This is a genomic window from Rhodococcus sp. D-46 (assembly GCF_011290655.1).
In the GTDB taxonomy this organism is placed as follows: Bacteria; Actinomycetota; Actinomycetes; order Mycobacteriales; family Mycobacteriaceae; genus Rhodococcus_F; species Rhodococcus_F qingshengii.
The window spans coordinates 229705-287375 of the sequence record NZ_JAANTF010000010.1 but is presented as its reverse complement, the minus strand read 5'-3'; the positions used below and the strand labels follow the sequence as shown (position 1 = coordinate 287375).

General features: G+C 61.0%; 48 protein-coding genes and 4 pseudogenes (2 of these 52 only partly in view). 37 read left to right on the top strand and 15 right to left on the bottom strand.

Translation table 11 applies throughout. The features are described 5' to 3' along the window. Positions 1 to 206, bottom strand: the start of a protein-coding gene (locus G9U53_RS25975) for an FtsK/SpoIIIE domain-containing protein (protein ID WP_165639502.1). 1897 nt of this gene lie to the left of the window's left edge; the window shows 206 of its 2103 coding nt (coding positions 1-206); it begins with the start codon at positions 204 to 206; its stop codon lies beyond the left edge, outside the window. A 1269-nt stretch (positions 207 to 1475) separates the two neighbouring features. Here G9U53_RS25975 and G9U53_RS25970 point away from each other — a divergent pair. From G9U53_RS25970 to G9U53_RS25930, 9 genes are all read left to right on the top strand, one after another. Continuing rightward, positions 1476 to 1802: a hypothetical protein gene (locus G9U53_RS25970; protein ID WP_165639501.1), complete on the top strand. Its 327-nt coding sequence runs from the start codon at positions 1476 to 1478 to the stop codon at positions 1800 to 1802. Between the two features lie 41 nt (positions 1803 to 1843). Then, positions 1844 to 2242: a hypothetical protein gene (locus G9U53_RS25965; RefSeq protein ID WP_165639500.1), complete on the top strand. Its 399-nt coding sequence runs from the start codon at positions 1844 to 1846 to the stop codon at positions 2240 to 2242. Then, a complete protein-coding gene (locus tag G9U53_RS25960) occupies positions 2239 to 5298 on the top strand; it encodes an ATP-binding protein (protein ID WP_165639499.1) in 3060 nt (1019 codons plus the stop codon). Before G9U53_RS25965 ends, G9U53_RS25960 begins: the two co-directional genes overlap by 4 nt. After that, positions 5295 to 7400, top strand: a complete 2106-nt coding sequence (locus tag G9U53_RS25955; protein WP_165639498.1) for a hypothetical protein — start codon at positions 5295 to 5297, stop codon at positions 7398 to 7400. The genes G9U53_RS25960 and G9U53_RS25955 overlap by 4 nt, the downstream gene beginning before the upstream one ends. Beyond that, positions 7400 to 8233, top strand: a complete 834-nt coding sequence (locus G9U53_RS25950) for a hypothetical protein (RefSeq protein ID WP_165639497.1) — start codon at positions 7400 to 7402, stop codon at positions 8231 to 8233. The genes G9U53_RS25955 and G9U53_RS25950 overlap by 1 nt, the downstream gene beginning before the upstream one ends. Further along, positions 8230 to 9804 (top strand): peptidoglycan DD-metalloendopeptidase family protein, encoded by a 1575-nt coding sequence (locus G9U53_RS25945; protein WP_165639496.1) that lies wholly within the window; start codon positions 8230 to 8232, stop codon positions 9802 to 9804. The genes G9U53_RS25950 and G9U53_RS25945 overlap by 4 nt, the downstream gene beginning before the upstream one ends. Further along, positions 9801 to 10388, top strand: a complete 588-nt coding sequence (locus G9U53_RS25940) for a hypothetical protein (RefSeq protein ID WP_165639495.1) — start codon at positions 9801 to 9803, stop codon at positions 10386 to 10388. Before G9U53_RS25945 ends, G9U53_RS25940 begins: the two co-directional genes overlap by 4 nt. Before the next feature lie 152 nt (positions 10389 to 10540). Then, complete coding sequence (locus tag G9U53_RS25935; RefSeq protein ID WP_070386195.1) at positions 10541 to 11131, top strand: hypothetical protein; 591 nt, start codon at positions 10541 to 10543, stop codon at positions 11129 to 11131. A gap of 133 nt (positions 11132 to 11264) precedes the next feature. Continuing rightward, positions 11265 to 12086: an alpha/beta hydrolase gene (locus tag G9U53_RS25930; RefSeq protein WP_165639494.1), complete on the top strand. Its 822-nt coding sequence runs from the start codon at positions 11265 to 11267 to the stop codon at positions 12084 to 12086. On the opposite strand, the gene G9U53_RS25925 is transcribed toward G9U53_RS25930, so the two are convergent. After that, on the bottom strand, positions 12056 to 12829 hold the full coding sequence (locus tag G9U53_RS25925) for a helix-turn-helix transcriptional regulator (protein ID WP_064689689.1): 774 nt from the start codon (positions 12827 to 12829) through the stop codon (positions 12056 to 12058). The two genes, G9U53_RS25930 and G9U53_RS25925, sit on opposite strands and share 31 nt — an antisense overlap. Positions 12830 to 14108: 1279 nt before the next feature. Here G9U53_RS25925 and G9U53_RS25915 point away from each other — a divergent pair. The 5 genes from G9U53_RS25915 to G9U53_RS25895 all read left to right on the top strand — a co-directional run bounded on the left by G9U53_RS25915 (position 14109) and on the right by G9U53_RS25895 (position 17782). Beyond that, entirely contained in the window at positions 14109 to 14420 is a 312-nt protein-coding gene (locus G9U53_RS25915) for a hypothetical protein (protein WP_165639492.1), read from the top strand. A 301-nt stretch (positions 14421 to 14721) separates the two neighbouring features. Beyond that, on the top strand, positions 14722 to 15180 hold the full coding sequence (locus G9U53_RS25910) for a hypothetical protein (protein WP_165639491.1): 459 nt from the start codon (positions 14722 to 14724) through the stop codon (positions 15178 to 15180). Continuing rightward, positions 15177 to 15740: a hypothetical protein gene (locus tag G9U53_RS25905; RefSeq protein ID WP_165639490.1), complete on the top strand. Its 564-nt coding sequence runs from the start codon at positions 15177 to 15179 to the stop codon at positions 15738 to 15740. Before G9U53_RS25910 ends, G9U53_RS25905 begins: the two co-directional genes overlap by 4 nt. Further along, positions 15737 to 16066 (top strand): hypothetical protein, encoded by a 330-nt coding sequence (locus G9U53_RS25900; RefSeq protein ID WP_165639489.1) that lies wholly within the window; start codon positions 15737 to 15739, stop codon positions 16064 to 16066. The genes G9U53_RS25905 and G9U53_RS25900 overlap by 4 nt, the downstream gene beginning before the upstream one ends. Positions 16067 to 16471: 405 nt before the next feature. Next, positions 16472 to 17782 carry a hypothetical protein gene (locus G9U53_RS25895; RefSeq protein ID WP_165639488.1) on the top strand — a complete coding sequence of 437 codons (1311 nt, stop codon included), beginning with the start codon at positions 16472 to 16474 and terminating at the stop codon, positions 17780 to 17782. An 887-nt stretch (positions 17783 to 18669) separates the two neighbouring features. Here G9U53_RS25895 and G9U53_RS25890 read toward each other — a convergent pair. The 4 genes from G9U53_RS25890 to G9U53_RS25875 all read right to left on the bottom strand — a co-directional run bounded on the left by G9U53_RS25890 (position 18670) and on the right by G9U53_RS25875 (position 23162). Continuing rightward, entirely contained in the window at positions 18670 to 20109 is a 1440-nt protein-coding gene (locus G9U53_RS25890; RefSeq protein WP_165639487.1) for an amino acid permease, read from the bottom strand. Between the two features lie 395 nt (positions 20110 to 20504). Further along, positions 20505 to 21806, bottom strand: coding sequence for an ArgE/DapE family deacylase (locus G9U53_RS25885; RefSeq protein ID WP_165639486.1), 1302 nt, complete (start codon positions 21804 to 21806; stop codon positions 20505 to 20507). Between the two features lie 17 nt (positions 21807 to 21823). After that, the gene (locus G9U53_RS25880) at positions 21824 to 22483 is read right to left on the bottom strand and encodes a 3-oxoacid CoA-transferase subunit B (RefSeq protein ID WP_207624597.1); all 660 of its coding nucleotides are present in this window, start codon (positions 22481 to 22483) and stop codon (positions 21824 to 21826) included. Continuing rightward, entirely contained in the window at positions 22467 to 23162 is a 696-nt protein-coding gene (locus G9U53_RS25875; RefSeq protein ID WP_207624596.1) for a CoA transferase subunit A, read from the bottom strand. Before G9U53_RS25875 ends, G9U53_RS25880 begins: the two co-directional genes overlap by 17 nt. Before the next feature lie 551 nt (positions 23163 to 23713). On the opposite strand from G9U53_RS25875, the gene G9U53_RS25870 reads away from it, so the two are divergent. Beyond that, positions 23714 to 24667 carry a LysR family transcriptional regulator gene (locus tag G9U53_RS25870; RefSeq protein WP_165639485.1) on the top strand — a complete coding sequence of 318 codons (954 nt, stop codon included), beginning with the start codon at positions 23714 to 23716 and terminating at the stop codon, positions 24665 to 24667. A 6-nt stretch (positions 24668 to 24673) separates the two neighbouring features. Here the strand turns inward: G9U53_RS25870 and G9U53_RS25865 are convergent, their stop codons facing one another. Then, positions 24674 to 25345 (bottom strand): GntR family transcriptional regulator, encoded by a 672-nt coding sequence (locus G9U53_RS25865; RefSeq protein WP_165639484.1) that lies wholly within the window; start codon positions 25343 to 25345, stop codon positions 24674 to 24676. A 374-nt stretch (positions 25346 to 25719) separates the two neighbouring features. Here G9U53_RS25865 and G9U53_RS25860 point away from each other — a divergent pair, with 374 nt between their 5' ends. From G9U53_RS25860 to G9U53_RS25845, 4 genes and pseudogenes are all read left to right on the top strand, one after another. Next, on the top strand, positions 25720 to 27081 hold the full coding sequence (locus G9U53_RS25860; RefSeq protein WP_165639483.1) for an aspartate aminotransferase family protein: 1362 nt from the start codon (positions 25720 to 25722) through the stop codon (positions 27079 to 27081). A gap of 249 nt (positions 27082 to 27330) precedes the next feature. Next, entirely contained in the window at positions 27331 to 28548 is a 1218-nt protein-coding gene (locus G9U53_RS25855; RefSeq protein WP_165639482.1) for an acetyl-CoA C-acetyltransferase, read from the top strand. 852 nt (positions 28549 to 29400) lie between these two features. Then, a pseudogene (locus tag G9U53_RS25850) lies at positions 29401 to 30551 on the top strand (IS3 family transposase). Between the two features lie 114 nt (positions 30552 to 30665). Next, complete coding sequence (locus G9U53_RS25845) at positions 30666 to 31553, top strand: MFS transporter (protein WP_242692735.1); 888 nt, start codon at positions 30666 to 30668, stop codon at positions 31551 to 31553. A gap of 515 nt (positions 31554 to 32068) precedes the next feature. Here G9U53_RS25845 and G9U53_RS25840 read toward each other — a convergent pair. Then, positions 32069 to 33106: an iron-siderophore ABC transporter substrate-binding protein gene (locus G9U53_RS25840; protein ID WP_207624595.1), complete on the bottom strand. Its 1038-nt coding sequence runs from the start codon at positions 33104 to 33106 to the stop codon at positions 32069 to 32071. Between the two features lie 200 nt (positions 33107 to 33306). Here G9U53_RS25840 and G9U53_RS25835 point away from each other — a divergent pair, with 200 nt between their 5' ends. The 10 genes and pseudogenes from G9U53_RS25835 (at position 33307) to G9U53_RS34080 (ending at position 41924) form a co-directional block, all read left to right on the top strand. After that, complete coding sequence (locus G9U53_RS25835; protein ID WP_207624594.1) at positions 33307 to 34041, top strand: AraC family transcriptional regulator; 735 nt, start codon at positions 33307 to 33309, stop codon at positions 34039 to 34041. A gap of 329 nt (positions 34042 to 34370) precedes the next feature. Next, a complete protein-coding gene (locus G9U53_RS25830) occupies positions 34371 to 34748 on the top strand; it encodes a hypothetical protein (RefSeq protein WP_165639480.1) in 378 nt (125 codons plus the stop codon). 18 nt (positions 34749 to 34766) lie between these two features. Continuing rightward, positions 34767 to 35258 carry a hypothetical protein gene (locus G9U53_RS25825; RefSeq protein ID WP_165639479.1) on the top strand — a complete coding sequence of 164 codons (492 nt, stop codon included), beginning with the start codon at positions 34767 to 34769 and terminating at the stop codon, positions 35256 to 35258. A gap of 123 nt (positions 35259 to 35381) precedes the next feature. Further along, positions 35382 to 35888, top strand: a complete 507-nt coding sequence (locus tag G9U53_RS25820; protein ID WP_207624593.1) for a helix-turn-helix domain-containing protein — start codon at positions 35382 to 35384, stop codon at positions 35886 to 35888. Between the two features lie 383 nt (positions 35889 to 36271). Next, positions 36272 to 36889 (top strand): MspA family porin, encoded by a 618-nt coding sequence (locus G9U53_RS25815; RefSeq protein WP_242692765.1) that lies wholly within the window; start codon positions 36272 to 36274, stop codon positions 36887 to 36889. A 123-nt stretch (positions 36890 to 37012) separates the two neighbouring features. Further along, entirely contained in the window at positions 37013 to 37417 is a 405-nt protein-coding gene (locus G9U53_RS25810; RefSeq protein WP_165639477.1) for a hypothetical protein, read from the top strand. Between the two features lie 118 nt (positions 37418 to 37535). After that, positions 37536 to 37931, top strand: coding sequence for a hypothetical protein (locus G9U53_RS33665; RefSeq protein ID WP_242692733.1), 396 nt, complete (start codon positions 37536 to 37538; stop codon positions 37929 to 37931). After that, positions 37928 to 40177 carry a DUF4258 domain-containing protein gene (locus tag G9U53_RS33350; protein ID WP_207624592.1) on the top strand — a complete coding sequence of 750 codons (2250 nt, stop codon included), beginning with the start codon at positions 37928 to 37930 and terminating at the stop codon, positions 40175 to 40177. Before G9U53_RS33665 ends, G9U53_RS33350 begins: the two co-directional genes overlap by 4 nt. Before the next feature lie 412 nt (positions 40178 to 40589). Beyond that, positions 40590 to 41675, top strand: a pseudogene (locus G9U53_RS25795) (ADP-ribosylglycohydrolase family protein). 126 nt (positions 41676 to 41801) lie between these two features. After that, the gene (locus tag G9U53_RS34080; RefSeq protein ID WP_278251750.1) at positions 41802 to 41924 is read left to right on the top strand and encodes a hypothetical protein; all 123 of its coding nucleotides are present in this window, start codon (positions 41802 to 41804) and stop codon (positions 41922 to 41924) included. 385 nt (positions 41925 to 42309) lie between these two features. Here the strand turns inward: G9U53_RS34080 and G9U53_RS25790 are convergent, their stop codons facing one another. Continuing rightward, the gene (locus G9U53_RS25790; protein ID WP_165639476.1) at positions 42310 to 43317 is read right to left on the bottom strand and encodes a YafY family protein; all 1008 of its coding nucleotides are present in this window, start codon (positions 43315 to 43317) and stop codon (positions 42310 to 42312) included. Positions 43318 to 43398: 81 nt separating this feature from the next. Between G9U53_RS25790 and G9U53_RS25785 the strand changes: the two genes are divergently transcribed. Beyond that, positions 43399 to 43983 carry a VOC family protein gene (locus G9U53_RS25785; protein ID WP_165639475.1) on the top strand — a complete coding sequence of 195 codons (585 nt, stop codon included), beginning with the start codon at positions 43399 to 43401 and terminating at the stop codon, positions 43981 to 43983. A gap of 406 nt (positions 43984 to 44389) precedes the next feature. On the opposite strand, the gene G9U53_RS25780 is transcribed toward G9U53_RS25785, so the two are convergent. From G9U53_RS25780 to G9U53_RS25775, 3 genes are all read right to left on the bottom strand, one after another. Next, complete coding sequence (locus G9U53_RS25780) at positions 44390 to 44782, bottom strand: hypothetical protein (RefSeq protein ID WP_242692731.1); 393 nt, start codon at positions 44780 to 44782, stop codon at positions 44390 to 44392. Next, positions 44757 to 45044 carry a hypothetical protein gene (locus G9U53_RS33345; protein WP_207624591.1) on the bottom strand — a complete coding sequence of 96 codons (288 nt, stop codon included), beginning with the start codon at positions 45042 to 45044 and terminating at the stop codon, positions 44757 to 44759. The genes G9U53_RS25780 and G9U53_RS33345 overlap by 26 nt, the downstream gene beginning before the upstream one ends. Positions 45045 to 45223: 179 nt before the next feature. Next, a complete protein-coding gene (locus G9U53_RS25775) occupies positions 45224 to 46105 on the bottom strand; it encodes a LysR family transcriptional regulator (RefSeq protein ID WP_165639586.1) in 882 nt (293 codons plus the stop codon). Positions 46106 to 46261: 156 nt separating this feature from the next. Between G9U53_RS25775 and G9U53_RS25770 the strand changes: the two genes are divergently transcribed. Then, positions 46262 to 47014 carry an SDR family oxidoreductase gene (locus G9U53_RS25770; RefSeq protein ID WP_165639474.1) on the top strand — a complete coding sequence of 251 codons (753 nt, stop codon included), beginning with the start codon at positions 46262 to 46264 and terminating at the stop codon, positions 47012 to 47014. Positions 47015 to 47060: 46 nt separating this feature from the next. After that, complete coding sequence (locus G9U53_RS25765) at positions 47061 to 47384, top strand: nuclear transport factor 2 family protein (protein WP_165639473.1); 324 nt, start codon at positions 47061 to 47063, stop codon at positions 47382 to 47384. A gap of 97 nt (positions 47385 to 47481) precedes the next feature. On the opposite strand, the pseudogene G9U53_RS25760 reads toward G9U53_RS25765, so the two are convergent. Both G9U53_RS25760 and G9U53_RS25755 read right to left on the bottom strand, forming a co-directional pair. Next, positions 47482 to 47679, bottom strand: a pseudogene (locus G9U53_RS25760) (transposase); the annotation flags it as partial. A gap of 306 nt (positions 47680 to 47985) precedes the next feature. Further along, positions 47986 to 49130: pseudogene (locus tag G9U53_RS25755) on the bottom strand (IS3 family transposase). A gap of 149 nt (positions 49131 to 49279) precedes the next feature. Here G9U53_RS25755 and G9U53_RS25750 point away from each other — a divergent pair. The 3 genes from G9U53_RS25750 (at position 49280) to G9U53_RS25740 (ending at position 53197) form a co-directional block, all read left to right on the top strand. Next, complete coding sequence (locus G9U53_RS25750) at positions 49280 to 49648, top strand: site-specific integrase (protein ID WP_207624590.1); 369 nt, start codon at positions 49280 to 49282, stop codon at positions 49646 to 49648. A 524-nt stretch (positions 49649 to 50172) separates the two neighbouring features. Further along, a complete protein-coding gene (locus G9U53_RS25745) occupies positions 50173 to 51777 on the top strand; it encodes an ABC transporter substrate-binding protein (RefSeq protein ID WP_165639472.1) in 1605 nt (534 codons plus the stop codon). A gap of 67 nt (positions 51778 to 51844) precedes the next feature. Then, complete coding sequence (locus G9U53_RS25740; RefSeq protein WP_165639471.1) at positions 51845 to 53197, top strand: serine hydrolase domain-containing protein; 1353 nt, start codon at positions 51845 to 51847, stop codon at positions 53195 to 53197. 1095 nt (positions 53198 to 54292) lie between these two features. Here G9U53_RS25740 and G9U53_RS25735 read toward each other — a convergent pair. Beyond that, complete coding sequence (locus G9U53_RS25735; RefSeq protein ID WP_165639470.1) at positions 54293 to 55030, bottom strand: helix-turn-helix transcriptional regulator; 738 nt, start codon at positions 55028 to 55030, stop codon at positions 54293 to 54295. Positions 55031 to 55206: 176 nt separating this feature from the next. On the opposite strand from G9U53_RS25735, the gene G9U53_RS25730 reads away from it, so the two are divergent. Further along, the gene (locus G9U53_RS25730; protein WP_165639469.1) at positions 55207 to 56952 is read left to right on the top strand and encodes an amidohydrolase family protein; all 1746 of its coding nucleotides are present in this window, start codon (positions 55207 to 55209) and stop codon (positions 56950 to 56952) included. After that, a protein-coding gene (locus tag G9U53_RS25725) for an amidase family protein (protein WP_165639468.1) crosses the window boundary here: on the top strand, positions 56939 to 57671 show its 5' portion. Its footprint extends 704 nt past the window's final position; the window shows 733 of its 1437 coding nt (coding positions 1-733); the start codon lies at positions 56939 to 56941; its stop codon lies off the right edge, out of view. Before G9U53_RS25730 ends, G9U53_RS25725 begins: the two co-directional genes overlap by 14 nt.

Here is a 57671-nt window from a genome sequence, read left to right as displayed (position 1 = left end):
AGCTGAGGGGTCGAGAACTGTTCGGCGAGTTCGAGGAGCTGCGGCGCGAGAAACGCGAGTGTTGTTGTGAGGACGGTAAAAGGCGCCCACGCCCTGTACGGACGGATGGACGACTCCCCCGCACCGCTTGTTCGCGCGTGGGATTTGTCGGATCCGAAGAGGTCGACGAGAAAGTCTTTGAGGGGGTCCTGCTGGCTTCTGCTCACCGTCTACTCCTTTCGCTCGAATCCAGTCCTACGGCGGTCGTCGCCGGGGTGTGTGGGATGCACTGTCACAGAGCTCGGGAAGCAATCTCAACCCGCCTGTGGATAACTTGTTTCGCGGGTGCATGGCTGGAGCGCGCGTCACATGTCCCGAGAGGTGATCCCGGGACGCGATAGACACCCACCGCCTCTACCCGCGGCGGGTTCTGGTTGTGACGCTGCGCATTACCGATCGCAGGACCCGCGACGGCATCGCCGCTACACCGCGTGGGGACTTGTTCAACCACCTACGCCACGGGCCCGACGACGATGTACATCTCGGGCGGTTTGTGTCTACCTGCGCCACTGTTCGCGAACCCCTTTCAAGCCCTCGAACGACTCGCTTCGTGAGGTACAGAACCCAGTGCGCGAACACCTGAGAACGGTGTGGACCACACCGCGACAGGCGCCGCGCGAGAATGATCCGGCGATACTCCGCACAGAACCCTGACCAGCAGTTGATTGAAATATGTTGGCGCGAAGCAATTTTGACAAGTACACTCCCCCTAGGCCCGAAGGGCCGGGGGAGTGACCCCGGAGGGGAAGAGTGAATCGAGCTCCTGAATTCCACCTCTGTCCGCAACCTCTCCGCACTCTCGATGCAGGACTGTTCGAGCATGGGGTGCGCAGCCTGCCACGCGTGCGTACTGAACACGCTATGCATGCAGAGCATGCACACCACGCAGGCGGTGGAGACAAACTGTTCTTCGAACTTCAGATCATGGCCACGCCGCGGGTGCCTCGAGCAAGCTCCAGCAGGGGTCACCCGCACAGCTGGCGGACACGTTCCGAAAATGGTTCTGCGCCAGATTGTTCAGGCGAACGAAGCCCACGAAGCACAGCGAGGGAGACACGTGTCGATCTCCAGGGTCTGCGGCAGGACCGTCGACAATACCCGTTCGCATCTCTCTGCCACTCCGCTGAAGGAACCCTCCCGGCGGCGTGTGAGGAAGACTTCCGCGGACACCCGCAGCGAAGACCATGCCGTGGCCGCACTCCCCCTGCATTCGAGTTAGTTCCCGCGATCGCCGAGAGATCCCCGACGGATGAACCGCGACACCTGAACACACACCCCCACGCGACGACACGCGGCAGCGCTGATCGACAGACGCGCCAACCGCGGAGCCGAAAAGTTATGCACAGGTCGCATTGAAATTCCTGCCTCCACTCTTCTATGTTTCCGCGCAACCACATTCGTGGGGTCTGGTTACACCACTGTGTTGGAGAGTGCTCATGTTTTCTCTTGCTTCCACCGTGATCGACGTGTCGATCCCGCCGACGCATCCACCGCTCGCCGCAGACGCGGTGACCCTCGCGCAGTCGACGGACGTAAATACCGGTGGTCTGCGCGCGTGGATCAAGGACAACATCGTCTTCACCATCCTCATCGCCCTCGCGTGTGTGGTACTCGTCGGCGGGCTCAAGGGCAATTTGTCGCGGGTCTTCACCGTCGGCGGACTCGGGTTGTTCGGGCTTGCCTACCTCGGTATCGCGACATCGGAATCGGCGGCCACGGGGATCGGCAATTGGCTTCTCGGGCTCGTCGGTATCTCGACCTGACCGCTGATGCCTGCGCAGAGAACATTCGAAGGGGATGCTCGGTGATCGACAACGATGACCTGATGTACCGCGTGGACCGGCACTACCTCGGTCCCACGGGTTATCCACTGCCCGTGCGGATCCGCTACACGGCCGGCATCGTCGGCGTGGTTGCTTTCGTGGTGGTGTTCGTGATCGGTCGCGGAATTCTGCACGTCCCGCTCGGGTTCAAATCGCTGATGGTGATGGCCGTGGTCACGGTGTGGCTTACGACCCGGATCGCGAAGTTCGTCACCCCGGACCGCCCACTGCGGTCGGTTCTCAGGGCCGCCCTCAACGACCTCGTTGCGCCGCGCCCACCGAAGCGCGGTGCACCCGTGTTCATCTCGCTCCCTGAGCGGTTGACTACAGGAGAACGTGGCTTCGTACCTGTTCGCCTCGACGGTAAGGATCACCGATGACCTTTCCCGAGAACGACATTGCGGCTCTGTTCGATCCGAAGCTGGACGACCCGGTTCCGGTCATTCCTCCCGGTGCCCTCCCTCCGTCGTGGGCTGCAGTGCAGTCGCATGGTCCGCAACCTGCGCGTGCGTGGTCCGAAGCCGAACCCGCACACGCACACGCACACGCACCGGATGGTTCTGAATACGACAACGGCGAGGACGACACCGACGGCCACACTTCCCCTGCAACCGATCCGGACCACGTCGCAGACAAAGTGCTCGGCCGTCAGCGTCGCCGCACAGGCAAGAAACGGGCAAAGTCGGCAACAGATCGCGACAAGGCAGCAGCGAAGAAACGTGCAGACCGCGAACGGAAAGCGGTGCGCCTGAAACTGACCGGCACATCAGCGAACATCACCCGCACCGCGACCACCTCCACCGCATGGTTCGTCCAACGCCAGGGGCCGTGGAATTTCCGCACCACCGGAAAGCAGCGCCGCTTCATCCAGGACGAAGCGATCATCCTGACCAACCTGCAGAAGGCCGGCGTCAACAAGGTGCATCGCCGCCTCGTGCGCACCCCGTTCCCCGTCGCACAGTGGGCAGTCGATCACGACAAGTGGGCGACCCCGATTCCCGATGTTCCGGGCGCATTGTCATGGGCGGACTACCTGCGCGGGCAGCAGCATGCGATGTTGTGGTCCAACGCGACGATCAAAGGCCGCTACTGGGGTATCGAACTGCCGCAACGCTCCTCACTCGGCCAGGGGTTGGACTGGACCGCCCGGATGCTGCGGTATGTCGCTCACTGGCCGCTGCTGGGCAGAGTGTGCACCGGGGTGAACAGCTGGGCCGACGACGCCTTCGACCGGGAGCAGAAGGCCCTTGCCGATCACCTCGCCACACTCGAACGAATCATGTCCGGCCGCGGAGTGAAAGCAACACCGGCCACACCGGCGGCGATCGACTACTTGCTGCGCCGATCAGCGACCATCGGTCTACCGCTGGAAGCTGGCGGTGCGATCGCCGGCGCCGGAGATTGGGAAGAAACCGACGTCGCCGCCCTGGAAGATCTCACCGACCTCTCCCTCACCCCAGGCGACGGGTACACCACCGTCTCAGGGGTCGTCGACGGCCGCAAGTACACCGGTGTGGTGATCGTGCTGACGATCGGCCGCATGGCTCCCCTACCGATTCCGGAACGGATGTTGCCGTGGCAGATCATCGGGGACCCGTCCGGTGAACCTCTCGAATGGTCCGATCGCATCGAGCTGCACGACAAAGCGAAAACAATCCGCACCATGCGCTCCCTGACCGGCAAGATCGAATCGCAGTTCGACCACTACACCGTCGAACACGATCAGGTCCCGCCGAAAGAGTTGGCGGAGCAGCACGCCCGCGCGCAGGACGTGATCTCCGACGTCGAAGAAGACCATTCCGGACTCTCTACTCGAACCACCGGGTGGTACCGCCTCGCGGTGGTCGGCACCGACCCCGACGATGCGCGGCAGAAAGTCTCCGATCTGCAGGAGATGTACTCACCGCACATCTCGCTCGAACAAGAGCACGGCCAATACCAGTTGCTGCGCGAGTTCATACCCGGTGAGCCGCAAGCCAACATCGCCAACAAACGGCACATGGATGTCGAAGCAGTCGCCGCCGGGATGGCGACCGTCAGTGACCGGATCGGTGACCGCCGCGGTGTCGTCCTGGGCGAGACCGGATCCATCTCGCCGCGCCCGGTGATCTGGGACCTGTTCGCCGCGCACGAGATCAAGCACAAGTCCGGTCTGACACCGATCGTCGCCGTACCCGGTTCGGGTAAGACGTTCCTGGCCGGCATGATCGTCTACCAAGCCGTCAGAGCCGGCGCGTACGGCGTCGTCCTCGACCCCTCCGGCCCGCTGGCAGCGTTGGCCGGACTACCGGAGTTCCGTGACATCGCCCGCGTCTACGCCCTCACCGGTCGCGATTCACGCGCTGGCGCCTTGAACCCGTACCGCGTGATCACCGATCCACGTCGCGACGATCCCGAGTACGACGCCCGCAACGTCGAGTACGCCCGGGATGCAGATCCGTTCGCGGCGGCGCAGTCGAAGTTCGATGCGGATATGCGTGCAGCCGCCGCCGAGCGTGTCGAAGTCGCCGTCTCGGTGCTCAAGATGATGCTCACCGAACGGCATCTGCATCTCGAACACACCGAACCCGTGCTGCACATGGCCGCGAACATGGTCGGCGGCGACAGCAACCACAACCTCCGAGAAGTGTTGGCCGCGATCCAATCCATGGGAGTGAGCGATCCGGACCAAGCCGTCAAAACCTGCGCGAACGGGCTGTACCAGCAGCTCAGTTTGATGTCGGAGCTGACCGAAGCGCGTGTGCTATTCCCGGAAGCGGGCACGATCGGCAGTGGAGCGGATGCATTCGACGCCGACATCCGACTGACGATCCTGACAATGCCGGGCCTGCAGCTACCGCCCGAAGGCACGCCGTCCTCGCAGTGGACACCGCAGCAACGGATGACGGCGCCATTGATGCACATGGCCGCGTGGCTGGCGAACAGACTCGTCTACGAAAAGCCTCGCCACGTGCGCAAGGTGCTCTTCCTCGACGAGAACAAATATCTCGAATCCACCGGTGCCGGCCGCACCCTCAACCTTCGAATTGCGCGCGACTCACGAAAATTCAAGGTCCGCGCCCTGGTCTGCTCGCAGCTTCCGGATGATTTCCTCGGATTGGACGGCAGCGACGACAAGACCGCCCTGACCTACGAGGTGTTCGTCGGTGACGTCGGCGGTGATCCGCATGCAATCGAAGGTGCTCTGAAACTGCTCAAACTTCCCACTGGGCAAGGGTTCGAGCAGTCCCTCGCTGAACTGGGCAGCGGCGGCGAGGACACTCTCGACGAGGACACCGACACCTCCTATCAGGACGAAGCGCGGCGCTGGATGATCCGGATGGCCGACGACGTGGAGCTGGTGCGTTCGAGCTGGATTCACTACGTGCATCTCGCGCATGTGTTCGCGGCGCTGAATTCCTCGTCGGCGAAGAACGCGCTCGGCGGCGCCGCATGAATACCCGCAGAGGGCTCAGAGCGCCCTCGGCAGAGCTGGATGAGGCAATCCCTCACCGATCGCGCGTTCGGGTGCTGACCGCCAATCTGGCGCGGGTTCTCGCTGTTCTAGCGTTGGCGCTGGTGCCCCTGGTCGCCCCGGGTGGGCCGATCGCATCTGCCGGCGGATTCGACTGCAAAGACGTCCCCTCCCCCGAGTTCCCGAACTCGGTCATGGCTGCCGAGTTCGATTCCTCGAGCAAAGACCGCGAACCAAAACAGGGCGGCACCGGCTACGAAACCTACGGATGGGCCGGATTGCGCTGGTACACCTACGACCTCGGCTGCGGCAACGACCTGGTCCGCGCACCCGACGCAGTCGCGGACACCACCCTAGGCAACACATTCCTCGCAATCGGCAAGGGATTCGCAGCTGCCGCGTTCTGGCTCGACGACCAGACAAAGACCGGAGCAGCTGCAGAAGAGGCCGGGATCGCCCCGGCCATGGTGCAGTTCGATCAGATCGTCGCCTCGATCTCCAACGGAATGCTCGGCGTCTACGGAACGTGGCTGGGTGTGGCATTGATGGTGGTCGCCACGATCATCATCTGGAACGCCCTCAAATCAAACGCCGCGGCCGTGACCCGCACCGTCGCGATCGCCGGCGCTGCAATGGCCATCGGAGCACTGTTCGTCGGCGCACCGCAAAAAGCCATCCAGGCCGCCGACGACACCTTCGGCTCGATCATCACCGACACACAAGGTCAGATGTTGTCCGTGTCCGGAAACACCGGAGACCCCCGCAATGTGCTGATCGACAAGATCTTCCTCGACGACTGGCGCAAAGGATGGTTCGGCACGAACTTCAACGACCAGGAACTGCAACTCGGACCGAAGCTCCGCGATACCCTCGCGTTTTCGTACGCGGAGCAGCGAGAAGTGGCCGGCGACAACGAAGCCGCGAGCAAGCTTGCCGAAGAGAAAGCAGCCAAGTTCGACGACGAGATCATCGATAAACTCGACGGATTGAACCTCTCGTACGGCCAGTTCCAGGGCAAGGACTCCGGACGCACCGGCACAGGGTTCATGGCGATGATCAAACTCGCCATGCCTTCCATCCTTTGGATCGGCGCATCCATACTCAAACTCACTGCGCTACTGGCTATTCGACTCGCAATTCTCTTCGCACCGATCTGGGTTCCGATCGCCGCCGCACACGGCGGCACCCTCTCTCGCGTGTGCCGCATGATCGCCACCGCCTACATGTGGGGCGTGGCTGGCGCGGTCATCATCGCTCTGTATCTGATGGCGCTGGTCAAGCTGTACGACACCGACAACGGTCTCGTCGACGGTACGTGGCGGCTGTGGTTCATGGTCATCTTGACTGCGGTGTGCTGGTTCATCATGCGTCCGTTCAAGCGGATGACTCAGACCTTCACCCAGAACCAGGCGGGCGCACTCAATCGCAAGGCTCGTCACGCGCAGACGTCGATGAAGCAGAAGTTCTTCAAGGCCGGGAGCGCCGTTGTGGGCGGTCCCGCGGCGTCGATGGTCGAGGAAGGTGTCGGGGCGCTTCGGAAGGCGACCAAACGCGGTGGTGACCTCGACAAGGATTCGGTGACACCAGTGCGTCCAGAAGGACGTGAGTTGAATCAGCGACGTCGCCATGAGGTCGACAAGTCGCGCGTCGATGCGCGTAAGACGATGGATCGTCAACAGCGTCTGACGGATTCACGCAAAAACGATGTGCCCCGCCGAAGCCTCGCCGGTACCGCGAAGAGTTCTACGGGCCTCAAGCGGCCCGTCGCCGATCAGCCGCAAACCGCAGGTACCGCCGCCAATCGAGGCCAGGCACTCGCTCGCCAGTTGGTCGGAACCGAAGCCGGTTCGCCGCGCGGCTCTTCGTCGGTGAGTGAGACATGGGACGGAGGCCCGCGGCCGAGTATCGCGCCGATGAAGGTGTTCACACCGACCTCGCGGGATGTCTCCACCGGGTCGACGACACCCCGTTCGGGTGCGACGCGCTCGAACGCGTCGACGCCTCCGCGGTCCACCGCCCGACTGTGGACACCGTCGTTGACCTCCGCAGGTACTTCGCCCGATTCGGCCGACAGGTTCAGCTGATGCCCTCCAGCGCAGCCAATCCCGTACTCGCACCGATCCGACGGTGGGTGCTGTACTCGCGCACCAACCTGACAATCACGATCGTCTCTGCGTTCGGTGTGCTGTTCGTGGCGGGAGCAGTGTTCGGCCAATCCCCGACCCCGTCGAACACTGCCTCGAAGATCCCAGCCTCCACCGCATCAACGACAGGAGCAGCGTCCGCGACCCCGGGTGATCTGAGCTACGAGTTCATCGAAGTGACCGAATCCTCCATTGCCGGCAAGTCGATCGCTTCGGTAGCCGAGAGCGCACCGGCGACAGCGATGGCCTACGCGCACGTCTACATCGATCAGTCACTCTCGAACAGCGAATGGACGACCAAGCTGGGCGTGCACACCGCAGAAGCGCCCGGAGTGACGGTGGTCAATGCCCGCCCGCTCGTACCGGTCGCGATCACCGGCCCGACACGCAGTGAGATCGTGGCCGGCACCGGCGGTGAGAGCGCCGTGCAGGTCATCGTCCCGACGCAGGCGGGGAATCTGCGGATCACGCTCAAAGTGTCGGGCACCGACAAGGGTTCGACATGGCAGGTCCAGAATCCATTGCCCACCCTGGACCGCAGCGAGATCGACAAGCTAGGCGCACCTTCCCGCGCGAGCGCACCGACCTCGGAAGCTCCCACAACCACCACGGCTCCGAAGTCGACGACCTCGCCGAGCGCTACCTCGACCACGACGCCGACCGCGACCACCTCGGTCGCTGTTCCCTCGGCGGACCTCGAACCGGCACCTGTTCCTGTTCCCGGCCCCATCCCGATTCCCGACCTCGACACACCGCTCCCAGGAACGCTGTGAGTCGCCGCTGTGAGGCGGTGGCCCTGATCTTCACCGCTGCCACCGCTGCGATCCTGGGGCTGTCCGGATGCACCCAGCAGCCGGTTATCCCCCACAACCGTTGCGGCGGAAACTCGTCGAGCGAGGGGGACGACAAAGCCACCTCGGCGCCCGGCAACACCGAACTGAAAGCATCGGGGCCGATCACCCAGCCAACCAAGGACGGAACGACGACGTTCACGTCCCCGTTCGGGCCTCGCTGGGGAACCGAACACAAAGGCGTCGACTTCGCTGGCCCCGTCGGGACACCGATCTACGCGGCACTCGACGGCGTCGCGGTCAAGGCCGGGCCCGCATCCGGGTTCGGGAACTGGATCGTGCTCGACTCGCTCGTCAACGGCAAACCTGTGAGCACCGTCTACGGCCACATGTTCAACGACGGTGTCCTCGTCACGGAAGGCCAGCAGGTCAAGGCCGGCGACCACATCGCGAACATCGGAAACAACGGCCAATCCACCGGCGCACACTTGCATTTCGAATACTGGGACGGGGGACGACTGCAGGGCGGAACCGCCGTCGATCCGATGACCAAGCTCGGCGGAGTGCCCTCCCCCGCCGGCGAAGCGGGCAGTGATTCTCCTGCCATCGAGCTGGCCGCCTCGTCATCGTCGATCGACTGCGGCGGCTTCGGCGTGGCAGGTGGTGGCGATCTCAAAGCCGGTTCCGTTCCTCCGGAAATGGAGCCGTGGTTCCGCAAAGCCGGATCGATCTGCCCCCAGATCAAGCCCTCGCTGCTGGCGGCAGACGCGAAAGCCGAATCCGGCCTGGTCCGTGGACTGACCTCCGGCAGCGGAGCGCAAGGTATCACGCAGTTCATGCCGAGAACATTTGGTTCTTACGGCCAGGACGACGACGGCAACGGCAAGATCTCGATCTGGGACGACGGGGATGCGATCATGGCTCAAGGCCGATACTTCTGCGCCATCGCGGCCCAGGTCGACGGATGGATCGCCGATGGATCAGTCAAAGGGGATCCCAAATCGCTCTACATCGCTTCCTACAACGCGGGCGAAGGCGCGGTGAAGAATGCCGGCGGAATGCCCAGCGGCGGCGACTACACCACCCAGACACAGCCCTACGCCGCGAAAGTCCTTGCATACGAAGCAGAGTTCGCGTCCCCCGGCGGTAGCGGCGAACTCGTGGTCTCGCCCGGTTCGGCGTCCGGATCGCAGGTCGTCGAAGCTGCCCGCCAATTCCTCGGCACCCCGTACGTCTGGGGCGGCGGCAACATCAACGGCACGACCGGCGGTGGATTCGACTGCTCCGGACTGACCAGCTACGCCATCTACAAGGGCAGCGGAAACAAGATCACCCTGCCCCGGACGTCCGAACAGCAGTGGAACGTCGGAGTCGAGATCCCGATCGACCAAGCACAAGCCGGGGATCTGGTGTTCGGTTCGTGGGCCGGAACAGGTCCTGGCCACGTCGGCATCGCGATCGGCGGAGGCCAGATGATCCACGCCCCCACCACCGGGGACGTCGTCAAACAAGCTCCACTGCAGAGCGATATGAAAGCCAGGAGGGTTCTGTGAGCAACGCACGCAAGCTGGTTCTGCTCGCCGTCGCTGTCCTCCTCGTCGGCGGGCTGGTGTACTTCCTCTCCGGTCGGGGTAACGAGACGGAAACCGAGACAGCCGAACAGATCGCCCCAGCACCGGCGCCGCTGACCATTTCGACTTCGCCGGCTCCGACAACAATCGACGTCACCGCGGATCCGGATACGGAGGTGGCTGAAAATATCGCTCGCCAGGCACTTTCCGTCGCCTTTACCTGGTACCCGGCAACGGACCGTAGCCCCACCGACGGATACATGCGCGCCCAGGAATGGTTCACCGACCCCCTGGCACAGACCCTGCTCGTCGACACGCACACCGAACGAGGGCCAGGAGCGCAATGGAACCAATGGGCCTCCGACAACGCCAAAGTCGTCGCCGACGTGACCCTGGGATGCTCCGGCTGCCCACCCGACACCGACGCCCTCATCCAGCGAGTCGCCAGCATCCACCAAACCGCAATCACCGAAAACGAAACCAACACTGTCACACCCGATACCACGGTCTGGGTGACCCTCACCAAAGGTGGTGACCAATGGCGACTCGACACCATCCACTACTGACCACCAATCCCCACCGTGACTGCACGACAAAGGATTCGCACCGATCGACTAGGTTCGTAACCAACAGGGCGCCGAACGAGACACAGGCACAAACGGTTTCAGGGACAACAGACCCGAACAGACCCGCGAACCCACATTGGAGGGGAACACACATGAAGCGCACCACCACCACCGCCATCGCAGTCACCGGGATCCTTGCCGCACCACTGATCCTGACCGCGTGCTCGGACTCGACACCCACCAACGACAAGGGCGGCAGCTCCACCACCAGCGCAAGCAATGGTCGCACCGGCACCGTCACACCAGCTGAAACCTCCTCCTGGCGAGGAAACCTGGTAATCGGAGTCGGCGACCAACAAGCCAACGACAAGATCACCCTCCCCGCCGCCAACCAGGTCCAAGCACAGTGCACAGGCGAAGGCGACAACCTCACCGTCGACATCACCGCACCCAACGGCTGGCATGCAGTCCTCACCCACGGATCCCAAACCGTCACCATCGAAAACACTCAACTGAGCTACGCCGCGCAAGAATTCACCACCCCGCAAAGCTCACTCGACTACGACATCGAATGGAACAACAAGTTCGGCAGCGACAAACAGTATCTGTCGGGTGTGACCTGGGACGTCCCCCAAACAGGTGACGTAGAGGTTCAGTTAAATCAGAAGACGCCGCCACACTGGTTGGTGAAAGCACGAGAGAAAGTCACCATCGATCTGCACGTCAGCTGTGGTGGCGAGTAGCTCTCCGAACGATACAGCTGGTTACCCTAAACCGCCGTTCCAAACTAGCAATTCGTGTTGCTCCGAACTTCGCAAAGCACCCGGCGTCGTGTAGTGGTTGATGTACTCACTAACCCACGCATGGAAGGTGCATATGCCATACGCCAGCGCCAATGATGCCGAGATCTACTTTACGGATAGCGGCGGCCCAGGGCCCGCACTCATTCTCTCCCATGGCTTCCTGATGGATAGTTCGATGTTTGACAAGCAACGGGAGCATCTCGCCCAGGGCAACCGAATCCTCCAATATGACGCAAGGGGCCACGGCGCAACACGCGAGTACTCGACCCACACCGACTTTGACTACTGGGATCAGGCTGCGGACCTCTTGGCTGTTCTCGACGCCGCAGGCGTCGATCAAGCCTCGGTTGGCGGTATGTCGCAGGGTGGATTCATCGCCTTGCGAGCCGCTCTCCTCGCTCCTTCACGTGTCCAGTCGTTGATTTTGATAGCCACCACCGCATGCTCGAGCACCACCGAGGAAAACACAGGGTACAAGGCCCTTTTCGAATCGTGGATGAGCGACCTTCCACTCAGACCCATCGCGGAGTCTCTCGCACCTCAGTTGATCGGCGGCACATCCCACGACCAGGAACTTTGGATCGAACGATGGATGACGGGTGATCGAAATCGCATTCGGGCATCAGCCAAGTGTCTGATGGATCGCGACTCCGTCGTGCATCGCTTGGGCGAGATCAATTGCCCTGTAACTATCATTCGCGGCGAAGACGACCAGTCCTTCAGAAGGGCCCACGCAGAACTTCTCCATCGCGCCCTGGTGAACTCGACAGGCATTGAAGACATTCCGGGTGCTGGGCACGCAGTTAACTGGACTCACGCAGAGCCAGTGAATGTCGCCATCGAGAGTTTTCTGCGACGAACAAATCAACGGTTGGGCAACTTCACGCCCAGATAGAACTGGCCAGCACCGCCATACCCATCTATATGGGTATAGACACGAACGTGAAGTGTTGTCACTTCACGAGTTTCAGGGTGCCGCACTTTCATCAAAGGATTATCTCTCCCGAATGACACCTCCCCCAAGGACCAAAATTCCCTAAAAATCGGGACTTCATTCAGTTCCGAAAGGAGACTTTGGGCCCAATCTGCATAGTAGTACCGACCCATCAGCGCACGAAACCACGCAACTGTGAGCTTGGCTTCGTCGGTCCAATCCACCATGATTGACCTCGATTGATCACCGAAGAAGAACCAGCGCAACACATTTCCATTCTCAACCAAGCCAGGAAAGAGTTCATCGTAAGCGCTATTGCACGCGATTAGGTTCCACCGTTCGTCCAGATAGCTTGCAGGATGCGGGTTCAGCGCATCCAGCGCACGGCGCTCCCTGAGCTCGAATATCTGGGTGCCAACACCGTCGGTGACAGGCTCCGACTCTCGCTCAGTCGGGGTCTGCCGCGCTAGGTTGTAGAGATGACGCACTTCGTGCGGAGTCAGTTCAAATGTCTCTGAAATAGCTTGCAAAACACTAACGCTCGGAGATTTGGCGCGTCCTGCTTCCAACTTGGCCACGTACGCCACACTGGTATGCATTGCCGTCGCTAACATCTGCCGCGTCATACCTCCGCCGACTTCAGTGCCGCGTTCCCTCAGACCGCGAATGTAGTCACCGAGACTCGGTGGCCTCGCCCTTGACATTGGCGTTTCCCCCAATCTTGCTGCCGTACACCAATGCGATTCCGTTCGCAACGGTTTGGCGATACTACTATGGAGTAGCACCTCAATGGCTAGCGCAATATGAGCCTACGTGTGATTCTGAATTACGTTCAGTCGACATTAATCACTAGGGGGTCATATGAGGCGGCCGATCACGAGCTCGCTCGTACGCAGAAACAACTTCGTCCTGCGAATAGCCTAGGGCGACAGCGAATTTAGTTGCCATCTCCGGGGTCAATGGCCCCTGCCCACGCTCCAACAACCCGACCAATTGCGTTGACACACCCATCTTTTGGGCAAGCTCAGATTGGATCAGACCTCTCGATACGCGCAAATCCCCTAAAAAAGCCATGGCCATGTCAACCACGACGAGATCCGTTATTTCCAACCCGAGCCGATTGGCGCAACGGGCGAGCGCATCGACCCGAGGGCTGGACTTCCCAGACTCCCACTGGTTGTAAGTGCTCACGGCAACGCGCGATAACCTAGCGAGTTCGGACTTACTCAGCCGCGCTGATAAGCGGGCGATCCGAAGCCGCTCGGGGTCGAATCCCCGCAGCTCACGCCTCACTTTTCGACTCGGTCGATCGCCATGAATAGACACCGTGCCACCTCACCTTGCCTCAAAGCACATTACGACAGTTTGCATGCTATTTTTAGACTGCTAGTTTAGAATGAAGTCAATCACATCGCGACGTTCGAGCCGCAAACACTGCAGTTCAGGGAGGTGAAAGGCACGAAGGATACGCGCAGATTTATCTACACCGGACGATTTAGTACTTCAGAAGTCCCCTGACCGCTGCGAACGACCAGGGGACGGCACCGAACGGGTTGGCGCCCGTCCAGCATTTTCTTCAGATGCAGAAAGGATTCTGCGATGTCTATCTTAGTGGACCCATCAGGTCCGGATGACGTGTTCCGCAATCGGTATGCAGCTCTCTCCACACTTGCCCTTCGTCGGCTTGTTGCGCGGCATTCGTCGATCGGCGGGCGTTGCGATGGTTGCGGTTTCAGTGGTTCGGAGCTTGTTCCGTTGTGCCCGGAGGCTGCGGCCGCGTTGCGTGAGTTGACGCACCGTGAGGGCCGGGGAACATCTGCGGTCGTGTTGCCGCAGTTCAGTACTGACGATCTTCTTCGGGTTGCTGCTTCGCATCATCCTGATCGGGTTGGTCGGTGCGCGCGGTGCGGGTTCGTTTTCTCGTCGGAGTGCGATGTGTGCCCGACTGTGCGGGCTGTTCGTGTGGAGTTGGAGGTTCGGGGTGTGGTGCCGATTGTTGGTGCCGATCCGGGTAAGGGTTTGTGCGCGGGGAAGTCACGGTCGTGGGAGATGGATGGCCGCACGGTGGTGGAGTGGCGCCGCGCGATCTCCTGGTGTGAGGCGTGCCCGTTGTTGGCGCAGTGCCGCATTGATGCGGCGGCGTCGGCGGAGCGTGGGGATGGTCCGCAGCGAATGATCATGGCGGGCAATGCGTATGACAGTCACGGCAATATCGTCGACGGTGAACGCTTGGGCCTGTACGAGTCGTTGACGACAGCAACGCGCCGTCGCCGGGATTCGGAGGTGGCCGCGTGAGGGCCGCGGTGCCGCCGCCGACTGTGTTGGCGTGCGCGGTCGATCCTCAATCGTGGGATCTGGATGAGGGCTCGTATCGCGCGGGTGTGGATGCGCAGGCTGAGTGTTTCCGGTGCCCGCGTTTGGCGGATTGCCGGAAGGAGTTGTTGTCGATGGTGGCGGCGGATACTCCGCCTCGGTCGATGATTTGGGCGGGTGTGCCGTTCAGTCATCGTGGCCGGCCGATTACCTCGGATGCGGTGTTGCGTTCGTACTATCGGCGGGTCGACGGGCATCGCGGCTCTTCTCGTGGGAGCGCTGCGTGACCCCGATAGTGGGGGCGTTCGCTCCGGTCTTCACACGGCGCCTCGACACAGTGGCATCGGATGAATCTGCGGCGCTGATCTTGACGTCGTTCGAATCAGCGTGGTCTGTGTACGGAGTCCTCGCCGACACGCACGGCCATGTGCCGGTACGGGATCGCTACGACCGGTTGTGGATCCTCGTCGAAGTCGCCGGCCGCCTGCGTAGTCGCCGCACCTTCATTCACGATCATCCGCACATCGGTGACTCGCCTGATGTGTACGGGTTGATCGACGTGGACTCCCGCGCGGTTCTTCATGCCCGCGATCTGATCGACGCCCACGGCCCGTTGAAGGTCGACCCCTCCCACGCCGCGGTCCTCGCACCTCTCCGTACCGGTGCGACAGATGCCGCGAACCTTCCCACCTGCACGTCACCAGCCTCGTTCGATGTCACCCGATTGGACTGCCCCACATGACAACACACCGCTTGCTGGCCGAACTGAATAACCCCCGCCACTCCCTCCCGGATATCATCTACGGGATCAGTACCGGAGCCCTCCCCTCCCCTGCCTCGACCGGCCTTCCCGCCGAACGATGGCAATGGCTCGCGGACCTCCTCACCCACCCGCGCTGGGGAATGACCGCGATCGTCGACGGACTCGACCACGTCTGCGCCCCTGTCGCCCGACTGTGCCAACTCACCGCCCACCCCATCCACCCCCTCAACGTGCGAGAACTGTGGGCTGCAGAACAACTCCCCACCACCGAACTCATCGCAGCGCATTCCCCGCACGAGGACGGTCACTGGGAAGTCCTCAACACTGCACTGGAGCTGATCACCGACGGACTCGACCACTGCAACGGACTCGAGACCTCCGGGATCGAAGCAGTCACCTCAGCATTCACCACCGTCATCACCGCACAGGACGCTGCCACCGCCCGCACGACTATCACTGCTGCCGTCGAACACTGGATTCATCCCACACACACCACCGGCGCATCATCTGTTTCCACACAGTTGGGGGCAGCATCATGACAACCACACCGCATCGCTCGCCGCTGATCGAATCCATGATCAGCACTGCCTCCGCGGCGCTCTTGAAAGAAGTAGGCATCACCTTCCCCACCGACGCCGAGATGGCCGAGGTACGCCAACTCGCCGAAACGATCGTCCGGGACACCGTCGACGCACTCGCCCGACCTCGCGATTTGTCGGTCGGGTTGCGCGACAACCTCATCGACGTCGCTGACCTCGTTGCCTCCGATCCGGAAACGGCGTCGGTCGATCAGATTCACGAAGTCGCGGTTGCGCTGCGCGGGCTTCTGGATCTGCACATCCCCGTTCGAGCGAATCATTCGTGATTGCGCTCGTTCTCGCTGTCGCGTTGGGGTGTGCAGGTGTTATGGGAGCAGTGTTTTCGCTTCGAACCACACGTTCCTGACATTCGACACGCGACAGATCCGCACATCGCGGGCCGGCGTCCGTCACAGACCGCCAGCGGCAACTGACCTCAATAAACACCCGGCCTGACCCGAACACCGCCGAAAAGGGAGACCGCCACCACTCCAGCATGACCTCCGAAAAACGTTGACACACAACTCCATAGACGCAGTCCAGAAACGACGAAACCCCCTTACGGGGGTTCGCCACACACTGAGCCAAATCAACAGCAAGCCAGGCCCGGCTCGCTGTCACTGATGAAGCCGAAGTAACCGCTCCGCCTTCTGTACTGCACTACTTCTTCACTCACATGAAGGGATTTACCTGTGCCAGGTACATCTCAGGGTAACCCACACCCTGAACCAGCTTCAACACTTCCACACAACACGATCCTCAACGGCACACCATCAACGCGCCACGCCCCAGTCTCCGACGACGAATGGGCACAAGCCGTACAACAAGCCACCGAAAACGTCACCCGCATCGAAACACTCAACCGAACCAGCAACCAACGCGGAAACTCGTGGTCCCTCCCCATCCCCGACGGAACCTACGCCCACACCCCCACCTGGACCAGCCGCACGCACTGGCAACACCAAGTCCGCACACTCCTCAACTCCCCCACCGGCACGAAACTCTGCACAACCCACACCATCAGCACCGAAGCCGTCTTCGCCGTCGCCGTCATCCACGCATCCCTCGCCGAAAGCGTAACCGGACGCTCAGTGACCGCCTCACGCAACACCATCGCCCGCCGTGCAGGAGTGAGCCCCTCCACCGTCAAACGCGCCCGACGAGTCCTCACAGCCCTCGGAGTCGCGGTAGAACTCGTCCGCGGCCGCTACCTCAGCCGCCTGGAAGCTATGGCTGCAGAATCCCACCACGGGCACCGCCAATTCCGTGCAGCCTCCACCTGGGCACTCACCACACCCCGCCCGGTTGCCACGACCGTCACCCATCCATCCAAGAAACCCAGGAAACCCTCCCGAGCCACACTGCGCACCACCGCATACCGATCCAGAACCACCGCACGGAACCATCCACAATCCGGCACCCGTGACCCCCTATCCCCCTCCGGGGGATGTGCACTTAAAGCTCTTGCTTTCAAGATCTCACCAACGCGCGCACAAACACGCGCGGCCAAGACAACACACAAGCCAACAACCACACCCCGACCCCTCCACCTCCAACGCGCAGCAGCCGAACTCATCACCCATGCACCAGCACTCACACCAGCCGGCCACATCGGAACAATCTGCGACACCCTCCAACAAACCGGAATCGACACCACCCGATGGACCGGCCGCGACATCGCACGCCACCTCACCACAGACACCCAACAACGAGGCTGGACCTGGCCCAACCACATCCCACGACCGAACGAATTCCTGCGTTGGCGAACGACCCAACTAGATTGGACCATCATCTCGCCGACGGAACGAACACTCGAACACGATCGCCTTCGGCGCACCGAACAAGCCGAACGACGCGCAGAATTCCGCAAGCGCGATGAGAACACAGCGACGGCAGCAACCCGGACCGAAATCGTTCGAAGACTCCGAGCAACTCACACCGCGTCCCGTCGAGTACCCACAACGACCAAGCGCTCGATCTCCCCTGACCGGCAAACGAACTGAGCGGCGATGTTCGCGATTCGTCTCCGACCTCACGCTCGGTTTGACTACTGCACCTCGATGGCGAACTCGCCGGAGGCCTCTAACAGGCATCTACCTAAGGTCGAATTCACCGGGAAAGTAGGCGGGGGTTGGAAAACTTGGTGCAGTGGGCCGAAAAGCGCGGGCCCTTGATTGCCATCACAGAGGCGGGTGAACTCGTACGCTCGCCTCTCGCCTCGAGCTCAAGAATGAGGGTAGTCATCACCGGAGAGCCGCGAACTGAAGCCACAACGTCCAGATGGACCGTGGAACTTGCTGTCCCCGTTGACAGAGCCGTAGTTGGCATCCTCGTTCAGTGCGACCGCCCGACGACAGACGCAGTACGCAAGTACGCAAGTACGCAAGTACGCAAGTACGCAAGTACCCATACAGTGGACGGAGCTTCGAGGTTCCGGGTACCACCAGTTCTGGGACCTTGCAGCGCAGCCACTGGCGACATCAGTAGCAGGCGCGCCCATCGCTGCCGGTCTCTTGGTTGCACAACGGCGTCAAGACGTCGCATCCAACCAGCTGAACAACCTCGATGTGTGTCCGACGGAGCGAGAGTTATTGACCGTTCAGGCTGAGTTGTACATAGTCGTTTCCGGGTGTGGTGCGGAGGATCCTGGCCAGGATCGGTGAGGTTCCCGAAAAGTTTCGAACTCTCGGAAGTGGGTGTGAGATTGCACGATGCCCTTCACTCGTCCATCTGACGTGTCCGTATAACTTCTCGCCCGAACGAAGTGGCGTCCGCTAGGTTTTGCGCGTATGGAAGTTGCTGACGCGGGGTTGAGGTAGACGGGCTGGTCATCGGCGTAAGAATGGAGTTGCGACACAACCGTTCTCGACTCCAGCAGCGTGTGGAATCGTCAGTTCCGTCCCTCGCGGACCGCGTCGTTCTGTGCCAGTTTCGGCCGTGCAGTAATTGTGTGGGCAGTGTCTGTTCGGGATGGAGTTCGTCGTTGGCGTACGACTGCGCAGGCCATAGCCACCGATGTTGCGATGAGGGTCAGGACTAGAGGTGGTCGCGTCTCCGTGTTGATCGCAAGCATTGCGGTGAATGCGAGAAGCAGAACGATCACCGCCCAAGAGATGTACGGAAACCCCCACATCCGGACCTGGAGTTCGACGCCCTCGCGACGTGCCCGCGAGCGGCTTCGGATCTGGGTGGCGGCAATGCACAGGTAGACAAGAACCACGATGGAGCCAGTGGTGCCGGTCAGGAGCACGAAAAGGGACGAAGTCGATAAGAAATAGTTCGCAACCCCGGTGACGAATCCCACCATCGACACAGCGAGAATTGCTCTCACCGGTACCCCGCGACGTGAGGTGCGGGTGAGCGCTGCGGGGGCCTCACCGTTGCTACTCAACGCGAACAGCATTCTTGACGAGGTGTAGATGCCCGAGTTCAGGCAGGACAGCACAGCAACGAGGACCAGGAACTGCATGATCAGTGCGCCGCCGGGGATGCCGAGTTTTTCGAGCACCGCGGCATATGGGCTGCGGGTGATCGAGGCATCATCGCTGGGCATGAGTGTGACGAACACGGCAACCGAGCCGATGTAGAAGGTCAGGATACGTAGGACGGTCGACCGCATGGCCTTGCGCACCGCCTCAGCGGGTCGGACGGCTTCTCCGGCGGCAATTGTCACTACTTCGGTTCCGTTGTACGAGAACATCACGACCAGCAGTGCGGGCAACAACGCTGCCCATCCGTGTGGCGCAAAACCGCCGTCTCCGAGCAAGTTCGAGGTACCCGGCGCGGGGACACCCGGGAACCAGCCAGCGATGGCAACGACTCCGAGGATCAGGAAGAGGCAGATGGCGCCTACCTTGATGGTGGAGAACCAGAATTCGACCTCGCCGTAAGCGCGTACCGTGAGCAGATTGCATCCCGTCAGGAGCGCCATGCACACGAGGGCCGCCAACCAGGCGGGGGTCTGCGGCCAAAGTTCATGCACCAAACCGCCGCCGATAACGGCCTCGATACCTACCGTGATTGACCATGAGTAGGCGTACAGCCACCCGATCGTCTGGCCGGCCCAACTACCGAATTCTCGGCTGGCGTAGGCGGCGAACGATCCGGTGGTCGGTGAGGCCACCGACAACTCGGCCAGCATTCTCATGATGAGAACCACCAACAAACCGCACCCTGTGTACGCGACCAGCGCGGCCGGTCCGGCGGTATTGACGACACTTCCGCTGCCGACGAAGAGGCCGGCACCGATGACGCCGCCGATCGCGATCATGCTCATTTGGCGGCTATTGATTGATGCGCGCAGGAGGGGCGCGCCGGGAACTTGGGTCATCGTTGACTCCGGTGTCGGTTCGGTGAGTGTTTTGTTGATCGGGGGGATGTCCATATCGATCCTCGGATTTGTGCCTTACAGGGCGGGTGTTTGGGGAGGTGGCCCTGATCTTTCCTAGGTGATGCCGCCGATCGACTCGGTGAGGGCCGTGAGCGCGTGGCGTCTCCCCACAGTCTTCGAGCGCGACGAAAAGTGCCCTCAACGAGTGGCGGTGTTCATGGGTATTCCTCATTTCTTCAAGGCCTGACCATGAGCGCCTTCCCATCTCGATGCCTGTTCGCTCCGGTAGGCGCGGACAGTGCGAGCGGCGAGTGCCCGATTTGGCACTTCGTGAGAGAACTTAGGTGTGCAATTTTTTGCGGCTTGCGCAGTAAGGCCCAGGGCAGCAGTAGTATTCACGATCTGTTTTTGTCGTCCTCAAGTCCACACCAGGACGCGATGAACAACGCGGTCGCATGAGTGACGCGGCGGACCGACTCGAGATCAACCCGTTCATCGAAGCCGTGAATTTCCTCGGCGTGGGGTCCGTACACGAGCGCGGGAGTGCCTGCATATAGTCCGAAGAAACGCGCATCGGTTGTTGCGGTAATCGCCTTGTGCTGCAACGATTTACCCGTGGCGTCTCGGTGAGCTGATTCGAGCAAGTTCTGGGCGTTTGCCGCGTTCGGAGTCGTGTCGTCGATCAGGGCGTACCCCTCGGCGGCGAAGCCGTCGTACACGATCTCGGGAGCGTTGTCGGCCAGGAAGGGGTGCTTCCGGGCCGCATCGTGGATGACGGATTCGATATGGGCCCGCAATGCTTCGATGCTTTGGCCGGGGAACAGGCCCATCCGAACGTCGAAAGTGCACCATGCAGGCACCGAACTGGCCCAGTCGCCTCCGTGGATCTTGCCGATGTTGAGGGCCAGGGCGCGCTCCTGGTCAGCGAACGCGTGGTGGCGCCGAGCTTCGGTGTTCAGCTCGTGTTCCATCTCGTGCAGCGCGGCAATGAGTGGGATTGCCGCTTCGATGGCGTTGGCCCCAGATCCTGCGTAGGCGACATGAGTCGGGCGGCCTCTGAGACGCACTTGAAACCAGAGCACGCCGACTTGTGCAGCGACGAGGGATTCGGAGAATGGCTCGGAGATCAATGCCGCGTCAGCGTGATATCCGCGGTGCAAACAAGCGAGGGCACCATTGCCGGTGCATTCTTCCTCGACTACCGATTGATAGAAGACGTCGGCGGCGGGCCGTTTCCCGAGATTTCGGAGGGCCTCGAGGGCATATAGGTTGGTGGTCAGTCCAGCCTTCATGTCGCCGACGCCGCGACCGTACATCCACCCGCCGTCGATGGTGGGAGTGAAGGGATCGTGGGTCCACATTTCGAGAGGTCCTGGGGGGACAACGTCGATGTGTCCGTTGAGAATTAGGGATCTTCCACGTCGAGTGTTGCTGCGGAGGGTTCCGACGACGTTGACGGCGTTGTCGTAGGCTGCGGGTACGGGTGAGAAGCCGGGCATTGCCGATATTTCGTCGACGTCAAGATTCCAGCTGTCGACTTCGAATCCGCGCTCGGCCAAGACATCGGCGACGAATACTTGCGCGGGTGCCTCTTTGCCGCGCAGTGAGGGGTATCGCACGAGTTCTGCAAGGAACTCTGTCTCTTGGTCGAATAGTTCGTCGACGGCGTGCAGAATGTCCAATTTGGTTGTTTGCATAGCTGTTTGGGCTCTCTTTAGACGGAGGTAGTCGGGTTTAGAGCAGAGATGACGAATTCGGCTCCGGTGACCGAGCGCAGTTCCCGCACACTGATACCATCTGCGATGTCGATCAGGCTCAACCCTGTTGGAGTGACGTCGAAGACCGCCATATCGGTGTAGATCCGGCTCACGCGTCCTCGTGCCGTGAGTGGAAGCGTGCATTCGGAAACGATTTTGGGGTTACCTTTACGATCGACATGGGACGTAACCACGCCGACCCGACGACTCTTTTGCGCGAGTTCTATGGCCCCGCCCATACCGGGGGTGAATTTGACCGGGATCTTCCAGTTGGCCAGGTCCCCGTGGCAGGAGACCTCAAAGGCGCCGAGCAGTGTGAGATCGATTCGACCGGAACGGACGATCGCGAAACTGACTGCGCTATCGAAGAAGGCAGCACCTGGCAGGTGCGTCACATAGGCACCGCCGGCGTCGACGAGATTGCGATCCGGGGTCTCACCGGGCGCTGTCGGTGCGACTCCGACGATACCGTTCTCGGAGTGGAGGCAGACGGAGGTTCCAGGGGTGATGTACTGGATCACCCCGGTAGGCAGCCCGATGCCGAGGTTTACGGTCATTCCGGGGACAATGTCCGCTGCCACACGGCGCAGCATCGATTCCTTAGCGTCCAACAACATTGGGGACCTCCAGTAGTTCGAACATGTCGATGACGTGGTCGACGAAGTTGCCCGGAAGGTGAACATGGTCGGGCGCGATGTCGCCTAGACCGACGCATTCCTCCGCTTCGACAATTGTTTGACCGGCTGCCATCGCCATGATCGGGTTGAAATTTCTCGCCGTCGCCGAAAACGTCAGATTCCCGAACGGGTCGGACTTCGCGGCGTGCACGAGCGCGAAGTCGGCAGCGAGCGCAGTCTCGAGAATTCCGACTTTCTCGCCGATTTCGACGCACTGTTTGCCCGTCGCGATCTCGGTGTCGATTCCCACGTCAGTGACGAAGCCGATCAGTCCTGCGCCCGCGGTTCGGATACGTTCAGCGAGAATGCCTTGCGGTACGAACTCGACGTCGATCCGCTCCTCGTTCATCATGTGGACAGCGTTCGAATTGAGTCCGATGTGGCTGGTAATAATGTGGTCGACCTGACCGTTCTCCAAGAGCCGATCAACTCCCGAGCCGGTCTCGTTCGCGTCGTTCTTGATGATGGTCAGGTGACGTGGCCCTTGCCGGACCAGTTCCTCGATGAGGAGAAACGGAGTGCCTGGCGCTCCGAATCCGCCAATCATCACTACCGCACCGTCCCGGATCTGGGAGACAGCTTCTTCGATGCGGACAAATTTACTCGGGAGTGTGAACACGAACCATCCATGTGCATTCGGAGGGCCGACGTAGCGCGGTCGTATTCTCGATGTGTCGAGTGCTCACTCATGCAGAGTGCTCACATACGCAGAAAATGTGAGAAGACGTGGCCATTGTCCGCCGAAATGTGTGCGGGTCGTGATGAAGATTACAACCTCGTAAATTAGAGGACAACGAAATGTTCGACTATTCAGAGAATTGATCTTGTCTATTTGAATGGGGAATCTGCTACGTTTCGCGATCGTTCTCGTACGGCGCGCTGGTCGCGATGAGACGTGGGGCTGAGAATCGCGCGAACTGCGATGAAGTGGCGTCCACGCCAGCTGATGAACGCGCACCCAATAGTTGGATTGGGTCTGCCGCGCCGAAACATTGGCGTTCAGGGCGGCGCTCCGGGAAGGGTTGTGTGCTCACGGACAGCGCGATGACAGACAAGGTGTGCCGACATGCCGGAGACCCGCGGTCGCCCCGCACCGCTATCGGGCGCCATACATACCGATCTATAATTTTGACCTATATCAGGATGCGACGACCATTTTCGGAGCCTATTATGCGACCGTACGAGCAACCGTTCCTCTGGTCTCTCGACTGGAACCTACTGCGGACTTTCACTGTTGTCGTCGAGCAGGGAGGGATCACGCGCGCGGCGGATTTTCTCGACCTGAGCCAACCCACAGTCAGTAGTGCGTTGAAGCGTTTGGAGCAGGCAGTAGGTCACCAGTTGCTCGACCGACGCCCGGGTCATTTTTCGCTGAGTACGGCGGGGGCGGCACTCTACCGGGAAAGTAGTGCGATGCTCGATTCAGTCTCGCGAATACCCAGCCTTATGGTGGCCTCCGAGCAATCCGTATCGGGCCACGTGTCCCTTGCTGCAGCGAGTCACGTAGTGAGCCCGCACTTCGACGAAGTGCTGCGACAGTTCAATGCGGCCCACCCGGACGTGACATATTCAACCGTGGTGACTGACAGTGCTGACGTACTCAGTCGGGTACGGCAGAACCGAGCCACTTTCGGTATCTGCTTGATGCGTGACGAGGACGTTGCTGTCGAAAGTCATGTGCTCTACTGCGAATACTTCGGACTCTACTGCGGCCCGGGGCACGAATTGTTCGGGCGAACACGCATTGCGCTACCCGAACTGGCAGGGAGAACGGCCGTGTCTTTTCAGACCGAGTTGGAAAACGGCCCACTCTTTCGGGTACGGCAACTCCGGGAGCGGTTCAAACTGGATCCCAAGCCGCGAGGGGTGTCGGCGAACCTGCTCGAGGTCCGCCGCATGATCACCGCGGGCCTGGGCATCGGGGCATTGCCAGTGCATACCGCACGTGCCGACGTCGAGTCGGGGCTGTTGTGGCCGCTACTTCCTACATCCGAGCTTTTGTCGACCGAGGTCCATCTGGTGATCAATCCGCGCCGCAGTTTCGACGCCGCCGAGGCAGCGTTCCTCGGGCGCGTCCGCTCGATGCTGGACGCAGTCCCAATCGCTCAACGTACCTACCGATGATTCGCTTCAAGTACGAAAGTCGAACTCCGCCAACAGTAAATCCGCCGTCGCCCGGATCTCTTCGGCCAGGAGCTCAGCCGCGAGATCCACGTCGACTGTTCGCAGGGCATCGATGATTTCTCGATGGCGAAGAACGCGGCCGACGCTGCTTCCCATCACAATCCACCTCGCTTCCCAGAAGAGTGGGCTTCGTCGTAGCCAGAGACCCTCGATATATCGCAGAAGGAGAGGGGAGTTGGCAGCGCGATAAATCTCGAAGAGGAACGCAGTGTCCGCTTGCTGCGCAGCGAGGGTGTCGCCGGCGAGGCGGGCGACGTCGTGGTGGTGAACGAACGTGCCGAGACGCTCGAAACTCTCGGAGGTCAATTTCGGTGCACCTAGCTGCAAGGCCAGGGGCTCAAGCCGAATACGCATGAGAGTGAGGTCCTCGAATTCCCGCCGGGTCAGATGCGGCACGATTGCGGTGCCCGCCCGGGTTGTGTCGAGTGCATTCTCGTGTACGAGCCGTCGGATCGCTGCTCGGCACGGCATGGGGCTCAGGTCGAGAGAGTCACTGACACCACGAATCGACAGGCGGTCCCCCTGCCCGTATGTGCCTAGCACCAGCGCCTGTTTGAGGCGCTGATAGGCCAGCTCTTCCAGGCCGCCTGATGTGGATTCTGCGGAGACGTCGTGCATGTATGACTTTCAGGTCGAGGTCAAGATTTCTAGACGTCGTTATTGAAGCATTGCCTGCCGTTACAGCAACCTTCAAGGCATGAATCGTTGAACCGTAGGTGTTCCGCGACTGTCCTGCCGTAGTCGTTCCCGTGGCTCGAGAGCCCAAGCGCGTGCCCAGGTCGAGTTGGCGGAACCGAACATTAGGTGAAGCCGAACGAAGATCCACGCTTTTGTGATCACAAAAAGTATGCCATCATGATCACAAATCTTCCGTCAGGGTGCCAAGTTACATCCGATCGCAGTGCTCGTCCCTGCGTGTCCAATCCGGCCAGCTTCGCCTCACCACCCGATCGACGAACCAGCGACAAGCCAGAAAGAGGAGAACGAAAACAATGCAGGTAGCGTCACAAGCCAAATCCCACTTGTTCTACCAATCCCATGGGCGACGTCCATGCGGGTCGCACGCAGCTGGGATATACATCTGGGACGGGGACGGAAACAGATACATCGACGGGTCCAGCGGAGCGATGGTCGTCAACATCGGACATTCGAACTCCAATGTGATCACTGCAATGAAGAACCAACTCGATCGCGCAACATTCCTCTACCGCACGCATTTCGAGAACGAACCGGCCGAGCAACTGGCCGCCGACTTGGTCCAACGTATGCCCAACGACCTAGACAAGGTCTTCTTCGTCTCCGGCGGTTCCGAGGCCACCGAATCAGCGCTCAAACTGGCCAGACAGTGGGCCGTAGCGACAGGCCAAAACAACCGGTGGAAGGTGATCTCACGCTTCCCCTCGTATCACGGATCCACGCTCGGAGCGCTCGCGGTAACCGGCTACGACGCCCTGACAACACCATTCGCGCCAATGCTCCAAACCATGCCGAAAATTTCGGCCCCAACCGCCTACTTGGACCGCGACGAACTCAGCTTCGAAGAGCGAGGCATCCGATACGCCAACCAGCTCGAGTCGACGATCCTCGACGAAGGCCCTGAGTCTGTGCTCAGCTTCATCATGGAACCTGTCGGCGGCGCCTCGACCGGAGCCTTGGTCGCGCCGGACACCTACTACGGCCGCGTGCGGGAAATATGCGACCGTTACGGCATTCTCCTCATTCACGACGAGGTCATGAGCGGTGCCGGCCGCACCGGAGAATACCTCGCCGGCGATCATTGGGCGTGTCGTCCCGACATCGTCGCGATGGCGAAAGGGCTCGGCGCCGGTTATGCACCGCTCGGTGCGATGATCGCATCGGACCGTTTGGTGGCGCCCATCATGGAAGCGGGGGGCTTCGCCCACGGGTACACCTACGCAGGCAACCCTCTCGCCTGCGCAGCAGGAGTGGCAGTCCTATCCGAGATCGACAGATTGAACCTAGTCGCGAATGCAGCAAGCATGGGAACCCGACTCAAAGACGGACTCCGGATGTTGGCGAAGCGCTACCCCTTCATTGGAGATGTGCGCGGCAAAGGGCTGCTGTTGGCGGCGGAGTTCGTCAGCGACAGGGAAACCATGGAGCCACTTCCGACGCATTTGAACGCGTACAGTCGCGTCGTCGAGCTCGCCTACGAACGAGGGCTCATCATCTATTCGCGGCGCACACGCGGCGGCGCCGCAGGAGACCACTTCCTGGTCTGCCCGCCGATGATCGTTACTTCCGACGAAGTCGACACGATTTTGAACGTCATCGACGACACCCTCTCGGCGCTAGCGAACGAGCTCCACCTTCCAGTGGAGACCGCAAGATAGTCCGCACCCACCAGCTCAGCGAACCGGGTGGACCTGACGGTGCCGTGCACAGTCACGGGACCGAGGCGCTGGCCAATGATGCTGGGCTGCAACACGATAAGGGATGGCGGTACGTTCGAAGTCTGAGCTTTCTCAGTCAATGAACTCGCCGATAGCTTTCGCTTCGGCGTGCCATCCCGAGCGCTCGATTTAGATGGACAAGAAGTAGGTGTCGTCCACAAATCCGTCGACAATTAGAGAGGAATTTTCATGCCCGAAGCCGTTATCGTCTCGATCGCCCGTTCGCCGATCGGTCGTGCCATGAAGGGTTCACTGGTAGGAATGCGCCCGGACGACCTCGCCGCACAGATGGTCCAGGCGGCCCTTGACAACGTGCCTGCGCTGGACCCGACCGATATAGATGACCTGATTCTGGGCTGTGGTCTGCCAGGCGGCGAACAGGGATTCAACATGGGCCGCAACGTCGCGGTCCAACTGGGCTACGACTTCATTCCCGGCGCCACCGTCACCCGGTACTGTGCGTCTTCGCTGCAGAGCACCCGGATGGCGCTGCACGCGATCAAGGCAGGTGAGGGCGAGGTGTTCATCTCCGCTGGCGTCGAAACGGTCTCTCGGTTCGTCAAGGGCAACTCCGATTCACTGACCGAGACCCAGAATCCGCTGTACGCAGACGCGCAGATCCGAACCCAGAAGCTTGCCCAGGGCAACCAGCGGTGGGTAGATCCACGACAGGAGGGCTTGATCCCTGACACGTACATCGCGATGGGTCAGACTGCGGAGAACGTCGCCCAGGTCACGGGAATCACTCGTGAGGAGCAGGATTCGTGGGCGGTGCGCTCGCAGAATCGCGCAGAGGAAGCGATCAGAAGTGGCTTCTTTGCCCGTGAGATCACCCCGATAGTGTTGCCAGACGGAACCGTGGTCTCGAAAGACGACAGCCCTCGCATCAGCACCACCTACGAGGCGGTCGCCCACCTCAAGCCGGTTTTTCGCCCGGAAGGGACCGTCACCGCGGGCAATGCGTGCCCTCTCAACGATGGTGCCGCGGCGCTGGTAATCATGTCCGATACCAAAGCGAAGGAATTGGAATTGAACCCGTTAGCTCGGGTCGTATCGACCGGGGTTTCCGGGTTATCGCCGGAGCTCATGGGGCTGGGCCCGGTCGAGGCATCCAAGCGTGCTCTCGCCCTAGCCGGGATGAATATCTCCGATATCGACCTCGTCGAAATCAACGAGGCGTTTGCGGTCCAGGTGATCGGTTCGGCGCGGGAATTGGACATCGACGAGGACACACTGAATATTTCCGGCGGCGCCATCGCGTTGGGTCACCCGTTCGGCATGACCGGTGCGCGCATCACCGCAACGCTGCTGAACAACTTGACCACACACGACAAGCAGTTTGGCCTCGAAACGATGTGTGTCGGAGGAGGGCAGGGTATGGCTATGGTCCTCGAACGATTGAGCTAGCTTTGTTCCTTTTGCCGCGTTGCCTCGATGCCGCTCCCGGGTATTCGCAGGTCCATCGCGGTCGGGCCGTAGCAGTGCGCCCGTTCAGGATGCTGCTGAAGGCGGCGTATAGGGACCGTCCCCCTGACGAAGGTCGGGGGGTGCGCACGGTACGACGAGCCGGGGCGTGGGCTGCTAGGGCCACCCACCGCCGGTGGTGGTCGATCTGATGCTCGGGCTATTGGGCGGTTGACCGGTGGGGCTGCTCGCAGCGATCGGCCTTATCCTGTTCTTCCTCGGAGGAGGTAGTCCGCCACATCCAGACTCGCGTGTACTACAACATCGCATTCCCAGGGACGTTCCTTCTGCTCTCGATTGTCTGCGTCCCGGCACTGCTGTCGATCTAGCGGAAACGGTAGACACTTCGATAAACACTCGGTCGCGAGTACGACGCTGCGTGGGTGCGACGCACACGCAGTCCGCTTGACCTGCCAAACAGTTTCGGGCTCCGTTGCGCTGTTCATGTTGTTCGCGAGCCATTCCACGTCCGACTGGACCATCGGTCCTCGCAGGCAGCAGCGGCCGCCGTTGCCTTGGACGTAATGGGTGAAGCACTCGTTCTCGTACCCGCCGCGTTCTCCGGTGCGGGGCATCGCGACAAAGCTTGTGGGAAAGGCTGTTTCGGTCACGGTGATACCTTCCCTCGAGTCGGTGGAGTCGCTCCCCTGTCACCATGTCGAGTACTTCTGTCAGCTTCGCAATGCCAAACAACCGTCCCGGGCTCAGCACTATATCGGGAGTGTGATGTACCCCGAGTTTTCCGGAGTTCGTTTGTTTTACTTCAGGCATTGATGCACCCGAGCGAGGTCCACGATGCCCCGACGTTACCCACCCGAGTTCCGCCGAAAAGTCCTCGATCTGTTGAAGTCAGGCCGCACGGTCGCCGAGGTCGCCGCAGGTCTCGATGTCACCGAACAAACCATCTACAACTGGCGTAACCAGGAGCTCATCGATACCGGACAGAAGCCGGGGCTGAGCTCGATCGAGAGCGCCGAACTCGCCGCCGCCCGTCGTCGTATCGCCGAGTTGGAGACCAAGCTTGCCATCGCCAAACGCTCCACGGAACTGCTGAAGTCGGTGGTGCTCCCAAAAGGCGGTTCGAAGCGATCGAAGTGATGGCCAAAGAAGGACTACCCGTGCAGACGGCATGCCGGGTTCTGGAGGTGTCCGAGTCCGGTTTCTACGAGTGGCGCAATCGCCCACCCTCGGAACGCTCACTGCGACATGCCTGGTTGACGCAGCTGATCACCGAGGTTCACACCGCCTCGCACGGCACCTACGGCGCCCGGCGCATCCACGCTGAACTCACCCTTGGTCACGACATTGCCGTGGGACACGGCTGCATCGAAATGTTGATGAGAACTGCTGGTGTGAAAGGACTTCCGGGAAACAAACGTGCGCGCTCCAAGCATCAGACCCCGACCGCGAGCGATCTCGTGGACCGTAAGTTCACCCGCGACGAGCCGAATAAGTTGTGGGTCACGGATATCACGGAACATCCCACCCGTGAAGGTAAAATTTACTGCGCTGTTGTCCTGGATACGTTTTCGAGGCGAGTCGTCGGGTGGTCGATCGACAGCTCGCAGACAGCGACATTGGTGACAAACGCTCTAGGAATGGCCATTTCCAATCGAGGCCCAACACCCGGCACACTCATTCACTCGGACCACGGAGTGCAGTTCACGTCCTGGGCATTCACCCGCCGGGCGCACGACTCAGGGCTGGTCCCGTCGATGGGATCGATCGGCGATTGCTACGACAACGCAGTGATCGAATCTTTCTGGGGCCGAATACAAACCGAACTCTTGAACAGGAAACGATGGAAAACGAGGATCGAACTGGCCAACGCCATGTTCGAATACCTCGAGATCTTCCACAACCGCCAACGCCGGCACAGTGCCCTCGGGATGCTGACCCCGATCGAGTTCGAGAACGTACACTTCACACGCCAACCCGTAGCCTGAAGTCAAATATGACGACTACACGAAACTCGGGGTACATCAGTGCTCGACTACAGTCCCCTTCATGGGACGGGACGGACCTGTGGCGTCCGCTACGTGGAGCGTCGTGAGTAGCGGATGAGTAATGTGACGCCGCCACAACGTAGTTCATCGTTTCGCCGCTTTCTCACGGCCGCGGTGATCAGTTCGGCCGGCTCGTCGGTGACAGCGGTGGCGATGCCCATTTTGGTAGTGCAGCTTCTAGACGCGACGCCCTTCGAAGTCGGTATGGTGAACGCGGCTCAGTTCATCCCTTATGCGGTGCTCGGGTTGTTCGCGGGGGTCTACGTCGATCGGTGGCGGCGCAAGCCAATCCTAGTGTGGGCCAGCATCGGTCGAGCGGTAGCACTCGGCACTGTTCCGCTTCTGTGGCTCGCCGGCCTTCTGCACATCTGGGTCCTGGTCATCGTGTTGCTGTTGTTCGGCTCCTTCTCGGTGTTCGGCTTCGCTGCGATGCAGTCCTTGTTACCCCGGCTGGTTCCACGCAGCCAACTGGTGAAAGCAAACGCTCGACTCGACCAAGCCGACGCAGCAGCAACGACATTGGGGCCAACGGTCGGAGGCGCACTCGTAGGCCTGCTCGGCGCTCCAGTGGTGATTGCCGTCGACGCAATCAGCTATCTCGCTGATGCCGCACTCAATTACGGTCTCGACGTAGACGAGCCTCGACCCGCTTCTCGCTCCCGAAACCTGATGAACGAAGTGCGTGAGGGTCTGAGATTCACCTACCGCCACCGCACTCTCAACCCACTCGCAATATCGACACACGTGTGGTTCCTCGCCAACGGAGCCGCGTTGACTGTGCTGTCTCTCTTCGCCCTCCGCTCACTCGGGTTCAGCGCCTACACATACGGCCTGCTTCTGACGACGTTCGGTGTCGCAAGCCTGCTCGGAGCATCGAGTGCACATGCGATCGGCACGCGAATCGGATCCGGGCGAGCGGTTATCCTCGCCCGCACGTTGTAAATCCAGCAACTCAGCCTCGAAGCGCACCACCTTCGCGCAGAACTCCACCACCGCAACTCCACCACCGCAACTCCGTCACCACCATCTCCACGCCACGTAAATGACTTCCGGACGAAAGTGGCTATAAATCAACCAATTACCCGATCCTCGGCACAGCCCCCATGGATCGCAATTTAGTCGAGGGTACGAAGCCATCCTTCGACTGCTATGGTGCGCCAGAGCGCAATGGGGAGTACTGGCGGGGGTCGCACTCGGGCAATCGCCGTCGCGATCCGTATCGGGAGGCTGCAGGACGTCCGCTCTCACTCTGGTAGCGACACTCACGATGCACGTTCGATGTGAATGTATTTCGTTGCTGTACGGCAGATTTCGCCCTTAGAACGACATAATCAGCGTTTTATCGGCAATGGCATTCAATATGAATGTTGTTTCTGTCCGACACATGCGATAGTTCGAACTCGACTACGGTTCCAACGCGATAGCGACAACGTAAGCGGTCGTCACAGATGCGCTGTTCATCGGATATGGGTAGCGGCCTCAGATGCGTCCGTCACGAATCGTTGTGTAAACGCGGGAATCGTCAAGGGCGACGGAACCATCGATCCGAGGAAGGCGAGATCGTCCTTGCCGTAAAGGATTGCGGCGCCGGACTTGACAGTGTTCAGTTCCCCGAAAATAGGTGCGTCGCGGATGGATTGGGCGCTCTGCGACGGTGCCTGTACGACAATGATGTCCGCGTCGATCTCCCCGGCCAGTTCGTAAGACACATCGCCGACAAATTTGCCGCCGGTGCTCTCGTCCAAAGCTCGGATACCCGGAGACGGAAGGAGTCCCAGTTCCTGTATGAGCCCATTGCGGGGGTCGCCGGAGAGGTATGCCCAAATGCCTTCGGGGTGAACTTCGACAAAACTGAACGTTTTCCCGTCGAGTTCAGGGTGTGCCGTTCGAAGTTCTCCGATGCCGGTGGAGAGCTGTGCCTCGAGGTTTTCTGCTTTGTCGGTCATGCCTACTGCTCGGGCGACTGTGCGAAGTTGTAGGCGCCAGTCCAGTGTCCAGTCTCCACCGGGTGACCCGACAGTCGGCGCAATCCGACTCAGTTGTCGGTAGCTGTTTTCGCCGAGTGTTCCGTAGGTCATCAGAATCAAATCGGGGTCAAGGGCCGCGATCTGCTCGACGCTTTGGTCTCCGTCTGGAAGAAAAGTCGTGACCGTCGCATCGACGTATGGTTCCACCCACGGTTGAATACCGTCGTCGTTGGTTGCACCGAATCCGGGGTAGGTGGCAATTCCGACCGGGACGACCCCAAGGGCGTAGAGGATTTCGAAGTCGGTACTGCCCAATGCCACAATTCGCTTGGGGCGCGCGCTTATCGTCGTTTCACCGTAGAAATGCTCGATCGAGACAGGAAATGCCGTGTCGTCTCCTGCGCTGGAAGTCGCCGGAAGCGAATCCGGGGAGTTGTCGGAGTTTCCGCAACCTGCCAGTGACCAGAATGCTGCGATCAAAATGGCTACCACCACTGTCGCTCGTGAGCGCGGCCTGATCCGTGACACCTGACTTCCTCTCGCACGGTGCGGGAAATCGCCCACACTCTCCGAAGAAGTTAGCCTTGCTTTACCTTGGTTACAATGCGTGAATTACGCCTTCGGTATCGGAGAAAGGTCACTTCAGTGGCAGAAATTCCGCATCATCTAGCCGGGGACACACAGGAATGACGCAAAGTATCGAAATTGCGTCAGATCGCGCTTTTTATGTGACGCGCGACATAGCGGCCGGAGTTTTGCACTTTCCGGCCCACCGCCACGACACCGACGAACTGATGTGGGCGCGTCGCGGTCGCCTCGAGCTCGTCGTTTCGGGCAATCGACTCAGCTTGCACCGGGGGCACCTCGCGTGGATACCGTCGAGGGAAGTACACGAGGCCACGTTGCTCGGCGACGGCGAGCTGCTTTGTTTGTTCGGGTCGACGGCGCTTCGACCACGTGGTGAACGGTGGGGTCACGAACGCGTCGTCGCTGTCAGCGAATTGACCGCTGCGCTGTTGACACATCTGGAAGATTCCGATCGCCCTGCCACGGAGCGGGGGCGAAGCGTGGATCTTCTCTACGAACTGATCGACAACTCCGAGGAGCGAAAAGACACTCTCGCGATCCCCTCCGACGCTCGGGCATCAACCGTTGCGAACGCGCTCATCGCCGACCCTTCCGATTCGCGGACGCTCGAGGACTGGGCGCGCAGTGTGGGCGCGAGCCCGAGAACGGTGGCAAGAACCTTCCAAACCGAGACCGGGATGTCCTTCGGTCGCTGGCGAACGACGGTTCGCGTACATGCCGCCATGGACCTGTTAGGGCGGGGCACGCCGGTACATGAGGTAGCGGCAGCCGTCGGATATTCGTCGACAAGTGCTTTCATCGAAATGTTTCGCACAACGGTTGGATCGACCCCGGCGGTATACACGCGAAGCATCTTTGGAGATTCTCACACCTGATGCCAATGCGTGGGAGGACTGAAAGCATTGGGTTCGCGATATCGAGGGCGGATTCCCTCGGTCGCGCACCTGTTCAGTGCCAAAACCGAAGACTTGCCGCCGCGCGAGAATGACGACGCCTGGGACGACCCGTTCGGGACCATGGACACCTGCCATCGATACGGCAACGAATAGAGATTACCCATGTGATCTGACTCCCAAGTAAGCCCATAGGGTTGCCGATTATTTGCCGAATGGCGTTCACTGGAGGCACGGGCCCTCCACCTATTTTGGTTTCGAGGCCCCGGATTCGACCCCTGACTAGATCCGAACGAAGAAAGGCCCTTTCGATGACAGGTGCACTCAAGATCGTTGCCGCTCTGGCCATCCCGGCGGCTGCTGGAGCTGTGGCGGTTGCCGGCGCAGGCTCTGCCTCGGCGGCGACTCCGGTATCGGGAAACGGTTACGTCGGAGTCATTCTCGATCACCACGAGACGGTCGTCGCGAGCCAGATCAACGCGGGCAATCTGATCAACGCCGCATTCGGCGACGCCTGGACTGTCGGGTTGCCGCACGATTCCATCTGGTACACCGGAGCATGGACCCCGGTCACCGGCGATCAGTTCGTCGACGAGGCAGCCTCGCACCCCGGCGGTCGTGTCGGGCTGTATCTCGTCGACCCCGCAATCAATCAGGGGAACATCTTCAACGCCGAAAGCGCCTGGTAGAGAACAGCTGAACCCGGCATGCAGGAAACCGTGCATCACCGTGTCGGTATCACCGTTGTTCGCCGATGTGCGATCGGTGTTCTCGCTGTCGCGGCGATCATGTCAGCGGGTTGCTCGCCAGGAGGCGACTCCGTCGACAGCCTGAGTGCCGGCGCGGGTGAGCGGTGTGCATCCGGATGCGCCGAATTCGGTACCGAGGTCGAATTCTCGTGCCGTTTCCAGGCATCGTTGTGCTCGGACTCCCTGAGTCGCAAGTCCGCGTTGGTGCGAAGTATCGACGAATCGACTGCAGCTAACCTGGCGCGGGCGTGGACAGGTCAGAGTTCCTCACCGATCGAGATATTCAACCGCAGCGTCGACCGGTTCACCTCCCTCGACTGCGCCGCCCCAGCCGAGAATGCTACGGCCACTGCGGATTCGGGTATGAGCGCGGATCGGTGTGCATTTCTCGCAGCCAGCGCCGAACAACAATTCCGCACCATGACACTGCTACTCACCCCGGCTCGTTGACTACCACGGACATCCCGTGTGGGAGCGCCACTCCCCCCTCATACGTCGCCTACCCCGGAGCTGCCTGCCTCGCCGGTACTCTCACCTCGGGCATGGGAGCAGACAGAAGAAAGCGAGTCAGTGATGGTCGGGCGAGTGGCCGGCGAGGACGTGTTCCAGGTCAGGTTGAACGAACTTTTCGCCACCGTCGACGCAGCCCGAGGCGGTCGGCGTTTGACGAACACTGCGGTAGCGAGAGGCCTTCTCGAGCGAGGCTGTCGGATCTCGACACCATATCTCTCCCAACTGCGGTGCGGTGTTCGCACGAGCCCATCCGATGAGGTCGTAGGTGCGCTCGCCGACTACTTCGGAGTCTCCCCCGGCCACTTCTTCACCGTCCCCTGGACCGGCGACCGTACCCTCGTCGAGGCCCAGGACGCCGATATCGTCGACCGTCTCGACAATCAAGAACTGAAGCAGCTGCTGCAGGCCGCGAACGGGCTCTCGGCGACCTCGCTGGAACTGTTGCTGAAACTGGCCGGCAAACTGCGCATCTCCGATCAACGTCGGAAGGTTCCCGCCGACTCACCGGGCTACAGCCGACTTGCCGAAGCAGCGGTCGGACCTCGCCGCACCACCCCGACGAGATAACCCTCGCCCCAGTTGTCAACACGTTTCGGTGCTGGGTTGCCAAAAAATCACTGATCCGCAATAAACAGTCACCATTTCGTGATCATGAGGCTCGTCACACACCCCACGCGAACAAACCGCCTGGTCCGAGTGTTCCGGAAATGTTGCTGTAACGCCGGGTACGACTTTTGGTGGGCTGAGTCGGATATCGGGGGCTGGTCGGGCATCCGTGTCGTGTTGTAGCGTCCCGGTCAGACGTTCAGCTAAGTTTCGGCAATCGATCGGGTTGCTGGACTTTTTACTCACCTACAGGGAGACCGACCATGGCCACCACGACCGTCGAGACCGCTCAGGCCCGAGTAGGAAAGCACCGTATCGGTAAGGCTGTGGGTTCCTGTGCTGCGATGTCGGCCGTGCTGATGGCGGGTTCTCTCGCGTTCACCGGCAGCGCATCGGCGACCCCGACGGCGCTGCCGGACAAGTTTGCGAGCACGGTCACCGACGACGGATGGACCCTCGACCTGGCAGCTACCAAACTTTCGGCGAACCCGGTCCCGAACCTGGCGACAACCGCATTCACCCGCGAGGGGTTCGTGTCGGCGAAGGTCACCGGCACCATCTCCGGAGCCGGCAATTCTGCGGTGAAGACGGGCTACGTCGAGCAGGGGTTGCAGATCGGTTGCCAAATCGATGTGTCCTCCGGCCTCGGCCTGGGACTTGGTTTTTCCCTCGGCCCGTCCGTCGGGGTCAGCATTTCGGGGGTTCCGTCGGCGAACGTCGGCGTGAATGCCTCGGTGAACCCGAGCATCCAGACCACCATCGCACCGGGCACGATCACCACGATCCCGCTCGGGAAGAAGGACGTCGAGGCTGCGAAGGCGTCGATCACGGCGGAGAACGTGCACGTCAAGGTCGATGCGTGCATGGGCCCGGTCACGATCCGTTCGTACGCGCAGTTCGCGGTGTCGACAGCCGTCTCGGACAACAGTGTGTTCGTGTACTCCGATCCCACCTGGCTCTGATCCAGGACTGTCGTCAACGGTAGTCCGCGCCCGCAATCGCACGTCTCGGTTGCCGTGCTGGGCCGCCGTTGGCGCTGTTACCCAACACTTTCCACTTTTCCATCCATCCATCAGAGGATCATCATGTCTTTGACTCGTACGAAGAAAATCGCGGCCACGACCGCGGCTGCATCACTCGCTGCCGGCGGGATTCTGCTCGCTACCGCACCGGCTGCAACCGCGGCGCCTGCACCGCGGCCGGGAAATGTTCCCGCCAGCTACGGAGCGCCAGTGGTGAACATCCCGATCAACCACGCCCTGACCGTCGCCGCCCACCAGAGCGGGATCGTGGCCGCACTGTCGAATGCGAATGTGACGATCCCGGTACCGGGGTGGACTGGGGTGATCGACGCTACCGCGGAGGTCCTGAAGAACCAGACTGCCCGAGCTGCCCAGTACCCGAACGGGTGCACCTCGTACCAGTTCTATCTTCCTCCGGGTGGAACGTGGGCCGTCAACGCTGCCTCGTACGCCAACTGCCCCTGGTAACAGCCGCAACTTCCGTCCACCACCGAATCCTGCACCCGGTGACCGCCCGTCCTTGTGGCCGGTGACGGGTATCTCGAGTCCCGCGTCTCTGGTTGGCGGGGAAAGGAATTCATCTCCGATGACCACCTCACCGAACGCCCCGATGACCTCGCCCACCCGCCGCGACAACACAGCCGAGCACACATTGCCCCATGTGCCGCCGGGAACGGTTCTGATTACTCCATCGGCATGCGAGGATTTGGCCGCTGACACAGGGAAACGGGAGTGGGACCCGGACAGTGAACTGAGTCAGACCTCGAAAGCTGTGATCGCGACCGTATTCGGGCTCGCGTTGTTGATCGCGGCGTTCGTGGTGATCGGACGCCTCGGAGGGTGGGCCGCCGATTACGGGACGATTCTGGTGTATCTGGCATTCTTTCTGTGGATGTCGATCGCAGGACGGGTGTTCTGGTGGGGCGCAGACACACTCATCGCCGAATTTCGGAAGAAGTCGAACACGGGTGATCGCCGGTGAAGCCTGCGCGCCGGTTCGACCGCACCTCACCGGCCACGGTGATCTCCACCGTGGTGGTGCTCGCGGCGATGGTGATCGCATTGCTCGCGCTGCTGATCTTCGCCCCGACCTCCTCCGCAGGGCCGGCAGAGGACTGCGCAGCGGTACGGGCACGTGATCATCAGATCTACCTGAACCTGATCGCCTCACTGCCACCCGGTGCCCCCGTCCCGCCGGAGTACATCAACCCGTGCCTGAGTGCGCCGTCCACGACGGCGACAGCTGCGCCGACGACCACTGTCGGGCTCCCCGGCGCGCAGGCTCCAGGCGGTGGCCCGAACGTCGGGGCGAATGCGCCGACGAACTTTCCCACCTACAACGGCACCCCCATCGTTCCCGTGCCAGGTGCGGCGCAACCGGGGCAGCCGAATTCGCCGACACCTCCAGGCATCGAGAACCCTGCGGGAGTTCCGGTTCCGACGACCACCAGCGAACCTGCACCGACCACCCCGCAACCTGCAGGATCGACCGCACCCGCATCGACCACTGATCGTGGTCCCGGACCAGTACCCGCGTCGACGCCGAGTAATGCTCCGACTCAGTCGGAATCAGCCCCCGCTGTCGCGACTTCCGGGCTCCACGAAGACGACGGACGTGACCGCTACCTCGAACTCGTGTTGGTCGGCGCCGCCGCGTTCACAGCCGGCGGGATCGGAGTCCGTGGGCGCCGCTCACCCTTCGGCCCACGCATACCGCTGAATGGCCGGACACCGGAATCGATCCTCTCCCAGACCGTCGGAACTCTCGCCTCACCGCTCATGGCGTATACGAAGGGTGGCCAGTCGAAGATCACGGTCACCGAACCCGATGGCGGACGTCGTACATTCTTCCTCATCCACGACGCGACGTCCTCACATGAAGCGGAAATCCCTGTCGACGTTCCGCCCGGAGGACACATGCATGTCAATCCGGACGGCTCCGTCACCGTCTTCGACGCGGACGGAAACCCCGTCTCGGTCGTCGCAGCTCCGTGGGCGTACGACGCCAACGGCAACCCGGTCCCGACCGACTACGAAGTCCGCGACGGCCACCTGATTCAAAAGGTGTACGCCGACGAAGCGACCGCATATCCGATTTTGGCTGATCCGCCGGCGAAGAAGGTGAAGGCGCCAGCTTCGGTGGTTTCGAAACAGGTGACGAAGAGCTCGAACACCACGTCGAAGCCGAATTCGATGACCGGCCGGACCACGGCGCAGAAGCCGCAGAACAGCGGGAACACGAATTCGGGCAACACTTCCGGTGGGAACAAGCCGGCGCCGAATTCGATGACACCACGAACGACTCCACAGAAACCGCAGAACAGCGGGAACACTTCTGGTGGGAATACGTCCGGCGGTAATACGTCGGCACCGAATTCGATGACACCACGAACGAGCCCGCAGAAACCGCAGAACAGCGGGAACACTTCTGGTGGGAATACGTCCGGCGGTAATACGTCGGCACCGAATTCGATGACACCACGAACGAGCCCGCAGAAACCGCAGAACAGCGGGAACACGAATACGGGCAACACATCCGGCGGCACCACGTCGAAGCCGAACTCGATGACACCACGCACGACACCGCAGAAACCGCCGACCACCGGCCTCTGGGACAGTGCGTGGGGATTCGGGGAAAGCGTCGTCGATACAGCAGTCGAGAGCGTGGAAACCCTCGGAGATGCCTGGCGCAATTTCCTCGTCGTGCCCGTCAACGATGCCGCCGTCGATCCGTTCGGCCTCCATCCTGGCCTACGAGCCGAGCCCTCACCCGAGCATTCCCCAGCCGAGATCACACTCGCGGCCACAAACATCCTCGCGCTGATTCCCGGAGTGGGTGCAGGGGGCAGAGCCGGTGTCACAGCCGTACGAGAAGCGGTAGAGGCAGTCCTGCGACGCGGCGGCACCCCCGCAGAAGCCGAAGCAGCAGGCCGCCGGGTAGTCGCCTCGATGCCCGTGGGTCGTCGAGGCCGTGAATTGGGCGTCAAGCCTGGAACCAATCCTCCGGGAGTAGTCAACGGTCGCGAATACACGGGGCATGCGTTCGACCGGATGCAGGAGCGCGGCATCCTCCCCTCTCTTGTGGAACAAGCAATTCGAAACGGGGTGGCAACCCCCAGCGACGACGCAACGATCGTGTTCTACGATGCGGCAAATAACCTATCAGTCATCGTTAACGAGTTCGGTAGAGTTGTGACGACCTCATTTGGACGGCTAAGAGGAAGGTGAAATTAACATGACTGATAATGGAAGATATCGCACTGAAGGCGAGCAGGTTAGTCGCGATTACAGGGAAGGTAGAATATCTTTACAAACGCTCGTCGACATATTCGAGAGTTATGTGGACGCCCGCGAATCCGAAAATGCGCCCGATTTCGAGGAATTGAGGGGCGCGTGGTTGCAAATTGAGATAATAAATGCGGTGCGGTGGGACGATCCCACGAAGGCATCCAAAAATGAGACGGTAGTCCGGGGATATATCCAAGAATTCTTGGACTTGCTTCCGTAGTTCCTGTCGGGCACACCACCTGGGCCTCGAACGGAGTAACGGCCTGGACTTACCGTCCAGCCCTGGACGATGAGCCCTCGCACAAGTGCACCGGTTGCGACCCCAGACTGAGTCCGGGATAGAGGAGTTTCCATGGCATTACCTTCTGCTGACGATCCCGCCGCCGAGCATGCCCGTTACGGGAATGCTTTTGTCGGGCTCGCGGCCGGTGACGCGTGGGGTTTCCAGGTCGAGTTCCGCAGGTACGCGGACATGCCGGCCTACCCGGTGCCTGCGCCAGCAGGTGAGTGGATGATCAGCGACGACACCCAGATGACTCTCGCGCTGCACGACGCACTCGTAGAGGTCTCGGACTTCGCCGACATCCCCTCAGTCACCGACTCGATCGTCCGACACTTCATCGCATGGGAACTCGATCCCGAAAACTTCCGCGCCCCGGGCATGACCTGCATGGGTTCCTTGGCGAATCTGCGCGGCGGCGCCCAGTGGTACGACCCGGACGGGGCCTTCAAGTCCGCCGGTTGCGGTGCGGTCATGCGATTGGTGCCCGCCGCGTTCGCACCGGAACCGTATTGGCGGGGCGTGAGCGCCCTTCAAGCTGTGATCACCCACAAACACCCCCGCGCAATAGTTCCCGCGCTGCTTCTGGCCGACGCGGTCCGTCACGCGCCGCAGCGCCGCGGCAGATTCCTCGAATTCGCTCGGGCCTAGGCAGCGCGAATCTACGAAGGTGTCAGCGAGTGGTTGAGCGATACGTACTTGGCGGAGGTCCTCGCCCCGTATCGAAGGGACATGCCATCGGTACTGGTGGATGGGCTCAACGATGATGTAGTGGATATCCTCGGTGCCGCAACTCGGGCACGGGATCGACTCGCCGGGATCGATGTGGCCGCGTTCGGTGATCCGTGCGCCGATGTCGGTGAAGGGTGGGAATCCGCCAGCGCGGTTGCCCTCGGGCTGCTCGTTGCGGATCTGGCGACTTCCGCCGACGGTGATGATGGTGCGCCGCTGACCGGGCCCGCTGCACTGGGGTGGGCGGCAACCAGTAACGGTGACTCGGACTCCATTGCCTGTATTGCCGGCGCGGTTATCGGGTCGGCCCACGTCGTGCCGGACTACTGGAAGCGTGCCGGTTTGGTGCCCAAATTCGAGCCGAGGTACACCGCTGAGTTGGAGGCCGCCGCACTGCGACTGCCCGGAGAGAACACGAAAAACTGACCGCTGTCGCAGAAGAGTTCTTCGGGCACCTGACGGAATGAACTCTCTCCAGTTGGGTTGAGCTAAGCGAGTACCCGCGGGACTGAGCGATACCTTTGTCGCGTTCAGTCCTGACGGACTTCCGATGTGAGTGCGCGACTGCAGCTGTTCGCCGACGAGATCGCCGCAAGCAGGCCAGCGGGATCGCTCTCCCGCGCGACCGTGGTCAATCTGAACAAAGCACTCGCGATCGCACTCGGACTGCCCTGAGCGGCAACTATCGGGTCCGTGAATTCGAGCGATCAAAGGGTCGGGGGCAGCGATGCGGAATAAGTTCGCGCATCGTCTCGTTAGAGAGGCTGTCGGTGTTCGGCTCTTTGCCCCGGGTACCACCCCAGAAATGCCGCTTCGAGCGGCCACTTGCCGAGAGGCGCAAGACGGGCACTGACCCTGTGAAGCCGCTGGACCCCGTTTTTCGGGGCTGGCGGCTTCGTCATATCCGGTGGCGATCAATGGCGGCCGGGTAGGTCGACCTCATCGGAGATCTTGTCGTTTCGCAGCCCTCGAAAGCGGGGTTGTGCACGGCGGTCACTGACCACACCCGGTCCGCCAAGGGGACTTCGCCAACGAACGCCGCGCACTGCCGGGCGCCTGTCTACGACCCAGGGAGCATTGCGTTTGCTCGGCGACTGGGCGTGGGTGCGGGTGCGGGTGTGGCGAGGAGGAGCCTGGATCCCCAGTCCTTCACGAGATCGATGGCTTCGGGTGGTCCGTGCACGATGAACGGCGCGCCTATCGAGACAAGGCAGAAGGTCGCCCAGTCCAGGGATTCGGCAGCGATATGGACCTCGCACGATCCGCGGTCGACGGCGGCGACGGTGCCATAGTGGACGATCTCGGCCCTGACCCGTTCCGCGGAAGCCTGGATGGTGGCGTGAACCCGGTACCTCGACGGCATCGACCCGATCCGGTCGCGGACATATTCCACTGGATCGCCACCGGGCAGGTCACGCGGTGCGAATCGTGCGCCGGTGCGGCGTGGTTGGGTGATCCGGTCGATTCGGAAGGTGCGCCAGTCGGTGCGATCGAGATCCCAGGCCACCAGGTAGAGGCGGCTTTCGACATTGACAATCTGATGGGGTTGGACGGTGCGATGCGACGTGGCCGCGTCGCTGCCGCGGTAGGAGAACGAGACAGTATCGGCGTCCCGACAGGCCAGCGCGAGTGTGGTCAACGCGGTGACATCGTCGATCCCGGCTCCGTGACATCCATCACCGGTCGGGGTCGCGACGGTCCGCAGACTGTCGATCCGACGACGGATACGAGTGGGAAGGACCTGGACGATCTTGGCCATAGCACTCATCGCGGCTTCTGCGGAGGCAGGGTGGACGCCGGTGGCGATCTCCTTCAGCCCCAGCACCGTCGCGGCAGCCTCCTCCTCACCCAGGACCAGTGGCGGCAGGCAGGCACCCGCACTGAGCTGGTAGCCGCCGCCGGTCCCGCGCGTCGTGACGATCGGATAGCCCAGCTCCTGGAGACCGAGCACATCACGCCGGACAGTTCGCTCACTAACATCGAGCCGACGCGCGAGGTCGGCGCCGGACCAGTGGCGACGGCTCTGCAGCAGACCGAGAAGCGCAAGGGTGCGAGTACTGGTGGACACACCCCGATACTAGGTGCACTTGTGGCCACAGACTGTCCGCAACTGCGACGAATCTTAGGGCACCAACCGAAAGGAGAAAGCATGTTTACCATTCCCGCCGCTCCCCCGGCGCCCGCCGGATCCGCAACGGTCGATCCCTTCATCTGGACCGACGACGCTGCAGGCCTGCTCGACTTCCTGGTCGATGTGTTCGGGGCGATCGAGGTCGCTGAGGTGCGGACCGCCGACACCGACGGCCTGATTCTGCATTCCGAACTGCGGATAGGCGATTCGACGGTGACGATCGCCGATCGCAAACCGGGCTGGCCGTATACGCCGTCCTTCGTCCGCGTCTACGTCGACGATCCAGACGCCACGCTGAAACGAGCCGCCGCGCGTGGTGCGCGGATCGTCACCGAGCCGACGGATTTCTGGGGCGACGTACTGTCCCGGTTCGCCGACCCGTTCGGCCACCTGTGGTGGGTGTATAAGCACAATCCGGGTAACGCGTTCGGGGATGAAGGATCGGCGGACGAAACCGGCGGCGGCGACTGGCGCCAGGCCGATTCCGCCGAGGCCGGTACCGGCGAGCAGTCCTGGGAATCGTTCGCGACCCCGGAGTTGACCGCCGTTCATTCCTCGCTCATGGAAGCGATGGCGTCGCTGAAGGATCCCCGCACCCGCTGACCCCGTAGACAATGCCCTGCGGCGCATGCGCCGCAGGGCATCCGTCATTTCCGGGGCAAGGACTTCCGGGCCCTCCACTTGTGGCCGCATATCGTCCGCAACGGAGGTTTCGATCGTCCGGGACCCCATCGAGAGGCAGGACGTGATCAACACCCGGAAATTGACCAAGACCTTCCACGGTCCCGGCGAATCAGAAGGCCGCGCGGTCGACGGCATCGATCTGACCGTCGCACGGGAAGAAGTCTTGGCGATCCTCGCCCCCTACGGGGCCGGTAAGACGACCTTGATGCCTCCCACTCCTTGCGCAGCCAGCGCTGATTCTCCACTACGTGGTGGAAGTCGTAAGACCTGGTGGCCGAGAGCTTTTCGACGGCGTCGGTATCTCCGGCTGCCTCGAACTCGGCCACTACTGCGGCTTGCTCGAGGTCGAGCTGTCCGGCGTCGAGGGCGGCGCGGGCTGCCTCGGCCTTTCCAACGCCTCGGCTGTCACGTCCTTTTTGTTCATCGCGAGGGTCTTGGACACCCTCGTGATGGATGCTCCGAATTCGAGCATCTGCGCAACCCCTCGGGTGTGCTGAGCTGCGGTCAACCCTTTGCGGTGCCGGTTGGCGGTGATCTGCTTGCCGATTCGGTCGAAGGCGCGCGCCTTGCCGCTTCCTTCGGTGTCGGGGTCGATCACGATGGAGATGGTGGTCAGTCCGGTTTCGCGGACGGCGAAGGTGCGGCGCTGACCCCGCGGATCGTTCTCCGGTTGTAAGGGTGTGTCCAGGACGTCACATTTCTGCGTGCTCGAATCCAACGTCAGTCATAACTATTACAACGAAGGTGACTGGCTCAACATCAAATTCGAATCGTACGACGCCAATATCGAACCCTCGATGGGTACCGTGGAATACAAGAGCCCGAACTGGAGGAAGACGGGTACGGGTGATCAACACTTGCAGCCTGTAGCGGCCGCCGTTGTCTTGGACGTAGTGGGTGAAGCACTCGTTCTCGTATCCGCCGCGTTCTTCGGTGCGGGGTATCACGACAAAGCTTGCGGGAGCGGCTGTTTCGGTCATGTGGCTGCCTTCCCGGGAGCCCGTGAACTCGCTTCCCTGTCACCATGTCGAGTGCACCACGTCGACTGCTTCCATCAACTACACAGGTCTGGGAGAATGGCAGGAACGTCGATCCCTAAGGCGCGTCCCCTGTGACTGTCGCGGGAAAGACAAAAGGCCAACGCGCAGACCACGACCGGTCATCCGTTCAGCAACGCACTACGCGCGGCGGAACTGGTGTGCGGCAACCACAGAGCTTGAATGGGCACCATCGGTGCGTCGCCCAAGTCCAGTACGGTCACCCGCCCACCCAACGCTGGACCCGTAGGGGCGGTGACCAGCGCGACGTAGTCGTTGCCCACAACTGCTGTCACCGGCGGCGTCCCTTGAATGGGATTGATGACGAGCGACGGCTCGAATCCCGCTCTCCGGCAGGCTGAGACGAGGAAGTCGGTATAGAAGGAATGCAGAGGAGGACCCCAAACGATCAGAGTCGATTCCGCGATATCGGCGAGTGTCAGGTCCTTTCGTCCTGCGAGAGGATGGGCGGAATCGACAGCGAGCCGGAGTCTGTCGTAGCCAAGAGCGGCCGCAGCGAGATCCGTCGGGGTACTGACCCCGCGGCGCACCCCGACGTCGATCGTCCGCTCGATCAATCCTCGTTCGATCTCATCGGGAAACATCTGCCGAACCGTGATCGAAACCTCTGGCATCGACCGGCGCACGGGCGTGACCAGTTCGAATGCTTCCTCGGAGGTGATCGCCGGGGTATGCCCGACCATGAACGCCGATACGTGTTCGTGCGCCGCACGGCGGGTGGCAGCTGAGAGCGATTGCGTCGCTGCCAGCAAAGCGGGTGCGCCTTCTCGGAGTTTGCGACCGGCCGCAGTGAGAACCACATTTCTCCCCTGCCGGGTGAAGAGTTCGGTTCCGACCTCCTTCTCCAGCAAGCGCATCGCAGCGCTCATCGCTTGCTGAGACATGAACAGCGAACGAGCCGCCTTGGTGAGGCTTCCATGGTCCGCTGCAGCTACGAACTGCGCTAGTCGACGCAGATCGAGCGGCGAAGTCGGCCGCCCCATATCGGCGCCCTGGCCTTCCACCGAATTCTCCCTTCCTGACAATGCACACCCCTAATAGACAATCATCCATTGTCGATAGACACATATTATCTGCTTATCAATTGTGGATCGAATCCGTAGCGTGATGTTGTCACACTGTCGATACTAGGAGCGAACATGTCGAATTCACTGCACGGAAAGTCAGCGATCGTCGCGGGCGGCGCCAAGAACCTCGGAGGCCTCATCAGCACCACTCTCGCAGCCCAGGGCGTGAACGTCGCCGTCCACTACAACAGTGACAGCAGTGAAGCGGATGCGAACAAGACAGTGGCCGCGGTCGAAGCTGCGGGAGCCAATGCCGCGAAGTTCCAAGCCGATCTGACCATCCCCTCACATGTCGAACGACTCTTCGACACCGCGGTCGACGCTTTCGGAAGCGTCGACATCGCCGTCAACACCGCCGGCAAGGTCCTACGGAAACCGATCGTCGACACTTCCGAAGACGACTACGATTCGATGCTCGACATCAACGCCAAAGCCGCATACTTCTTCATCAAAGAAGCCGGCAAACGCCTCAACGACGACGGCAAGGTCATCACCATCGTCACAGCACTACTTGCTGCGTTCACCGACGGATACTCCACCTACGCAGGAGGAAAAAGCCCGGTCGAGCACTTCACCCGAGCTGCAGCCAAAGAATTCGGTGCACGCGGAATCTCCGTCAACAGCATCGCCCCCGGCCCCATGGATACACCGTTCTTCTACGGGCAGGAAACACCCGAACGCGTCGAATTCCACAAATCGCAGGCAATGAAGAACCAGCTGACCCAGATCGAAGACATCGCCCCGATCGTCCGCTTCCTCGCAGACGAAGGATGGTGGATCACCGGACAAACGATTTTCGCCAACGGCGGCTACACGACCCGCTGACCCGCACCTAATCCGCCCTGCGCTACTCCCCACAGTGAGGACTCAGATGTCAGCCGAATTGCCTGTGCCCGTTACCCGTCTGATCGACGCCACCAACATCGGAGACACCGATTTGTTCCTCGACACCTTCGCGCCGGGCGGTGTCGTCGACGACTGGGGCCACGAATTCACCGGCCGCGACGAAATCGGTACATGGAGCGAAGCGGAATTCATCGGTAAGCAGGTGACGTTGTCCGTCCTCGGCTTTACCAACGCAGCCTCCGAGACCACTCTCACCGCGCAAGTCGGCGGAAACGGGTTCAACGGTCCCAGTACGCTCACTTTCATCATCGAAGGAGATGCGTTGTCCAGGATGAATATTCGTGCCTAACTCCTGAGTGTCTGAAACCTGGACATCACCCTGCACTGAGTGCACGGATCGATGCACGGATCGAGTACAGAACATTACTTCAGCGGCGGGCGAAGCAGATCAAAGCGGATCGGTGGTTCTTGCCTTCAGTGCGCTTGCGGTCGTGGTACATACGGGACTGTGGATCGCGCAGCGATGCGAACGCCGAAAGATACATGGCACGTTTGAGTCTGGAGTTTCCGCCATGCCGGTGGTATTCACCTTTGATCGAAGTCCACGATCGATGCGGTCGTGGTGCTACGCCAGCGTAGACGGCGCCCGGCCGGCATTGGCGAACCGGTCGATGCCGGAGACTTCCACGAGCATCGCCGCTAGGTAAAGAAATCGCATGACTGGAATGAAGAAGCTCGTCTATCCCTTGGGAGCAGCACTAATATTGCTGGTCCTGGCTGTTGCAGGTGTCATCTCGTGGGGCACTTTCGTTTGGCCTGCTGCGATCCTGGTGGTCATGGCAGTTGTGTTGGGTGAGGCCGAAGCGTCGAAGAGTCGACAGCCTCACACCTGATTCGACCGGGATGGATGGGATTGCATCCACTTCAGTTGACACGTGGGGTTGATAGTTTCAAGCCGCGTGAGCGGCCTCGTTGATTGTCTCAAACTCAATCGGGGTGAGCTTCCCGAGGCGCCGTTGCCGGTGTTTGCGGTGGTAGGTCTTCTCGATCCAGATCACGATCGCGAGCCGCAGTTGTTCCTGAGTAGACCACCGTTGTCGGTCGGGGACGTTCTTCTGCAACAGTGAGAAGAAAGATTCCATCGCGGCATTGTCACCGCATGCCCCGACCCGGCCCATGGAACCTTGTAAGCTGTTGTCGGACAATGTATGAATGAACTTTCTCGACCGAAGTTGGCTACCTCTGTCGGAATGTACGATCGTTCCGGCCGCACCGCGTATAGCGAGGGCATTGGTCAGGGCGTTCACAGCCAGCGACGCTTTCATTCGGGAGTCGATCGAATAGCCGACGATCCTGTTCGAGTACACGTCCTTGATCGCGCACAGGTACAGCTTTCCGGTGTCGGTCCAGTGTTCCGTAATGTCCGTGAGCCACAACTGGTTCGGTTTCTGTGCGGTGAACTTTCGGGCCACGAGGTCGTCGTGAACCGGTGGGCCCGATTTCTTGTTCAGTCCTCGTTTCTTCGCGAACACCGACCAGATACGTTGCTGCGAGCGCAGCCGAGCGACGCGGTTCTCGCCGGCGATGATGCCTCGCCAAGGTAATTCATCGGCGATGAATCGGTATCCGAAAGCCGGATCGTCGGCGTAAATGTCGTAGGCAGCGTTGATCAAATGTGCATCGTCCCAATCCCTCTGTGTCACAGGTCTGGCCTGCCATTTGTAGAACCCTCAAGTGGAGAAGCCGAGCACCCGGTAGGTCACCGTGACGGGAATTCCGTCCTCGGCGAGGTCACGGACCAGCGGGAACATCATTTTGGGTTGACGTCCCGGGACAGGTAGGCGACGGCGCGTCGCATCACTTCCGCTTCCTGCTCGAGCAGTCGGATCCGCTTCTTTGCTTCACGCAGCTCTGCGGATTCGTCCTTGGTCATTCCGGGCCGGCTGCCGCCTTCGATGTCGACCCTTTTGAGCCAGTTATGCAGGGTGGGCTCGGAGATTCCGAAGTCTTTCGCGATCTGGATCAGCGGGGCTTCGCGTTTGCGGGCGACCGCGACCACGTCGCGACGGAACTCTTCGGGGAACGGCTTCGGCATAGCAGCATCCTTCCACCGTGAAGATTGATCTTCACAGCTCAGATGTCAACCAATGCGGGGGCAGTCCCGGTCTCGAAAGGAACGCGTGAACTGTCTGCAGTTCCCGGGTCTCCGGCGGCCTTCGACTGTCTGGCCCGATACTTCGACAGATGCGGAACCCAGGGCCGGCCGAACAGATCTGGCGCACCCTCCGCGGTGATACGAGGCCACTGACCTATTGGGCCTTTCGCCGGATCATGCAGCGCGCCAAGGAGATCCTCGGCACCAACAGGACTCTGCACGATCTTCGGCATACTGCCGCGGTACGCATGGCGAACGACCCGCAGCTGACGTTGCCCGAAGTTCAAACGATTCTCCGGCATCAGCATCTGTCGACGACAGAAGGCTACTTGCAACCGCACATCGAAGAACTACACGACAAACTGCGCGAGCATTTCACTCGCCCACGCCCGCAAGTCTCGTACGCCGTGGGCTACCGCGACGAGGACATCGAGGCGGTGTTCGGTGCCCGCAACTGAGAGAGAACGTGTGGTGCGTCCGCAGGATCATCAGTATCGACTGCCGCGCCGAAGTTCACACGACCTGCCGTCGCCGCCGCCCCGCCCGAGCCTCGTTCCCTGCACCGCTACGGCGATCTCACCGACGCGCCGATCGTGACCATCTGCACGCCGTCGCGTTTGAGCCTGTAGCGCACCGTGATACCTGTATTGCCGCCGAGCAGAGACCCGACCAGCGCTGACAATCCGATCAATGTGGAAAGGGACCCCAAGGCAAAAACTCGGGAGGCGCCGATCAAAAGCAGTGAACGATTTCTGAGCCCACCGTCGGCGCGCCCGCGCACAACCTTTCTGACTTGCGACCACCAAGGTAGCGAGGGTAAGCAGGCGTCCATTCAATTCTCGTGGGAACGAACAAAAATCATTTCACCTTTCCGGTGAATCAGCCGAGATGTGTCTCACGTCCTACGTCAAAATCTAACGGACACCAATCAACCGCGCCCGTGCCAAACATGTTCGGGCCCCGGTTCCTTCACGGAGGCACCATGAAACCACTCTCCTATCGAACACTTGCAACAGCCGCAGGGCTCGCCCTCGTGTTGTCAGCCTGCAGTTCAGGAGGCGCATCCCCTAGCGCCGACGGCGGCGGCGCCCCTCTCTCCGATGGAACATTCCGGTATGCATTGTCGGCTGATCCCGGCGCGCTCAACCCGATCATGTCCGCTTCCGCAGCAACCGCTGAAATTTCGAGATTGACCTACGACTATCTGATCTACCAGGACCCCGTCACCAGCGAGATCGGAAAGTGGCTGGCGGAGAAGTGGGAGGAAACCCCAACGACAGCATCCTTCACCATCCGGGAAGGAGTGACGTGCACGGACGGGTCCACGCTGACCCCACAGACCGTCGCGGACAACATCAACTTCGTGGCCGATCCCGACAACGGTTCACAACTCCGCGGAACTTCCGTCCCGGTTGGCGCGTCTGCGACGGCCGACCCGGCAACCCGCACCGTCATCGTCACCACACCGGCGCCCAGCCCCTTCCTGCTTCTGAACGTCGGACGTCTCCCGATCATGTGCGACGCCGGTTTGAGGGACCCTGCCGCCGCGAACACCAAATCCTTCGGCACCGGAATGTTCGAACTCGCAGAGGTGCTGCCCTCGGACCACTTCACCTTCGAACGCCGGGCAGGTTACAACTGGGGACCCGACAGCACTACCTCCGACACACCCGGAGTCCCCAAAACCGTTATTGCAGCATTGGTTCCGAATGTCAGTACCGCGGCCAACCAGCTTCTTTCGGGCGAGTTGAACGCTTCCCCGATCGGCGGTCCGGACAAAGACCGAGTCGACGCCGCGAATTTCGCTTCGGTCAAACGCCCGATGCCCGCCGGTCAGATGTACTTCAATCAAATCGCCGACAATCCGACCAGTGATCCCGCCGTACGAAAAGCCCTCGTCCAGGCTCTCAATTTCGACGACCTCGCCCAGGTCATCACGGCAGGTCAGGGCACCCGTGCAACCAGCCTCACCGCCGTCGAACCGCGTGCCTGCGTGTACGACTCCGTCGCGGGCAACATTCCAGACTTCGATCTGACCGCAGCCAAGTCAACCCTGGACTCCGCTGGCTGGACCGCCAGCTCGGACGGCAAGCGAAGCAAGGACGGAAAATCGCTGAACCTACGTCTGTTCTACGGTGGCGGCGACGAACCGCGCAATGCAGCAGCAGAACTCGCCCGAGCTGCGTGGGTTGATCTCGGTGCGAATGTCGAGGTTTCGAGTGGCGATCAGAACAAGGTCGTCGACGTCATGCTGAGTGGTAAGGACAACAATCAATGGGACATCGCGTGGATCCAGATCAACACATCGCTCCCCAGCGCGTTCACCCCGTTCTTCACCGGCCCCGCGCCGGCCGCGGGCAAGAACTTCTCTTCGATCGACAATCCGTCCTATGAAGCAGCAGCAACCAAAGCGTCCGGGCTGACCGGCGAAGAAGCTTGCAGCGCCTGGGCGGAAGCAGAATCGGAGATCACCAAGACGACTTCGGCCGTGCCGTTCGCCAACTCAGATATGAACGTGTACTTCAACAAGGCCGGACTCGCCTTCGGCACCCTGTTCATCGGCTCCGCACTGCGCCTTTACCAGTAACGACAAACCACCCGAACTCTCCCCGATTGAACCTTTTGCAAGAGCTAGCGAACTCGAGGAATCAAAGATGCAAGAACAGCTTCAAGAACTCGTCGATCAGTGGAGGGTCGAGGCAAACATCCCCGGCGTCTCGGTCGGCATCGTGCACGGCGACAAGGACATCGTCGTCACCAGTGGCATCGAGAGCGTCGAAACCCAACTCCCGGTCACCGACAAGACGATGTTCATGATCGGCTCCACCACAAAGGTGTTCGCCGCAACAGCCGCGATGGCACTCGTCGAGGACGGCCTACTCGATCTCGACACCCCGTTGGTCGAGTACGTCCCCGAACTGACCTTCGCCGACGAAACAGCCACGCGCACAGTCACGATGCGTCACCTCCTCACCCACACCGGCGGATTCACCGGCGACGCGGGCCTCTCGGCAGGCTGGGGCGAAGACGCCCTGGGACGCTCGGTTTCACGGCTGAACGAACTGCGACAAGAATTTCCCGTCGGAGAAGTCTTCTCCTACAGCAACTCCGGATTCGTTCTCGCCGGACATGTCGTGGCCAAGATCAGCGGACTGACCTTCGAAGAGCTGGTCAAGCAGCGCGTGCTCGACCCCCTCGAAATGAAGAACTCGGCCTTCCTGCCCTGGGACGTGATGACCCACCGGTTCGCACTCGGTCACTACATCCGCGACGGTGTGCCGTTCGTGTCCAACGAAACCGGGCTGGACCGCGGCATGATCCCTTGCGGCGGAATGTGGTCCTCGGTGCGAGACCAACTCGTCTGGGCACGTTACGCACTGTCTGGCGAACACCCCGGCGAAGGACAGCCGCTCGACGAGTCCACCCGGTTGTTGATGCAGAAGCCGCAGCGTCCCGCCGCGATGATGTTCGAAGAAGTCGGCCTGGGATGGCTGTTGACTCGATACGGAACCACGCAGGTAGTGCGGCATGGCGGAAACGTGAGCAACCTCCAGGTCTCCGAGTTCATGACAGTGCCCGAGAAGAACTTCGCCGTCACCGTGCTGACCAACGCCCTCGGCGGCGGAATCGGCAAGAAGATCGTCGACTGGTGCATGGCCAACCTCACTGAACTACCCACGCCGGCATCCCTGGACGTGGTCGAGCCCGAACCCGCTGCCGTCGACGCAGTCCTGGGCAAGTATCAGGCCGGCTCACTGACGATGACCGTCGCCCCCGGTGACGAGGGAATCGGCATCCGGATGGGCAGCGCGCAGGATCTCGGTGAATACGAGGACATCGTCTGGCCGCCGGCAATCCCGATCGCCTTCCTCAACGACCGTGACTTCGCTGCGCGCGCCGACACCACCCGGGCGTTGGGACGCTTCGTCACCGACGACACCGGTCGCGCCGTGATGCTCGAATTCCGCGGCCGCACCGCCAAACGAGTCCACGAGCCCGTCAAATAGCGCAAAGCCTGCATCAGCGGCTCGCATTCAGTGCGAGCCGCTGCACCGCACCGCTCGGCGAAGAGCGCGGCGCAAACCAACTTCTCGCCGAGCTATTGCTCGCAGGTCGGGGGCACCCTCCACGGTGCGCTTCGAGCAGAACCGGACGCGGCATACTACTCGAGGTCCGATGAGCTCTGCGGGTGCGGGACACCCACCAGTACTTGCCATGCTCGAATCCGACGGCGGAACCGTCCTCGTACCGATACCGGCCGGGGCTCGCCACCTGGCTGACCAGATCTGCTGATCCTCGCACGTTGCCGGTCGGCAGCCTGGCAGATCTGTGTGACCCCGGCTCGCTGACAAACATCCTCACACAGACCGAGCGCATCCTCGCCGTGGCCATCACCTCCGGCATGTACCAGATGGCAGATATTGCCCTCACCTACCAACTGACCGGACCATCATCGGACGCCGCACACCCAGCAGATCGGTTGCAAACAAACAATTTCCGCCCAAACCGCTCAGCACCCTCAAATCCAACGTACGACAGGACTTGGGCTGCCGCCGTAACGCGCACGCACTCGGCCTGCACCCAGACGCGATCAATAACCGAATCGCCGAGGTCCTCCGTCGCGATCCCGGACGGATCTCGACCATTACCGAGATCTCCGCGTCGTTAACAGGGCGCCCACAGTCAACGGCACCGCCACAAACTGCCACGACCGCCTTGGATTCGAAAGTAACGGCGTGATCATATCGATTCGGTGCGCCTAGCAGCGCAGGGTAGTTCCGCAGTCGATCATGCTGTAGACCACGGTGCAACATTTCATTTTCGGTCAGAACAACGATCTGAGCTTGCTGGACAGGAGAAGTCCGTACCGGCCAAGTTAGCGGATCGCTTCATTGGAGACCAGGAGCGTGCTAACGCTCTTCTCAGTATGAACCTGCGAGATGAACCTGTGAGACACGGCGCGCTGATCCTGCAGAGGTTCTCTCGTGCCCGACGTCGCGCGGCGGTGTCAACAGGTTCACGATGAGCGCCAGACAGATTAATCAATTCGTCCGGTGAGAAACGCGGTGCAACAACACTTATTGAGATCCACCGCGTCTTGCTCAGCCGTGCACCAGACGTGACACCAACTCGGTACGTGTATGCACGCTCGACTTTCGATACACGTGCTGGAGGTGGCTCTTCACGGTTGGGACGCTGATGAACAGCGCACGAGAGATGTCGATGTTGCTCGCACCCTGTGCCAGCAGTTCGACGACGTCGCGCTCCCGAGCAGATAATCTCCAATGTTCCGGCACTGCAGAAGAACTCGGGGCACTGGGCATTTGACCCAGCATGCAATAGGACTGTTCGACGAATCCATGAGACTTCTGCAGAAATTGCATCTCTTCCCTCGAGAAGTCACCGTCGCGGGCACTTCGGAGCAGGGAAACGCCCGCCACGATGCGCCCGGCATGACGCAGATACAGTTCAGCCTCGTATCGATAACCCATCGGGCGAAAGAAGCCGTCGTAATAGTCGGTCTTGTCGAAACGCTGGCCAATGTCGTTCGACGATGCGAGGTCGGCGCCCGATTCGGCGAACCTACGCGGATGAAAAGGGTCCAACTCGTGAAAGTGCCCGGTGTAGCGACCATTTTCCTCAGGACACACCCGATCGAATACGTGCATGTCGGCATTCATGCTGCGATCAACGGAATAGAAAACCATCCCGGACACGCGAACGAACCTGGCAAGAAACTCCATCGCGTTGCGTTTGAATTCGATGTTGCGAGCGAACTCGTTGTTGCGTCTGATCGGTTGGAGATTCGGTGCAACGAGATCCGACCGAACCACCGACATATCGCGCTCCTCCACAACGAACCAGTACGACGCTACCTGCGGCCATAATCACTGGTCAAGACCGATCGGACTTCATCCTTTCGGATGATTCTCCCCCAGCCCGGCCGCTCATAGAGTGCTACTACCTGGCGAGCCACACGCGGTGGACTCGTCGAGATGCACGGAGGTAGGTCCACGTGAGCAGAACACTCATCCGATCGTCGAAGGTCCTGACCTTCGACGATGCGAACCCGGTCGTGGAAGCGGTACTCGTGGACAACGGCGTGATCCTCGAGACGGGCAGGTTCTCCGACCTGGTCGAGTCCGCTGGCCCGAAAACCCGGGTCATGGAAGCTGGCGACGCGGTCGTCATGCCAGGACTCATAGACACCCACCCGCACGTCATGCACTTCGGTGCACTTCGCGGCGGCCTCGTCGACTTGAGTGATGCACTCGATCACGCCGATATCGTCGAGCGCATCAGTGCTCGGGCGGCCGTCACCGCACCCGGCGAGTGGATCATCTGCACGCCGGTCGGTGAAGCCCACTACTTCATTCGCCGATCGTGGCGCGACCTTGCCGAGCGACGATTGCCCGACCGTCATGTCCTCGACCGGGCGACCTCCGACCACCCTGTGCTCATTCAAGCGTGGGCGCCGCGTACTCCGAACATCGTGGCGTTCAACAGCGCCGGCTTGCGTGCTGTCGGTCTGTCGGACTTCATCCCTGATCAAGTGTGTGATGTGGAGATCGACAAGGACGAAGCCGGGCGTTTGACAGGAATACTTCGCGGACCGGTGAACAACTACTACACCTACGACCCGTTCTGGGGACAGATCCTTCTCAAGCTCCCACCACTCGATCCCGATCACGCAGTACCCGGTGTACTCGACGAAATGGCTCGCTTCTCCGCCCACGGTGTCACCACTTTGTACGAGGGACACGCCATGGAACCGATCCACATACAGATGTATCAACATCTCCGTACATCCGACATGCTCACCATGCGAGTCCAGGCCACTCACGACGTGGAGTCGGTCATCTTCTATCCCTTCGAACCGTTGTCGCTGCACGAATTCGACGATCGATTGAAATCACTTGCGCCGCAATCGGCCGATAGCGCCGACGACATGTTGCGAATCGTCGGTATGACCATCAGCCCTGGGGGACCCTGTTTTGCAGGGCATTTCGCCATGCACGAAACCTATACCGATCCTTTCGGCAGGCCTACCAAGGGAAATCGCTTCGTCTCACTAGAGAAAGAAGAATCGTACGTTCGATTCTGCGCGGAGAATGACGTTCGGGCCAACATTTGTATCGGTTCCTACCGTGAGCACGACGACTTTCTCGAGATCGCCGAGCGTGTCGTCATCGAACACGATTTTCGAGACAAGGCGTGGATTCTGCAGCACGCGATCACCATAAGCCCGGATCACGTTCGCCGGTACAAGGCACTCGGTTTCCAGATCACCACTTCTGTCGGATTCGCATGGGGCAAGGGCGCAATGTACGACGAACGGATCGGCCGGCACGTATGGCGTGACATGGTCCCCTTGAGGCGCCTACTCGACGCAGGCCTCGACGTCTCCGGCGGGTCTGACTGGGGACCGAAGAGTCCATGGGAACAGATTGCACTTGCACAGACGCACGAGATTGCCGGCACAGACCTGAGAAACGACGGTCCGGACCAGGTCATCAATCGCCAGGAATCTCTCGCTATGTGGACCACAAGCGCAGCGAAGATCCTCGGATGGGACGGAATCGGATCCATCCGACCCGGAAATCACGCGGACATCATCTTCGTCGACCGCGACCCTTCGACCTGCGATCTCGACGAATTGAAGGACATTCGAGTGCATCGAACCATGTTGGGCGGAAACATAGTTCACGACGACGCCGTCCTCCCTGCCGCCACCGAGGGGATCTTCGATGAAGCCGAATGAGTACATCGAGCATGACGCCACGGGCCTCGCCGAACTGATTCGCGACAAGCAGATGTCCGTTGACGAAGTTCACCAGGCAGCACGCACCGCGATCGAGACCGTCAATCCGACGCTGAACGCCGTCGTCGAGGGCCCGTGGGATCGAGCCCTCGATTGCAACGAACAGGGACTATTTGCGGGGGTTCCCTTTGCACTCAAGGATTTTGCCGTACACGCGGCCGGAGTACCGACCAGGTTCGGAAGTCGGCTGGCGGGCGAAGGTGCAATCTTTCCTCACGACACCGAACTGATGACACGATTCCGGGCAGCAGGATTGGCTGCTGTGGCGGTGACCACCACACCGGAATTCGCGTTCAACGGAAACACCGAACCTGTTGCTCAAGGCTCGACACGCAATCCGTGGGACACCGAACGCAGTGCCGGTGGATCGAGTGGCGGATCAGCGGCATTGGTCGCAGCACGAGCCCTTCCCATCGCCCACGCTACTGACGGTGGAGGGTCGATCCGAATTCCGGCGTCCGCCAACGGGTTGGTGGGTCTGAAACCGAGCCGAGGCCGTGTACCAGTCGGCCCTGACTCGAGCGAACCACTCTCAGGACTGGGGGCCGAGTTGGGGCTCACCCGATCGGTGCGTGACTGCGCAGCGTTACTCGATGCCGTGAGCGGGCCGGCCCCCGGCGACAAGTACGTGATCCGTGATCCCTCGCGACCATACACTG

Bases quoted from the DNA above. Each gene is read 5' to 3' on its own strand.
- G9U53_RS25820 (WP_207624593.1), top strand. From the start codon at position 35,382: ATGGTCGGGCGAGTGGCCGGCGAGGACGTGTTCCAGGTCAGGTTGAAC.
- G9U53_RS33345 (WP_207624591.1), bottom strand. From the start codon at position 45,044: ATGACCGAAACAGCCGCTCCCGCAAGCTTTGTCGTGATACCCCGCACC.
- G9U53_RS25870 (WP_165639485.1), top strand. From the start codon at position 23,714: ATGCGACCGTACGAGCAACCGTTCCTCTGGTCTCTCGACTGGAACCTA.
- G9U53_RS25830 (WP_165639480.1), top strand. From the start codon at position 34,371: ATGACAGGTGCACTCAAGATCGTTGCCGCTCTGGCCATCCCGGCGGCT.
- G9U53_RS25865 (WP_165639484.1), bottom strand. From the start codon at position 25,345: ATGCACGACGTCTCCGCAGAATCCACATCAGGCGGCCTGGAAGAGCTG.
- G9U53_RS33665 (WP_242692733.1), top strand. From the start codon at position 37,536: ATGACCACCTCACCGAACGCCCCGATGACCTCGCCCACCCGCCGCGAC.
- G9U53_RS25810 (WP_165639477.1), top strand. From the start codon at position 37,013: ATGTCTTTGACTCGTACGAAGAAAATCGCGGCCACGACCGCGGCTGCA.
- G9U53_RS25815 (WP_242692765.1), top strand. From the start codon at position 36,272: ATGTCGGCCGTGCTGATGGCGGGTTCTCTCGCGTTCACCGGCAGCGCA.
- G9U53_RS25825 (WP_165639479.1), top strand. From the start codon at position 34,767: ATGCAGGAAACCGTGCATCACCGTGTCGGTATCACCGTTGTTCGCCGA.
- G9U53_RS25905 (WP_165639490.1), top strand. From the start codon at position 15,177: ATGACAACACACCGCTTGCTGGCCGAACTGAATAACCCCCGCCACTCC.
- G9U53_RS25740 (WP_165639471.1), top strand. From the start codon at position 51,845: ATGCAAGAACAGCTTCAAGAACTCGTCGATCAGTGGAGGGTCGAGGCA.
- G9U53_RS25890 (WP_165639487.1), bottom strand. From the start codon at position 20,109: ATGACCCAAGTTCCCGGCGCGCCCCTCCTGCGCGCATCAATCAATAGC.
- G9U53_RS25935 (WP_070386195.1), top strand. From the start codon at position 10,541: ATGAAGCGCACCACCACCACCGCCATCGCAGTCACCGGGATCCTTGCC.
- G9U53_RS25880 (WP_207624597.1), bottom strand. From the start codon at position 22,483: ATGTTGTTGGACGCTAAGGAATCGATGCTGCGCCGTGTGGCAGCGGAC.
- G9U53_RS25860 (WP_165639483.1), top strand. From the start codon at position 25,720: ATGCAGGTAGCGTCACAAGCCAAATCCCACTTGTTCTACCAATCCCAT.
- G9U53_RS25845 (WP_242692735.1), top strand. From the start codon at position 30,666: ATGAGTAATGTGACGCCGCCACAACGTAGTTCATCGTTTCGCCGCTTT.
- G9U53_RS25885 (WP_165639486.1), bottom strand. From the start codon at position 21,806: ATGCAAACAACCAAATTGGACATTCTGCACGCCGTCGACGAACTATTC.
- G9U53_RS25960 (WP_165639499.1), top strand. From the start codon at position 2,239: ATGACCTTTCCCGAGAACGACATTGCGGCTCTGTTCGATCCGAAGCTG.
- G9U53_RS25785 (WP_165639475.1), top strand. From the start codon at position 43,399: ATGTTTACCATTCCCGCCGCTCCCCCGGCGCCCGCCGGATCCGCAACG.
- G9U53_RS25745 (WP_165639472.1), top strand. From the start codon at position 50,173: ATGAAACCACTCTCCTATCGAACACTTGCAACAGCCGCAGGGCTCGCC.
- G9U53_RS25970 (WP_165639501.1), top strand. From the start codon at position 1,476: ATGTTTTCTCTTGCTTCCACCGTGATCGACGTGTCGATCCCGCCGACG.
- G9U53_RS25765 (WP_165639473.1), top strand. From the start codon at position 47,061: ATGTCAGCCGAATTGCCTGTGCCCGTTACCCGTCTGATCGACGCCACC.
- G9U53_RS25750 (WP_207624590.1), top strand. From the start codon at position 49,280: ATGCGGAACCCAGGGCCGGCCGAACAGATCTGGCGCACCCTCCGCGGT.
- G9U53_RS25855 (WP_165639482.1), top strand. From the start codon at position 27,331: ATGCCCGAAGCCGTTATCGTCTCGATCGCCCGTTCGCCGATCGGTCGT.
- G9U53_RS25950 (WP_165639497.1), top strand. From the start codon at position 7,400: ATGCCCTCCAGCGCAGCCAATCCCGTACTCGCACCGATCCGACGGTGG.
- G9U53_RS25930 (WP_165639494.1), top strand. From the start codon at position 11,265: ATGCCATACGCCAGCGCCAATGATGCCGAGATCTACTTTACGGATAGC.
- G9U53_RS25735 (WP_165639470.1), bottom strand. From the start codon at position 55,030: ATGTCGGTGGTTCGGTCGGATCTCGTTGCACCGAATCTCCAACCGATC.
- G9U53_RS25900 (WP_165639489.1), top strand. From the start codon at position 15,737: ATGACAACCACACCGCATCGCTCGCCGCTGATCGAATCCATGATCAGC.
- G9U53_RS25955 (WP_165639498.1), top strand. From the start codon at position 5,295: ATGAATACCCGCAGAGGGCTCAGAGCGCCCTCGGCAGAGCTGGATGAG.
- G9U53_RS25770 (WP_165639474.1), top strand. From the start codon at position 46,262: ATGTCGAATTCACTGCACGGAAAGTCAGCGATCGTCGCGGGCGGCGCC.
- G9U53_RS25775 (WP_165639586.1), bottom strand. From the start codon at position 46,105: ATGGGGCGGCCGACTTCGCCGCTCGATCTGCGTCGACTAGCGCAGTTC.
- G9U53_RS25925 (WP_064689689.1), bottom strand. From the start codon at position 12,829: ATGTCAAGGGCGAGGCCACCGAGTCTCGGTGACTACATTCGCGGTCTG.